The organism is Bacillus sp. M6-12 (genome assembly GCF_002860285.1).
GTDB lineage: Bacteria > Bacillota > Bacilli > Bacillales > DSM-1321 > Peribacillus.
This window is the reverse complement of the sequence record NZ_PGVF01000001.1, coordinates 57,263-109,654: the sequence shown is the minus strand read 5'-3', so window position 1 is coordinate 109,654 and position 52,392 is coordinate 57,263. Positions and strand designations below refer to the sequence as shown.

Annotated in this window: 87 protein-coding genes (2 of these 87 only partly in view); 17 read left to right on the top strand and 70 right to left on the bottom strand. The window is 33.0% G+C overall.

What is annotated here, in order from left to right:
• The 5 genes in view from CVD28_RS00750 to CVD28_RS27645 are tightly spaced (at most 21 nt apart) and all read left to right on the top strand, a layout consistent with a single transcriptional unit that may run on beyond the window.
• Window positions 1-682 carry the 3' portion of an ATP-grasp domain-containing protein gene (locus CVD28_RS00750; RefSeq protein ID WP_101590344.1) on the top strand. The gene continues 47 nt to the left of window position 1, outside the view, so the window shows 682 of its 729 coding nt (coding positions 48-729); its start codon lies beyond the left edge, outside the window; the stop codon is at window positions 680-682.
• 21 nt (window positions 683-703) lie between these two features.
• Complete coding sequence (locus CVD28_RS00745) at window positions 704-1,021, top strand: hypothetical protein (protein WP_101590343.1); 318 nt, start codon at window positions 704-706, stop codon at window positions 1,019-1,021.
• Window positions 1,018-1,581, top strand: coding sequence for a hypothetical protein (locus CVD28_RS00740; protein ID WP_101590342.1), 564 nt, complete (start codon window positions 1,018-1,020; stop codon window positions 1,579-1,581). Before CVD28_RS00745 ends, CVD28_RS00740 begins: the two co-directional genes overlap by 4 nt.
• Complete coding sequence (locus CVD28_RS00735) at window positions 1,582-1,914, top strand: hypothetical protein (protein WP_101590341.1); 333 nt, start codon at window positions 1,582-1,584, stop codon at window positions 1,912-1,914.
• A 15-nt stretch (window positions 1,915-1,929) separates the two neighbouring features.
• Window positions 1,930-2,103, top strand: a complete 174-nt coding sequence (locus CVD28_RS27645) for a hypothetical protein (RefSeq protein ID WP_180953818.1) — start codon at window positions 1,930-1,932, stop codon at window positions 2,101-2,103.
• Between the two features lie 48 nt (window positions 2,104-2,151).
• Here CVD28_RS27645 and CVD28_RS00730 read toward each other — a convergent pair whose 3' ends face one another.
• The 5 genes from CVD28_RS00730 to CVD28_RS00710 all read right to left on the bottom strand — a co-directional run bounded on the left by CVD28_RS00730 (window position 2,152) and on the right by CVD28_RS00710 (window position 7,577).
• The gene (locus tag CVD28_RS00730) at window positions 2,152-2,331 is read right to left on the bottom strand and encodes a hypothetical protein (protein WP_101590340.1); all 180 of its coding nucleotides are present in this window, start codon (window positions 2,329-2,331) and stop codon (window positions 2,152-2,154) included.
• A 69-nt stretch (window positions 2,332-2,400) separates the two neighbouring features.
• A complete protein-coding gene (locus CVD28_RS00725) occupies window positions 2,401-3,069 on the bottom strand; it encodes a hypothetical protein (RefSeq protein WP_101590339.1) in 669 nt (222 codons plus the stop codon).
• A gap of 77 nt (window positions 3,070-3,146) precedes the next feature.
• On the bottom strand, window positions 3,147-3,647 hold the full coding sequence (locus tag CVD28_RS00720) for a hypothetical protein (protein WP_101590338.1): 501 nt from the start codon (window positions 3,645-3,647) through the stop codon (window positions 3,147-3,149).
• Between the two features lie 132 nt (window positions 3,648-3,779).
• Complete coding sequence (locus CVD28_RS00715; protein WP_101590337.1) at window positions 3,780-4,667, bottom strand: hypothetical protein; 888 nt, start codon at window positions 4,665-4,667, stop codon at window positions 3,780-3,782.
• 15 nt (window positions 4,668-4,682) lie between these two features.
• Window positions 4,683-7,577 (bottom strand): type I restriction endonuclease subunit R, encoded by a 2,895-nt coding sequence (locus tag CVD28_RS00710; RefSeq protein ID WP_101590336.1) that lies wholly within the window; start codon window positions 7,575-7,577, stop codon window positions 4,683-4,685.
• Window positions 7,578-7,838: 261 nt separating this feature from the next.
• Here CVD28_RS00710 and ssb point away from each other — a divergent pair, with 261 nt between their 5' ends.
• Window positions 7,839-8,318, top strand: a complete 480-nt coding sequence (ssb, locus tag CVD28_RS00705; protein WP_101590335.1) for a single-stranded DNA-binding protein — start codon at window positions 7,839-7,841, stop codon at window positions 8,316-8,318.
• A 59-nt stretch (window positions 8,319-8,377) separates the two neighbouring features.
• Here ssb and CVD28_RS00700 read toward each other — a convergent pair whose 3' ends face one another.
• From CVD28_RS00700 to CVD28_RS00635, 14 genes are all read right to left on the bottom strand, one after another.
• Complete coding sequence (locus CVD28_RS00700; protein ID WP_101590334.1) at window positions 8,378-9,592, bottom strand: restriction endonuclease subunit S; 1,215 nt, start codon at window positions 9,590-9,592, stop codon at window positions 8,378-8,380.
• Window positions 9,593-9,607: 15 nt separating this feature from the next.
• Window positions 9,608-11,263 carry a type I restriction-modification system subunit M gene (locus CVD28_RS00695; protein WP_101590333.1) on the bottom strand — a complete coding sequence of 552 codons (1,656 nt, stop codon included), beginning with the start codon at window positions 11,261-11,263 and terminating at the stop codon, window positions 9,608-9,610.
• A 163-nt stretch (window positions 11,264-11,426) separates the two neighbouring features.
• The gene (locus tag CVD28_RS00690; RefSeq protein ID WP_101590332.1) at window positions 11,427-11,762 is read right to left on the bottom strand and encodes a hypothetical protein; all 336 of its coding nucleotides are present in this window, start codon (window positions 11,760-11,762) and stop codon (window positions 11,427-11,429) included.
• A 124-nt stretch (window positions 11,763-11,886) separates the two neighbouring features.
• On the bottom strand, window positions 11,887-13,371 hold the full coding sequence (locus CVD28_RS00685) for a hypothetical protein (RefSeq protein WP_101590331.1): 1,485 nt from the start codon (window positions 13,369-13,371) through the stop codon (window positions 11,887-11,889).
• A gap of 100 nt (window positions 13,372-13,471) precedes the next feature.
• Window positions 13,472-13,690, bottom strand: coding sequence for a hypothetical protein (locus CVD28_RS00680; RefSeq protein ID WP_101590330.1), 219 nt, complete (start codon window positions 13,688-13,690; stop codon window positions 13,472-13,474).
• On the bottom strand, window positions 13,687-13,902 hold the full coding sequence (locus CVD28_RS00675; protein ID WP_101590329.1) for a hypothetical protein: 216 nt from the start codon (window positions 13,900-13,902) through the stop codon (window positions 13,687-13,689). The genes CVD28_RS00680 and CVD28_RS00675 overlap by 4 nt, the downstream gene beginning before the upstream one ends.
• A 171-nt stretch (window positions 13,903-14,073) precedes the next feature.
• The gene (locus CVD28_RS00670) at window positions 14,074-14,715 is read right to left on the bottom strand and encodes a hypothetical protein (protein ID WP_101590328.1); all 642 of its coding nucleotides are present in this window, start codon (window positions 14,713-14,715) and stop codon (window positions 14,074-14,076) included.
• A gap of 197 nt (window positions 14,716-14,912) precedes the next feature.
• A complete protein-coding gene (locus CVD28_RS00665; RefSeq protein ID WP_101590327.1) occupies window positions 14,913-15,437 on the bottom strand; it encodes an NUDIX hydrolase in 525 nt (174 codons plus the stop codon).
• A 145-nt stretch (window positions 15,438-15,582) separates the two neighbouring features.
• The gene (locus CVD28_RS00660) at window positions 15,583-15,813 is read right to left on the bottom strand and encodes a hypothetical protein (protein ID WP_101590326.1); all 231 of its coding nucleotides are present in this window, start codon (window positions 15,811-15,813) and stop codon (window positions 15,583-15,585) included.
• 20 nt (window positions 15,814-15,833) lie between these two features.
• The gene (locus tag CVD28_RS00655) at window positions 15,834-16,922 is read right to left on the bottom strand and encodes a type I restriction endonuclease (RefSeq protein ID WP_101590325.1); all 1,089 of its coding nucleotides are present in this window, start codon (window positions 16,920-16,922) and stop codon (window positions 15,834-15,836) included.
• A 91-nt stretch (window positions 16,923-17,013) separates the two neighbouring features.
• Complete coding sequence (locus CVD28_RS00650) at window positions 17,014-17,604, bottom strand: NUDIX hydrolase (protein ID WP_101590324.1); 591 nt, start codon at window positions 17,602-17,604, stop codon at window positions 17,014-17,016.
• Window positions 17,605-17,635: 31 nt separating this feature from the next.
• On the bottom strand, window positions 17,636-17,878 hold the full coding sequence (locus tag CVD28_RS00645) for a hypothetical protein (RefSeq protein WP_101590323.1): 243 nt from the start codon (window positions 17,876-17,878) through the stop codon (window positions 17,636-17,638).
• 68 nt (window positions 17,879-17,946) lie between these two features.
• Window positions 17,947-18,375, bottom strand: coding sequence for a hypothetical protein (locus tag CVD28_RS00640; protein ID WP_101590322.1), 429 nt, complete (start codon window positions 18,373-18,375; stop codon window positions 17,947-17,949).
• 28 nt (window positions 18,376-18,403) lie between these two features.
• Complete coding sequence (locus CVD28_RS00635; RefSeq protein WP_101590321.1) at window positions 18,404-18,910, bottom strand: DUF488 family protein, N3 subclade; 507 nt, start codon at window positions 18,908-18,910, stop codon at window positions 18,404-18,406.
• Between the two features lie 557 nt (window positions 18,911-19,467).
• On the opposite strand from CVD28_RS00635, the gene CVD28_RS00630 reads away from it, so the two are divergent.
• Complete coding sequence (locus tag CVD28_RS00630; RefSeq protein WP_142384702.1) at window positions 19,468-20,058, top strand: restriction endonuclease; 591 nt, start codon at window positions 19,468-19,470, stop codon at window positions 20,056-20,058.
• A 151-nt stretch (window positions 20,059-20,209) separates the two neighbouring features.
• Here the strand turns inward: CVD28_RS00630 and CVD28_RS00625 are convergent, their stop codons facing one another.
• The 19 genes from CVD28_RS00625 to CVD28_RS00540 form a co-directional block, all read right to left on the bottom strand.
• Window positions 20,210-20,437, bottom strand: a complete 228-nt coding sequence (locus CVD28_RS00625; protein ID WP_101590319.1) for a hypothetical protein — start codon at window positions 20,435-20,437, stop codon at window positions 20,210-20,212.
• A 190-nt stretch (window positions 20,438-20,627) separates the two neighbouring features.
• Entirely contained in the window at window positions 20,628-21,209 is a 582-nt protein-coding gene (locus tag CVD28_RS00620) for a hypothetical protein (protein ID WP_101590318.1), read from the bottom strand.
• Window positions 21,210-21,222: 13 nt separating this feature from the next.
• Window positions 21,223-21,639, bottom strand: coding sequence for a DUF3139 domain-containing protein (locus CVD28_RS00615; RefSeq protein WP_257985756.1), 417 nt, complete (start codon window positions 21,637-21,639; stop codon window positions 21,223-21,225).
• Between the two features lie 57 nt (window positions 21,640-21,696).
• On the bottom strand, window positions 21,697-22,398 hold the full coding sequence (locus tag CVD28_RS00610; protein ID WP_257985719.1) for an HD domain-containing protein: 702 nt from the start codon (window positions 22,396-22,398) through the stop codon (window positions 21,697-21,699).
• A gap of 4 nt (window positions 22,399-22,402) precedes the next feature.
• Window positions 22,403-22,657 carry a hypothetical protein gene (locus CVD28_RS00605; protein ID WP_101590317.1) on the bottom strand — a complete coding sequence of 85 codons (255 nt, stop codon included), beginning with the start codon at window positions 22,655-22,657 and terminating at the stop codon, window positions 22,403-22,405.
• 32 nt (window positions 22,658-22,689) lie between these two features.
• Window positions 22,690-22,866, bottom strand: a complete 177-nt coding sequence (locus tag CVD28_RS27640) for a hypothetical protein (RefSeq protein ID WP_180953817.1) — start codon at window positions 22,864-22,866, stop codon at window positions 22,690-22,692.
• Window positions 22,867-22,884: 18 nt separating this feature from the next.
• A complete protein-coding gene (locus CVD28_RS00600; RefSeq protein WP_101590316.1) occupies window positions 22,885-23,412 on the bottom strand; it encodes a hypothetical protein in 528 nt (175 codons plus the stop codon).
• Entirely contained in the window at window positions 23,409-23,615 is a 207-nt protein-coding gene (locus tag CVD28_RS00595) for a hypothetical protein (RefSeq protein WP_101590315.1), read from the bottom strand. Before CVD28_RS00595 ends, CVD28_RS00600 begins: the two co-directional genes overlap by 4 nt.
• Window positions 23,616-23,633: 18 nt before the next feature.
• Window positions 23,634-23,813 carry a hypothetical protein gene (locus tag CVD28_RS00590; RefSeq protein WP_101590314.1) on the bottom strand — a complete coding sequence of 60 codons (180 nt, stop codon included), beginning with the start codon at window positions 23,811-23,813 and terminating at the stop codon, window positions 23,634-23,636.
• A gap of 207 nt (window positions 23,814-24,020) precedes the next feature.
• Window positions 24,021-24,335: a hypothetical protein gene (locus CVD28_RS00585; RefSeq protein WP_101590313.1), complete on the bottom strand. Its 315-nt coding sequence runs from the start codon at window positions 24,333-24,335 to the stop codon at window positions 24,021-24,023.
• A gap of 212 nt (window positions 24,336-24,547) precedes the next feature.
• The gene (locus CVD28_RS00580) at window positions 24,548-24,745 is read right to left on the bottom strand and encodes a hypothetical protein (RefSeq protein ID WP_101590312.1); all 198 of its coding nucleotides are present in this window, start codon (window positions 24,743-24,745) and stop codon (window positions 24,548-24,550) included.
• Window positions 24,746-24,768: 23 nt separating this feature from the next.
• On the bottom strand, window positions 24,769-25,161 hold the full coding sequence (locus CVD28_RS00575; protein WP_101590311.1) for a YopX family protein: 393 nt from the start codon (window positions 25,159-25,161) through the stop codon (window positions 24,769-24,771).
• A complete protein-coding gene (locus CVD28_RS00570) occupies window positions 25,158-25,358 on the bottom strand; it encodes a hypothetical protein (RefSeq protein WP_101590310.1) in 201 nt (66 codons plus the stop codon). The genes CVD28_RS00575 and CVD28_RS00570 overlap by 4 nt, the downstream gene beginning before the upstream one ends.
• Before the next feature lie 51 nt (window positions 25,359-25,409).
• Window positions 25,410-25,655, bottom strand: a complete 246-nt coding sequence (locus tag CVD28_RS00565) for a hypothetical protein (RefSeq protein ID WP_101590309.1) — start codon at window positions 25,653-25,655, stop codon at window positions 25,410-25,412.
• Between the two features lie 31 nt (window positions 25,656-25,686).
• Complete coding sequence (locus CVD28_RS00560) at window positions 25,687-25,941, bottom strand: hypothetical protein (RefSeq protein ID WP_101590308.1); 255 nt, start codon at window positions 25,939-25,941, stop codon at window positions 25,687-25,689.
• Between the two features lie 28 nt (window positions 25,942-25,969).
• Window positions 25,970-26,545, bottom strand: a complete 576-nt coding sequence (locus tag CVD28_RS00555; protein ID WP_101590307.1) for a hypothetical protein — start codon at window positions 26,543-26,545, stop codon at window positions 25,970-25,972.
• A 168-nt stretch (window positions 26,546-26,713) separates the two neighbouring features.
• Entirely contained in the window at window positions 26,714-26,962 is a 249-nt protein-coding gene (locus CVD28_RS00550; protein WP_101590306.1) for a hypothetical protein, read from the bottom strand.
• 11 nt (window positions 26,963-26,973) lie between these two features.
• A complete protein-coding gene (locus CVD28_RS00545; RefSeq protein WP_101590305.1) occupies window positions 26,974-27,153 on the bottom strand; it encodes a hypothetical protein in 180 nt (59 codons plus the stop codon).
• 2 nt (window positions 27,154-27,155) lie between these two features.
• Entirely contained in the window at window positions 27,156-27,353 is a 198-nt protein-coding gene (locus CVD28_RS00540; RefSeq protein ID WP_101590304.1) for a hypothetical protein, read from the bottom strand.
• A gap of 311 nt (window positions 27,354-27,664) precedes the next feature.
• On the opposite strand from CVD28_RS00540, the gene CVD28_RS00535 reads away from it, so the two are divergent.
• Together CVD28_RS00535 and CVD28_RS00530 are read left to right on the top strand one after the other, a co-directional pair.
• On the top strand, window positions 27,665-30,325 hold the full coding sequence (locus tag CVD28_RS00535; RefSeq protein ID WP_101590303.1) for an ATP-dependent helicase: 2,661 nt from the start codon (window positions 27,665-27,667) through the stop codon (window positions 30,323-30,325).
• Window positions 30,326-30,704: 379 nt separating this feature from the next.
• On the top strand, window positions 30,705-31,283 hold the full coding sequence (locus CVD28_RS00530) for a DUF6434 domain-containing protein (RefSeq protein ID WP_101590302.1): 579 nt from the start codon (window positions 30,705-30,707) through the stop codon (window positions 31,281-31,283).
• A 31-nt stretch (window positions 31,284-31,314) separates the two neighbouring features.
• Here CVD28_RS00530 and CVD28_RS00525 read toward each other — a convergent pair whose 3' ends face one another.
• The 4 genes from CVD28_RS00525 to CVD28_RS00510 all read right to left on the bottom strand — a co-directional run bounded on the left by CVD28_RS00525 (window position 31,315) and on the right by CVD28_RS00510 (window position 33,654).
• Window positions 31,315-31,929 (bottom strand): hypothetical protein, encoded by a 615-nt coding sequence (locus CVD28_RS00525; RefSeq protein ID WP_101590301.1) that lies wholly within the window; start codon window positions 31,927-31,929, stop codon window positions 31,315-31,317.
• A 15-nt stretch (window positions 31,930-31,944) separates the two neighbouring features.
• Window positions 31,945-32,394 carry an MgtC/SapB family protein gene (locus CVD28_RS00520; protein WP_101590300.1) on the bottom strand — a complete coding sequence of 150 codons (450 nt, stop codon included), beginning with the start codon at window positions 32,392-32,394 and terminating at the stop codon, window positions 31,945-31,947.
• Window positions 32,395-32,597: 203 nt separating this feature from the next.
• Window positions 32,598-32,879 carry a YwbE family protein gene (locus tag CVD28_RS00515; protein WP_101590299.1) on the bottom strand — a complete coding sequence of 94 codons (282 nt, stop codon included), beginning with the start codon at window positions 32,877-32,879 and terminating at the stop codon, window positions 32,598-32,600.
• Between the two features lie 442 nt (window positions 32,880-33,321).
• Window positions 33,322-33,654 (bottom strand): MazG nucleotide pyrophosphohydrolase domain-containing protein, encoded by a 333-nt coding sequence (locus CVD28_RS00510; RefSeq protein WP_101590298.1) that lies wholly within the window; start codon window positions 33,652-33,654, stop codon window positions 33,322-33,324.
• A gap of 187 nt (window positions 33,655-33,841) precedes the next feature.
• Here CVD28_RS00510 and CVD28_RS00505 point away from each other — a divergent pair, with 187 nt between their 5' ends.
• On the top strand, window positions 33,842-34,336 hold the full coding sequence (locus CVD28_RS00505; protein ID WP_101590297.1) for a hypothetical protein: 495 nt from the start codon (window positions 33,842-33,844) through the stop codon (window positions 34,334-34,336).
• 166 nt (window positions 34,337-34,502) lie between these two features.
• On the opposite strand, the gene CVD28_RS00500 is transcribed toward CVD28_RS00505, so the two are convergent.
• Together CVD28_RS00500 and CVD28_RS00495 are read right to left on the bottom strand one after the other, a co-directional pair.
• Window positions 34,503-34,952, bottom strand: a complete 450-nt coding sequence (locus CVD28_RS00500; protein ID WP_101590296.1) for a hypothetical protein — start codon at window positions 34,950-34,952, stop codon at window positions 34,503-34,505.
• 8 nt (window positions 34,953-34,960) lie between these two features.
• Complete coding sequence (locus CVD28_RS00495; RefSeq protein ID WP_101590295.1) at window positions 34,961-35,374, bottom strand: helix-turn-helix domain-containing protein; 414 nt, start codon at window positions 35,372-35,374, stop codon at window positions 34,961-34,963.
• 323 nt (window positions 35,375-35,697) lie between these two features.
• Here CVD28_RS00495 and CVD28_RS00490 point away from each other — a divergent pair, with 323 nt between their 5' ends.
• Complete coding sequence (locus CVD28_RS00490) at window positions 35,698-36,042, top strand: hypothetical protein (RefSeq protein ID WP_101590294.1); 345 nt, start codon at window positions 35,698-35,700, stop codon at window positions 36,040-36,042.
• Window positions 36,043-36,187: 145 nt separating this feature from the next.
• On the opposite strand, the gene CVD28_RS00485 is transcribed toward CVD28_RS00490, so the two are convergent.
• Window positions 36,188-36,988 carry a TIGR02452 family protein gene (locus tag CVD28_RS00485; protein ID WP_257985718.1) on the bottom strand — a complete coding sequence of 267 codons (801 nt, stop codon included), beginning with the start codon at window positions 36,986-36,988 and terminating at the stop codon, window positions 36,188-36,190.
• 181 nt (window positions 36,989-37,169) lie between these two features.
• Between CVD28_RS00485 and CVD28_RS00480 the strand changes: the two genes are divergently transcribed.
• The 4 genes from CVD28_RS00480 (at window position 37,170) to CVD28_RS27635 (ending at window position 38,969) form a co-directional block, all read left to right on the top strand.
• Window positions 37,170-37,700, top strand: coding sequence for a hypothetical protein (locus CVD28_RS00480; RefSeq protein WP_101590292.1), 531 nt, complete (start codon window positions 37,170-37,172; stop codon window positions 37,698-37,700).
• Window positions 37,701-37,843: 143 nt separating this feature from the next.
• Window positions 37,844-38,245 (top strand): hypothetical protein, encoded by a 402-nt coding sequence (locus tag CVD28_RS00475; protein WP_101590291.1) that lies wholly within the window; start codon window positions 37,844-37,846, stop codon window positions 38,243-38,245.
• Between the two features lie 59 nt (window positions 38,246-38,304).
• Complete coding sequence (locus tag CVD28_RS00470) at window positions 38,305-38,622, top strand: hypothetical protein (RefSeq protein ID WP_101590290.1); 318 nt, start codon at window positions 38,305-38,307, stop codon at window positions 38,620-38,622.
• Window positions 38,623-38,792: 170 nt separating this feature from the next.
• Window positions 38,793-38,969 carry a hypothetical protein gene (locus tag CVD28_RS27635; RefSeq protein WP_180953816.1) on the top strand — a complete coding sequence of 59 codons (177 nt, stop codon included), beginning with the start codon at window positions 38,793-38,795 and terminating at the stop codon, window positions 38,967-38,969.
• Between the two features lie 47 nt (window positions 38,970-39,016).
• Here the strand turns inward: CVD28_RS27635 and CVD28_RS00465 are convergent, their stop codons facing one another.
• The 12 genes from CVD28_RS00465 to CVD28_RS00410 form a co-directional block, all read right to left on the bottom strand.
• Window positions 39,017-39,358 (bottom strand): DUF3846 domain-containing protein, encoded by a 342-nt coding sequence (locus CVD28_RS00465; protein ID WP_101590289.1) that lies wholly within the window; start codon window positions 39,356-39,358, stop codon window positions 39,017-39,019.
• Window positions 39,359-39,379: 21 nt separating this feature from the next.
• Window positions 39,380-39,856 (bottom strand): hypothetical protein, encoded by a 477-nt coding sequence (locus CVD28_RS00460; RefSeq protein WP_101590288.1) that lies wholly within the window; start codon window positions 39,854-39,856, stop codon window positions 39,380-39,382.
• Between the two features lie 103 nt (window positions 39,857-39,959).
• Window positions 39,960-40,628 carry a hypothetical protein gene (locus CVD28_RS27630; RefSeq protein ID WP_180953815.1) on the bottom strand — a complete coding sequence of 223 codons (669 nt, stop codon included), beginning with the start codon at window positions 40,626-40,628 and terminating at the stop codon, window positions 39,960-39,962.
• Between the two features lie 11 nt (window positions 40,629-40,639).
• A complete protein-coding gene (locus CVD28_RS00450; protein WP_101590287.1) occupies window positions 40,640-40,996 on the bottom strand; it encodes a hypothetical protein in 357 nt (118 codons plus the stop codon).
• A gap of 71 nt (window positions 40,997-41,067) precedes the next feature.
• Entirely contained in the window at window positions 41,068-41,466 is a 399-nt protein-coding gene (locus CVD28_RS00445; protein ID WP_101590286.1) for a hypothetical protein, read from the bottom strand.
• 91 nt (window positions 41,467-41,557) lie between these two features.
• The gene (locus CVD28_RS00440) at window positions 41,558-41,860 is read right to left on the bottom strand and encodes a hypothetical protein (protein WP_101590285.1); all 303 of its coding nucleotides are present in this window, start codon (window positions 41,858-41,860) and stop codon (window positions 41,558-41,560) included.
• Window positions 41,857-42,672, bottom strand: coding sequence for an ATP-grasp domain-containing protein (locus tag CVD28_RS00435; RefSeq protein ID WP_101590284.1), 816 nt, complete (start codon window positions 42,670-42,672; stop codon window positions 41,857-41,859). The genes CVD28_RS00440 and CVD28_RS00435 overlap by 4 nt, the downstream gene beginning before the upstream one ends.
• A 20-nt stretch (window positions 42,673-42,692) precedes the next feature.
• Window positions 42,693-43,133 (bottom strand): hypothetical protein, encoded by a 441-nt coding sequence (locus CVD28_RS00430; protein ID WP_101590283.1) that lies wholly within the window; start codon window positions 43,131-43,133, stop codon window positions 42,693-42,695.
• 35 nt (window positions 43,134-43,168) lie between these two features.
• Window positions 43,169-43,528: a hypothetical protein gene (locus CVD28_RS00425; protein ID WP_101590282.1), complete on the bottom strand. Its 360-nt coding sequence runs from the start codon at window positions 43,526-43,528 to the stop codon at window positions 43,169-43,171.
• The gene (locus tag CVD28_RS00420; protein WP_257985717.1) at window positions 43,522-44,613 is read right to left on the bottom strand and encodes an ADP-ribosylglycohydrolase family protein; all 1,092 of its coding nucleotides are present in this window, start codon (window positions 44,611-44,613) and stop codon (window positions 43,522-43,524) included. The genes CVD28_RS00425 and CVD28_RS00420 overlap by 7 nt, the downstream gene beginning before the upstream one ends.
• The gene (locus tag CVD28_RS00415; protein WP_101590280.1) at window positions 44,528-44,728 is read right to left on the bottom strand and encodes a hypothetical protein; all 201 of its coding nucleotides are present in this window, start codon (window positions 44,726-44,728) and stop codon (window positions 44,528-44,530) included. The genes CVD28_RS00420 and CVD28_RS00415 overlap by 86 nt, the downstream gene beginning before the upstream one ends.
• Window positions 44,729-44,748: 20 nt before the next feature.
• Complete coding sequence (locus CVD28_RS00410) at window positions 44,749-45,252, bottom strand: Panacea domain-containing protein (protein WP_101590279.1); 504 nt, start codon at window positions 45,250-45,252, stop codon at window positions 44,749-44,751.
• Window positions 45,253-45,414: 162 nt separating this feature from the next.
• Between CVD28_RS00410 and CVD28_RS00405 the strand changes: the two genes are divergently transcribed.
• Window positions 45,415-45,999, top strand: coding sequence for a hypothetical protein (locus CVD28_RS00405; RefSeq protein WP_101590278.1), 585 nt, complete (start codon window positions 45,415-45,417; stop codon window positions 45,997-45,999).
• A gap of 59 nt (window positions 46,000-46,058) precedes the next feature.
• Here CVD28_RS00405 and CVD28_RS00400 read toward each other — a convergent pair whose 3' ends face one another.
• On the bottom strand, window positions 46,059-47,009 hold the full coding sequence (locus tag CVD28_RS00400; protein WP_101590277.1) for a hypothetical protein: 951 nt from the start codon (window positions 47,007-47,009) through the stop codon (window positions 46,059-46,061).
• Between the two features lie 170 nt (window positions 47,010-47,179).
• Between CVD28_RS00400 and CVD28_RS00395 the strand changes: the two genes are divergently transcribed.
• Complete coding sequence (locus CVD28_RS00395; protein WP_180953814.1) at window positions 47,180-47,938, top strand: nuclease-related domain-containing protein; 759 nt, start codon at window positions 47,180-47,182, stop codon at window positions 47,936-47,938.
• Between the two features lie 191 nt (window positions 47,939-48,129).
• On the opposite strand, the gene CVD28_RS27625 is transcribed toward CVD28_RS00395, so the two are convergent.
• The 12 genes from CVD28_RS27625 to CVD28_RS00345 form a co-directional block, all read right to left on the bottom strand.
• Window positions 48,130-48,282, bottom strand: a complete 153-nt coding sequence (locus CVD28_RS27625; protein WP_219621171.1) for a hypothetical protein — start codon at window positions 48,280-48,282, stop codon at window positions 48,130-48,132.
• A gap of 81 nt (window positions 48,283-48,363) precedes the next feature.
• Complete coding sequence (locus CVD28_RS00390) at window positions 48,364-48,561, bottom strand: hypothetical protein (protein WP_101590275.1); 198 nt, start codon at window positions 48,559-48,561, stop codon at window positions 48,364-48,366.
• A gap of 21 nt (window positions 48,562-48,582) precedes the next feature.
• Window positions 48,583-49,029 carry a hypothetical protein gene (locus CVD28_RS00385; RefSeq protein ID WP_101590274.1) on the bottom strand — a complete coding sequence of 149 codons (447 nt, stop codon included), beginning with the start codon at window positions 49,027-49,029 and terminating at the stop codon, window positions 48,583-48,585.
• Between the two features lie 18 nt (window positions 49,030-49,047).
• A complete protein-coding gene (locus CVD28_RS00380; RefSeq protein ID WP_101590273.1) occupies window positions 49,048-49,452 on the bottom strand; it encodes a hypothetical protein in 405 nt (134 codons plus the stop codon).
• A gap of 48 nt (window positions 49,453-49,500) precedes the next feature.
• The gene (locus tag CVD28_RS27620) at window positions 49,501-49,659 is read right to left on the bottom strand and encodes a hypothetical protein (protein ID WP_180953812.1); all 159 of its coding nucleotides are present in this window, start codon (window positions 49,657-49,659) and stop codon (window positions 49,501-49,503) included.
• Window positions 49,660-49,784: 125 nt separating this feature from the next.
• Window positions 49,785-50,048 (bottom strand): hypothetical protein, encoded by a 264-nt coding sequence (locus CVD28_RS00375; RefSeq protein ID WP_101590272.1) that lies wholly within the window; start codon window positions 50,046-50,048, stop codon window positions 49,785-49,787.
• A gap of 114 nt (window positions 50,049-50,162) precedes the next feature.
• Window positions 50,163-50,879, bottom strand: coding sequence for a hypothetical protein (locus CVD28_RS00370; protein ID WP_308315045.1), 717 nt, complete (start codon window positions 50,877-50,879; stop codon window positions 50,163-50,165).
• A gap of 92 nt (window positions 50,880-50,971) precedes the next feature.
• Entirely contained in the window at window positions 50,972-51,259 is a 288-nt protein-coding gene (locus CVD28_RS00365) for a hypothetical protein (RefSeq protein ID WP_142384701.1), read from the bottom strand.
• Window positions 51,260-51,277: 18 nt separating this feature from the next.
• Window positions 51,278-51,553, bottom strand: a complete 276-nt coding sequence (locus tag CVD28_RS00360) for a hypothetical protein (protein WP_101590270.1) — start codon at window positions 51,551-51,553, stop codon at window positions 51,278-51,280.
• Between the two features lie 11 nt (window positions 51,554-51,564).
• Window positions 51,565-51,843 carry a hypothetical protein gene (locus CVD28_RS00355; RefSeq protein WP_101590269.1) on the bottom strand — a complete coding sequence of 93 codons (279 nt, stop codon included), beginning with the start codon at window positions 51,841-51,843 and terminating at the stop codon, window positions 51,565-51,567.
• A 13-nt stretch (window positions 51,844-51,856) separates the two neighbouring features.
• A complete protein-coding gene (locus tag CVD28_RS00350; protein WP_101590268.1) occupies window positions 51,857-52,168 on the bottom strand; it encodes a hypothetical protein in 312 nt (103 codons plus the stop codon).
• A gap of 36 nt (window positions 52,169-52,204) precedes the next feature.
• On the bottom strand, window positions 52,205-52,392 hold the final stretch of the coding sequence (locus CVD28_RS00345) for an NUDIX domain-containing protein (RefSeq protein ID WP_101590267.1). The gene runs 241 nt beyond the window's last position; the window shows 188 of its 429 coding nt (coding positions 242-429); its start codon lies off the right edge, out of view — the gene reads right to left on this strand; it ends in the stop codon at window positions 52,205-52,207.

The window sequence follows — 52,392 nt, the reverse complement described above, 5'->3', positions numbered from 1 at the left end:
CTTTGCCTTTCATCTAATTAAGGCGATTGAATCACAAAACTGGATTCGTAATGAAACCGTCTATGAATATACGTTGTCAGAAAACATGATAGGTTATCCTGGTTGCGTTCCGATTGGTAGCTTAGAATTTGTCTTTGATTATATCGAAGCCTACCACAACGTCAATAGAAAGTATATTGAACCTCTTAATGTACCTCCTCTATTAAGAAAAGAAGAGTTTTTAGGGAGAAAGCTCTTTATAGCAAGTAAAGAGGACATTCCCTCTCCTGGTCATTGGTTTGTGAAGTCAAATAGTCAATATAAGAGATTTACAGATGAAATCAGCGAAACAAGTTCCCTTCTCGAAGACAAATACATGGTTTCGGAAGTATTAGACATTGATTCGGAATGGAGAGCCTTTGTTCAAATGGGACAACTCCTTGGCATTAAGCATTATGTAGGGGATTTTGCGATATTCCCTGATATTGAAGCGGTGAAACGCATGATAAAAGCGTATGAAGACGCTCCTCTTTCCTATACCTTAGATATTGGTATGGTAAAAGGTAAATGTGTTGTAATAGAAGTACATCCATTTGTATCTTGTGGATTATATGGATTTGAAAACTATCAACGACTACCTATCATGATGATTCAAGGGTTTATGCACATGAAAAACGAAGCACTTAAACAAACAATTGTATAAATAGAAAGAAGGTACATGGCTATGGAAATTGAATTTCAAAAAGACAATTATTCCGTAACAAAACGATATGAGCTGTCAGATACAGAAATCGAAATCATGAAGTTTATTTTCAAACATGAACGAATTGATTTTCGTGAAAGGAAATACGGAGCGGAAAACCCGAAAGATGAAACTGGTACATTCTTTTATGATGACTGCGGTGATTTAAGAGGACAGGGCTTTATTGAAGAGGATGACAACTGGTGGAACTCCTATATCTTTACATCATTGGGAAAATACTTTGTAGAGGGCAATCCACTATTACAAGAAAAAACAGAGAATGGGGAGAACGAAGAATGAGCAAAACAGAGATTCAAGAAACTGGTTGGACAAAAGAGTTAAGAATGTGGGATACCTTATTTGAATTAAAACAAGATGACCCCAACTTCGGATTTGAAGGAACAATCTTTTTTGCAACAGACTTTGCAAAGGATGTAAGCACTGGTGATTTTAAGACAGTGATTGCTTATACTTCTTTCAATGGAATGAATTTAGGAAAAGGTATTTGTTCTTTCATTGTCACAAGTGAAATCTTAGAAGAAAAGTTCCAGCCAATCGAAACCTCTTTCCGAGAATATGAGAAAATCATTGAGAAAGAATATTGGGAAGAACGTAGAAAGGAAGAACAACAAGAAGAAGATACTTCCCTACCTACAAGTTTAGTAGATAAAAATGGAGAAGCCCTTTACCTCAATGATAAGTGGGCGTTTCAAGGAGAAGTTTTTGTTCTTGAGAAAGTAAACCAAGAATACTGGTTTATTCCTGAAAAGAACAAGGATAATGAATTGGAATGGGTAGACCCTATTATTTCTAATCAGGGTGTCAAAATAAAAGAAGAAGCCCCTACTGGTGAAATGTAAATGGATATTGTTGTTACGATTCCAAAATCAGAATATCTAAATGATGATAAAGAATCGAAACATATGAAAGAAGAAGACTTGGTTCAATTCTGGACACTGAATCGCTCTCCTAAGAATATATCTGTTGGGGATAGAGTCTATTTCGTTAAAAATGGAGAAATTGAATCCTCTATGGAAATAATGGAGATAGAGAAAGATTCATCAATGACGTGCTTAACGACAGACCGTACTTGGACAGGAAGTTGTCAATTAGTTCTTGATGATTTACAGGATGAACATCATTTAGGGATACATGTAAAAGGATTTCAGGGGTTTCGTTATCGCTGGTGGTAAATTAGGAGGGGTAGTGTGCTAAAGACAGACAATGAACAATTAATTGAAAAAGAAGTAGTCGGTAAAACCGTTGAAGGTATGTCTATATTAGACGGTTCAGTTGTAATAAAATTTACAGATGGGAATTTTGTGGACATAGATTTCGATAAAGATAAACAAGAATTAAAAACAACGATGAATATATATTGATAACAGCAAAAAGACCTTGGATTTAATATCCAGGGTCTTCTTTATTGTTTATCTATCAAATTTGAAAGTTTCCGCACAATCTCCACACAACGTATGAGCTAATGCGTCAGGATTTTGAGCATTCCGTTCAATGTCCAATTCATCTGAAATCGAATCTCCTAAAATATTGTAATAACAGACTTCATCTAAATACTCACTTTCCATTTCACAAACTTCACATTTCAACATATACATACCCTCCAATAGATAGTTTTTGTAAACACCTTATTTTTTGAAACTTTTTTATCTTATACAGCATTAATTTGTTTCATTATCGGATAAACGATAGTAAAGCGAACCATCTTCTTGAACTTTATAGTACATGCCTGATTTCTCTAATAAAGCAATGAAGATTTCTTGTTCCTTCACAAAATTAGCATTGTACTCTTTCTTTAACTCTCGAAGCTGGTGGGATTCAATTAGATTTAAGTCGCCTTTGTTTTCAATCTGTAAATCTGCCATTTCCTCCATTAAAGCAATTTGGTCAAGATAATAGTCTTTTAAAGGTTGTAAAGCGGTACTTTCTGTTTTTACTTCTTCCTTAAAGTATTTTATCCTCTCTTTTAATTCCTTTACCTTCTTTACATTACTTGTTGCCAAGATTTCGTTTGAATAATGGCTGATGTGGTCACTTAGTCCTTCAATTTTCTGTAAATATAAGTGCAGTTCTTTCTCATTAACTTCATTTGCTGGTAGCTCCTCTATTTGACTAATCGCAGGAACTTCTTTATCAGGAATAAAAGCCAATACACCATAGACTGCCATTAATCCAACCAGGATACCCCCTGTAATTTGACGATAGCGATTCTTTTTCTTTGGCTTTTCTGGTTCAGGAGAAGAAGGTTGATTGCCAAACATGATTTTTGCCTTTTTCTTCTCTACTTCTTTCATTTGTTTCCAAAACTCTTTATCTTGTTTGTTTTCCAACTCTATTCACTCCTTTCAGTGTTTTTGTTTTATATTGTATTCACTACAAATATGAAATAAAGAGTGGTTTCCCACCCTTATTCATACGATATGCCTTTGATTTCCTGGTTTTGCGTATCTGTAACCAGTGTTATTTTTCCTTTATCTAAATAGAACATAAATGTCCCAACAATAGTTTTCACTTCATATACTGCATCGTAGATTTCTTGGTTGTACCCTTCTACTGCAGTCATTTTCTTAAATTCTCCAAAGGTGTCTTCGTATTTATCGACAAACCCAACAATCGTAGTATTGTCTTTAGATAGATTAGATTCATTTACTTGTTTTTCTTCTACTTTTTTCTCTTCTTTTTGCTCTACTTGTTCTTGTTTTGGGTCTAAGATTTGATTAAGGTTAATATCTTGTGTTTGGAATGTATAATAAATGGCATACAAATACATAAAGGTAAAGAATATCTTAAATCCAACATGAACCCCTTTTTCTCTCCACATTAAAAATATCCCTATTGGAAATAATGGACTAAACATCACCATCATAATAAACCATGTTTTTTGATAAAACTTTTTCTTTTCGTTCATAGGTAAACCTCCTCATTTGTATCTATGTCTACACTCTATTGTCTATGATTTGAGAGCTTGAATCTATTGGTTAGTGGTTCTATACGGTTTGAGGTAACAAAAAAAGAGAGGTATTTACCTCTCCCTTAAAAATCACTTTTCATTCACTGTAGAATAAGGGTTTACACCCCAATGACCATTTTCATTTATTACTTTTGCCTTTAATATTTTGCTAAAAACATCGTTTCCAATAGAAAAATCAGTATAAACTATAACTTCAGCGGTTGCCTCATTAATTTTTTGAACAGATTTTATATCAATTCCAATAACATCTTTAAATTCATAAAAGTTTTTCAACTCTTTAATAGGGTTACTTTGGTTCTGTACCCATGATACTTGACTGTTTTCTTTCATCTTATTCCAATCTTTATTTTTCCAAGAAATAAAATATTCTGCTACAGCTCTTTCAATTGTTCCTTCCTTGTAAGAACTTATATCTATCATTGGATATTCTGTTTTTTTAATATCTAAATCTACTGGATTTACAACATTAACTGTATTAAAACCATATTTATTTGAAATGAAATTACCAGTTAAATTCTCACCGTCTTTTCCAACAATTTTTAAAACATCATCTGATTGCCCTCTTGGTGTAAACATAACACTAACTTGATGCTTTCCATTTTCAAATTCTGGAACTTTAGGGGGTGTTAATGAAATTTTAAATTGTCCTTCTTTTACAATCGTATCTCCATTTACTCCTAAATAAGTATCTTCTGGTTTTTGACCCGAAAGTTCATAAGAAACGGAAAGACTTGAACCTTCTGGAAGAGTAGTTTTTCCTTTAATTAGTATAGTGTCATTTTGTTTTTCAATATTTGTCACATCTATACTTGTTCCAAGTGAGTTCTCTGTATTGTTCGCTACTTCCCCTTCATTCTTAATATCTATACTTTTTTCTGTTACTTCTGCTCCACAACCCACAAGAGCTAATGTTATAACCCCTGTTAAACTTAAACCTATTACTTTTTTCTTTTTCAAATTAATACCTCCTTCTTATTCGTGATATTTTAGATATAAATTTTGAGCTATCTTTTCTACAAAACGAACCTTTGATTCTTTTTGTTTCATCAAGTGCTTGATAAACTCTTTATAGAATGAATCCTTTAATCGTGGCATAATGTTTCCACTAATTAACCCTTCTAAAGCTCCTTTTATATCCTCATATTTGTTTTCTTTACGCTTTACAACTTCTAAAATCGTATCTTCACCATTTAGTTCATCCATGATTTGCTTGATTTGAATTTCATATTTAATGGCTAATTCACTGGTAGCCGAATCTTGATTCAACTCATTCAGTAAATCATCTAAAGAGGCAATATTCTCTTCTGCTAATGAAACGGATTTCAGCCCTAATTTATGTGATTCTAATTCTTCATCCGTAGACAATTCCAAGTCTCCCTCAAACTTCTTTACAAAACCAAGAGTTTGAATATCTACCACGTCAGAAATCTCTTGTATTCTACGAGTTCGCAAGAGTGTATTTGTATCCTCTTCGGTTTCGGTCATTTTTAATACATTGATAGAGACCAAGTAAAGATTAACAATCTCCTCTTTTTTCATAGGTTGAAGGAGTTTCACATAATTAAACACATCGATATATTTTTGAAGAATATGTGTAAAATTCTTTTTCTCCTCCATTGATAAGGCTTTATATCTATCTTTTGCAGTTTGAAGAACAGGTTCAATTTTTTCGTAATTCTTCTTAGAAAAAAACTCTTTTGAAAAGTCGGTTAAAGTTTCTTTTGTAATAACCTTAAACGATAGTACACGTTCATAAGCTCTATCTAAAAACTCTTCATGATAATCTTCATTTGGAATTTCTGCTCCTAAGAAATGCTCTGCAAAGGCTTGTTTAATTTCTTCAGGGTGATTTTTAAAGTCTAAAATAAATGTGTCTGTCTTTCCTTTTGTCACTCGGTTTAATCGTGATAGGGTTTGAACAGCATTGATTCCTTTTAACTTCTTGTCTACATACATGGCAACCAATTTCTTTTCATCGAATCCAGTTTGAAACTTATTTGCGACAATTAAAATCTGATATTCATCGGAAGTGAATTTATCAGGAATTTCTCCACTCTTGAATCCATTTAAAGATTCTTCACTATAATCTGTTCCATTAACCTTAACCGTATCTGAAAAAGCGACAATCGTTTTGAATGGCAGTTTTAAATCTTTGATATATTGGTTAATTGCAAAGAAGTATAGAATCGCTTGTTCCCTGCTTTCTGTTACAACCATTGCTTTCCCTTTCCCATTTAATAAATATTGTGCTTTATCATTGAAGTGGTTTACGATAATTGGAACTTTCTCTGCAATAGATTGGATATTTAAATAGTTTCGTATATCTCTTTTCGCTGTTCTACGGTCTACCAACAAAGTTTCATTCGATTTACTAACCAACTTGTAATACATTTGATAATAAGTATAGTTCTGAAGAACATCTAATATAAATCCTTCTTCAATAGCTTGTTTCATGCTATATAAATGAAATGGCTTGTAAGTATTATCAGATTCATCATGTACACCAAACATTTCTAATGTTTCTTTTTTAGGTGTAGCAGTAAAAGCAAAGAATTTTATATTGTCTGCTTTTCCTAATTTCTTGATTTCAGCTAATACTTTATCTTCTGTATCTACATCTTCTTTATTTAACGCTCTTTTGACGTTTGCCTGGTACTGTCCAGTTTGTGATTGGTGAGCTTCATCAATAATAATGGCAAATCGCTTACCATTTAATGTTTTTAAAGAATCGTAGATATGTCCAAACTTTTGAATTGTTGTTACGATAATATGGGTATTGTTATTTAAGGCATCTGCTAATTCTTTGGATTTACCCTCAATGGTCTTCACTACACCGCTTTTATGGTCAATCAACGCAATGTTATCCTGCAGTTGTTTATCCAGTACCACTCTATCTGTTAAGACTAAAACGCTATCAAATAGCTTTTGGTCGTTAATGAACAATTTAGATAACATATACGCTGTCCAAGTAATCGTATTGGTTTTTCCGCTTCCTGCACTGTGTTTAATTAAGAAATTATCATTAGGCTGGTTGGACAATAGATTAGCTCTGATTTCACGAACTGCATCAATTTGATGGTAACGTGGAAAAATAAAGGATTGTCTTTCTTCATCCACATACATAAAATCTTTTACTAATTCTAATAGGTTGTCCTTTTGGATAATGGTTTCCCACACATAATGAGTAGCAAACTTCCCATCTACAATCGGGTTTCCTTTCCCTTCTTCATTCCCTTTATTAAAAGGCAGGAAAAAGGTATTCTCTCCTTCTAATTTAGTTGTCATATAGGCTTCTCTGGTGTCCATAGCAAAGAATACTGGTGTTCTTTTAAACAATTCTTCTTTCGGGTCTCTATCGTACTTTAATTGATTTTGAGCATGAGCATATGATTGACCAGTTGCTTCATTTTTTAATTCAAAAATAGCGACAGGTATTCCATTAATAAAAATACAGAAGTCTAAACGGAATTTTCGTTCTTTGTGATACTCCAATTCATCTGTAATCGAAACAATATTCTTTTCATATAAAGCTACGATTTCGTTATTTAATCCGCTATATGGTTTAAAATACGCCAATAAAAAGCGTTTGTTTTCTAACTCTATCCCTTCTTTTAAAATCTTAATAGGATTTTTCTCTTTAATTGCTTCTGATAACTTTAACATGAAGTAATTGCGTGTGTTTTCACGATAAATAGATTCCAAATGTTCCATTGATTCTGGTTGAGTTCTATATAAAAAGTCAAATAAGCACTTTTCGTCTACACAATACTCCTTCTGATAATTTTCCGTATATCCTTTTACATATCCATGATTTACTAAGTAATTCTGGATATGATTTTGAAAGTCCTTTTCTTGTAATCCTTTCACTCATACCCCTCCCTTAATTGGTTGATTTTTCTAATATTATAGATTTAAAAGTGGTTATTATAAGGGAATTAATGAATGAAGTGGCATAATAACATGTAAATAATCATTGACTTTAGACAAAAATATAAATATAATAGACTTTGGATAACAACTTCAATAAAGAAGAATAAAAGATAAATCTCTGTCTATAATTGTTAATAGGAACAATAAGTAAGGCGATATTTATTTAAATATTAAACTTTTAAAAAGGATGGATGTAAAATGATTAACAACGTAACTTTAGTAGGTAGACTGACGAAAGACCCTGAATTGAAATACACTCCAAACGGTGTAGCTGTTGCGACTTTCACTCTTGCTGTCAATCGTTCATACAAAAACAGTGAAGGAAATTATGAAGCTGATTTCATCAACTGTGTCGTGTGGAGAAAACCAGCAGAAAACGTAGCAAATTTCTTGAAAAAAGGAAGCCTTGCTGGTGTAACTGGTAGTATCCAAACACGCAATTTTGACAATCAAGAAGGCAAACGTCAATATGTAACAGAAGTGTTGGCTGAACGTGTTCAATTCCTTGAATCTAAAGGAACTGGACAAGGTGGACAAACTGGTGGACAAACTGGTGGAAACACTGGAACTGGCAGTGGTGATTCTTCTTCAAAACCTGAATATACAAAGGTAGATGAAGACCCATTTGCTAATAATGGTAAGCCAATCGACATTTCTGATGACGACCTTCCATTTTAATTGACAATAGTCAATACAAAAAGACCTATCTCTTAATTGAGTAGGTCTTTTTTGTGTGGTTAAGCGACTGTATCTTCATGAGTTACATCAATTTTTCCTGTGACTGCTTCAAAGATAAGACTTTGCTTGTATTCTTTTAATTTTTCGATTTCTGTTTCGATTTTTGAAATAAGCCATCCGATTTTTATTGTTCTTTTGTTAAGGTACTCAACAATTTCCTCTTGTTCATTCATTGGAAAAACTTTAAATACTATTTCATCAATATATGATTTTGACATATGAGGAATAGTAGTCCCATTAACCTTTGACCTAAATATACTTTCATTTGATTTTAAAATATAAAATAAATACCCAGGATGAATTTTATTATTGGCTCTAATCCTAACTGCTGTCGATGATACAGCCCCACTATGATTAGTTGTTATTAATCCTGCTCTTGCTCCATCCCATAGAACAATAGAATCATTTTCATTACATTCCAATATTTTTTCATCAATAGTATATTCTTTGTAAATTCCAAAGTCGAATGAAGATGCTGAAATATATGGTCTTCCAATTTTATCTGTATTTAGATTATCTGGTTTTTTGCCTTTATCTAATTCAATAAAATATCTCAATTTAGCATGTGAACTATTATTCACATGTGAATTCAATCCTTTTGTCACAACTTCACTAATCAATGCCTGTTTCTGTTCTTTTAAGAGGTTGATTTGTTTTTGTTTGGAAGCAATGACTGAATCCAATTTGAATGTTTTTTCATCAAGGAAGTTAGCGATTTGTTGCTGTTCATTAACAGTTGGAAATGGAATTTTAAGATTATCAATTTCTTGTTTTCCTATATTGGGTTGTGCTCCACCTATTGAATATAATTTAATAGGTTCTTTAAACAAAGTTGAATCGGCAATATATTTAAGAAACTCACTTGTTGTTTTTAATGGTTTAAGCAATCCAACTCTTTGATTTAATAGAGCTTTACTATGACCATTAAAAATTGAAGTTTTTCCAATTGTACCACCTGTTAAAGCAATTAAAATGTCTCCGTTGTTAATAAAAAAAGAATCCATTCCCTCTACTTTATCATTAGGGATTTTTTTAACTTGAGACCAATCAATATTCTCTCTTACATCGCTTATTCTTATAATAGGGATACCTTCTTCAGCATAATCATCACTATTAAAAGCATAACCATTTATTAATTGAGCAATATATTTGTAAGAAACCAAATTCCATGATTCAGGTATATCCCCAATCCACTCTACATTTGTTTTTTTCAATTATTTGTCCCTCCTTTAGTACAATAAGTCTTTTAATATTTGTTGAACTTCTTTTTCAATTTCCAAAATTTCTTCCTTAATCACATCAGAAGGTCGTAAAGGAGTATATTGATAGAAATAACGTGTGAAGTTAATTTCTGCACCAACTACTATTTTGTCTTCTACTACATAGGCATCTTCAATATGAGGTAATACTTCACGTTCCATATAGGCTTGAATGTCTTCTTTGTATTGAATTTGCTCTGTATCCTTCCATTTTTTATCGGATTTTCTTCTCACCTCTAATTTTTTAAATAAGAAATCTTCATTATTAAAGATTTTACAAATATCGCTTTCTTCAAAGGCTTGATAAATTTTAGTTAGTTGTTTGATTTGAGCTTCTGTAATCTCTTTACGCTTTTGTCCTAAAGACTTTGGAAGTTTCTCATATACATCCACAGCATTAATGAGTTGAACTTTCCCTTTTCTTTTTTCCTCTTTCTTGTTGTTTAATATCCAAATATACGTACTGATAGAGGTATTAAAGAAAGTGGAATCTGGAAGTGCTACGATAGATTCTAATAAATCATTCTCGATAATCCATTTACGGATATTGCTTTCCCCTGAACCAGCATCACCAGAGAATAACGGTGAACCGTTTAAAACAACCGCTACTTTACTTCCTTCTTCTTTCTCCATTTTTGAAATCATGTGTTGAACAAATAGTAATGAACCATCACTTACTCTTGGTGTTCCTGCACCAAATCGACCTTTATCACCTTTTGTTTTATGCTCGTCTTCAACTGTTTTTTGTTCCTTCTTCCAAGAGATACCGTATGGTGGATTCGCCATAATATAGCTGAATTTCTTATCAGGGAATCTATCTTCTGTTAGTGTGTTTCCTAACTTGATATTTTCCGCTTCCCCACCTTTAATTAAAAGGTCTGCTTTTCCGATTGCATAAGACTGCTCATTGATTTCTTGTCCAAATGGGGTTACGTTTGCAACTGGATTCACTTCACGAATCCGTTCTTCAACCACAGAGTTAATCCCATTTGTTCCACAAGTCGGGTCATAAACACTGATTAATCTACCTGGTTCTTTTAATTTTTCTTCGTCACCAAGTAACACTAAATCAGTCATCAGTCTTACGATGTCCCTTGGTGTGTAGTGGTCTCCAGCCAGTGCATTTTCTAAGAATTTACGAATTAATTCTTCAAAAATGTATCCCATTTCACGATTGCTAACTATATTAGGGTGGAAGTCAATCTTATTCATTTCTTTAATTAATTCATACAAAAGGTTATTTTTGTGTAATTTTGCAATGGCTTTTTCAAATTCAAAAGACTTAATAATGTCACGTACATTATCTGAATACCCTTGAATGTAATTCAATAGGTTTGCATCGATATGTTCAGGCTCTTGCTCTAAACGATTGAAGTCATATTTACTCACATTAGAAAATTTTAATTGGAACACTTCTGCTAATTGTTCCTTTACATCAGGAATATCCTTCATATCCTCATATTCTTCAAGCATGGCTTCCTTATATTCTTCTAATACGCTATCAAAACGCTTTAAAATCACTAAAGGTAGGATTACCTCTTTGTATTGTTCAGGGTTGTAAACCCCTCTAAGTAAGTCTGCTATATTCATAATCAAGTTGATTTTATCATTAAAGTTAATTGTCATTCTCTCTCTACGCCTCCCATTTAAGTCTTTTATCATTGACTATTGTCAATAGACGAATTACTTTAATGGTAACAGATGAAAGATTTACCTCCAATGGCTTATGAGCTTAATGACGTTTTAGCTTTATATGTAAGACAATAAAAAAAGAGAGGTTTTACCCCTCTTATGCGATATTCTCTTTCTCTTCTTCATGTAATTGAACAACTTGATTTCCTTTTAAATCAAAAACGGTCATAACAGGACACATAACACGTATATGCTGTTGCAACGTCTCAAAATAAGGAGTAAGGGATGCCTTTACTGTCTTCTGCATTGGGAATACTACCGCCATTACTTTCTTGCGATAGGTTACTTCTGTTGGCTCTGTTACTTTATTAGATAAGATAATCATTTTTGCTGACCAGCTTTCTAACGTAAAATACGGTGCAAGTTGATATTCTTCACATTTTCCTTTCTTCATAATCTCTTTCTTAAATTCAGTCATTGTCATTTGGTTCATTTTGAACTCCTCCATCTTCATATATAAATTGTTATGCCTATTTTGTTGTTCCTCTTATCTTTTATGCGATATAGAACGGTTCTACAAGAAAAAGACCTATCCTCTAAGGATAAGCCTCTCTTCTTTATTCGTTTTCTTCATCTTCATTGAAGAGTTCAGTAGGAGATAAATATTCTTTTCCGTCTCCTTCTCTTTTAATTTGAGAAAAGGTTCTCTTTGGTGATGATGGCTCTACTTTTAGTAAAGATTCAGGAAGATTGATTTCAAACATTTCTGCTTTCTCCTCTATCTTTTCCCCTACTTCTTGTTCTACCTCTTTTTCAAGTTCAATAGGTGCTTCTACTTGCTTTTCCTCTACCACTTCTTCCACTTTCTTTGTGCTGGTTCTTTTTTTCTTTTTCTTGGTTAAGTTCTTTTTGTAATCCAAGAATTTCTCATATTGAAGGAGTAATTTTTCATTCGCATAAAGCGTACCATTCGTACTTTCAGACGTTCCTTCACGATTGATAAGTTTATAGACGATTTCCCCTCTCTTACGGTTCAGAAGTTCAGCGTTCATATAGGTCTTGTAAAACAAGTAGTCTTCATAAGAAATTCTCTCTAATAGAATTAGGTTTGAAACGCTATTTTGAATCACATGTTTGTATTCAGGATAGATATTTAATTGACTCATTTCTTGAAGGAATAACATAATCCCTACATTCTTAATATGGCTTCCTTCTAACAATTCTGTCAGAACAGGGTAATACTTCTGAAAATCATCCAGATACATAAAGCTATCTGCAGAATCCGCTTGAAGCAATTCTTGTTGAATCTTCATTAATAGATAACTACCCATTAAGGAAGCATAGTCTTTATACGTCAAAAATTCAGTGTCCACAATCACCACTTCATGATTCTTTAGAACTTTCTTGAAATCAGGTAAGTCCTCCTCTTCTGGTGAGAAGTTATAGTTATTTTGAAAATCAACCAATTCCCTTATTTTCATTCGGATAGCAGAACAATATTCATATACTCTATACTCTTTTTTCTCAACAAAATACTCATTCAAGAACCAGGAGGCAATATTTCCATTTTCTTTTGCCATACAAACGTCTTCAGGTTTCAAACGTGAAAACTCTAATACACGCTTTCTTCCTAATCCATTGATGTTTTCCATGACATCCCATAGGTCTTCAATGGTTGCGTGTTCTCCAAGTGTACGTTTCACTACTTTAATTCCATAAACAAGTAGCGTTTTATTCATTTCTTGGAAGAACATATCCATTCCTTTAAATACATGACTAAACAATTCTGTCATATATTCTGTGACTTCTTGTTCTTCCCCTTTTAATAGATTAATATTAAAGCTATTGGTTTCAGGTTTAATCAAATGAACTTTTCTCCCCATATGTTTTGCTAATGTGTAAAGTTTATAAGATGTATCTCCTTTTGAGGTAAATACAAAAATACTATGGTCTTTGTCTTTCAAATCCTGATAGTACATATTTAACAGCACATGGTCTGATTTGCCTGTCCCTTTTTGACCTAAAACTAAGGTATTTAAATATCTGCTATCATTACAAAGACGTACTTCTTTTTTCTTAAATCCATCTAATGCGATTATCACAATTCATTCCTCCTTTTCCTTTTTTCTTGATTTTGGATAATGTTTTATATGTTATTCGTTTAGAACACAAATAAATAAAAAAAGAGAGGCTGATGCCTCCCTAAATCGAATCATTCTTACGTTTATATTCTTCTTCTAACAATTTTTCTTGCAATGTTTTATTCTTATCTCTTAACAAAAAGCCAACTACAATGTTTAGTAAAACAATAATTGTCAGTACAAACTTTCCAATTGAAAAACCCTGAACAATCAAGTCAGGAATCAAAAATACAAGAGGAATGATAGAAAGATTTACCCACCAATCTTTTGTTGGAATCATTTGTTTTCTCTCTCCTCTCTTATTCGTTTTATCTTTACGTTCGCAACATATATCATGCGTAAGTATATGATAATGACAACTGTTTGTGCGATTAAAATAAGCATTGTTACTCCATAAACAACATCGTTTGGATTTTCTTTACCAAGAAAATAATTGTATATTATACCTACAACAGAAATGAATAACCATAAAATAGCTCCAATTTTTTTCATATTTTCCCCACTTTCACATTCTTTTTTTTAGCTTAAAATAAGCCTCTCTTTTTTTCTATATAAAAGGGGTTCAACCTATTCCGAATCCTTTTTATTCATACAAACCTCTTTTATATGTTCATTTTCAATTCAAATAAAAAAGAGAGGCAACAGCCTCTCTAAAGTCGTTTTTTATTCTACTTTCACAAAAGTTTGAAAGAAATTGGTTCTTCCTTCTTCATTATTTACATATTTCTCTACAAATTGTTGCTTCCAGGCATCTTCTGTTTCAGATAGATTTTCCTCTTCAATCAAAGTTCTAACGTCAAATCCTAAGAACTTCGTCAGCTCTTCATATTTCAATTCCATTTTGTACGCAGTAGTATTTGTTGTTAAGGTAACAAAGAGTGTTTCTGTATCAGGATTATTCCGAAGCATCCGAACCGATTCATGTACCAACATTTTTTGTACATTTACTTCATCATTAAAATAAGCGTCATACGTTTCCTTTGTTAGCTTTACATCTGGATAAGCAGTTTGAAATTCTTCATACGAATCCAAGAACTCCATATATCCATTCAACGAATCATAACGCACCGATTTTACAAAATCAGTACCTTCCAACTCATTTGTATTGATTTCCTCTGATGGTCTAATTCCAGCAGTATCTCCTTTAGTCGTTGAGCTACTTTCAACCTCTTCATTTTGAGAACTATCTTCCACATTCGTTTTGCTCTCTGTTTTTTCAGTAGAAGAACAAGCTGTCACCATTGCGACAGAGGACAAACAAACCGACAATAAAACCAATTTCTTTAAATTTTCCTGTTTACTCATACAAGCCTCCTTTATAGTTTTCGATATTGTGTGCCTTACGCACAACAGACGTTCGATATATCGAATATACCATTATTTCGAGAGGCGAAACAATAAGAAACTGGTTTTAGTCGTGTTGACCCCTCTCTTTTAACCAATGAGATATGTATATAAAAAAAGGAAGAGCATACACCCTTCCTTTCTCTACTTATGGATTGTTATTTTTGAGACAATAAGTAATAATAGACCATTCTTGTTTTACTATCACAAATTGTTCCGTTCGCAATATACTCTTTCATTTGCTCTAATGTTACCCATTCCACTTCGTCTACATCTGCATCGTTTACCTTTTTGTTTTCTTGTGCTTTCACTCGAATTTCACAAAAAGAAATGATTGCGTCTGTATTACCAGCCATCATGAAGTATGGTTCAATTGGATTTTCTTTGATAGAGAGTATTTCTTCTTTTGGAATTTCACATTCCTCCATTAGTTCCTCTACCAATGTATCCAATGCAGACAGCCCCTCTTTGTCCAATACTCCTGCTGGAAGCTCTTTTGTATGGCGTTGGATAACAGGTCGATATTGAGAGACTAATCCAATACGGTTATTCTCGTCAATCACAATCCCTGCTACTGCACTTTTTGCTACAAGTAATTCACGCTTTACTTTTCTTCCTTTTACATCTGCTTCAAACTCAACAATTTTATGGAATCCGTCAAAAACTACTTTAGCATTATTCATTTTAGTTCCCCCTAAGAATTAGTCGATATACTGAAAAGTATTTACGACACCAATTTTATTCATCTCTGATGTATTATAAACGAAGTGTTCTCGATAAATTACACCTAATATTTTATCATCTATAAAAAAACCTAACCCTTAAAGGTTAGGCATTTAATCGTTTATTTTGTTGTCGTCTATCCGCTTCAATGACAACATCTACAATGTCATATCCATATTTCTCAATGGAATCAAAACGTCTATAGTACATTAAATTAATGGTGCTGGACTCTACTCCTTCAATTAACTCATTCACTTTCTTTGTTAATTCAGGCGTAAGCTCCTTCTTTTCCACCATTTGTTTTAGTTCTTCTAAAATTCTACTGGTTCTATCCACTTTCTTTTCCCTCCTTTCTTCTATTCAATAACTAAATCTTGCTCTTTATACCCACAAACAACGAGAACTTTTTGTAGTAATTTCGTAATGTCCATTGAACTTAAAGTTGCCATTACAAATAATCCATTAGATATTTTTTTCGTTTGAGCATAAGAAGGAAAATCCGACTCAATATAAGAAAATTTCTTTCTTTTTTTAGAAGTGATTAAGGTGTCCAACTTGCTCATTGTATTAGGTTGCTGTTTCACTAATTCTTCTAAGCTATTTATCATAATATCTTTCCATGATTCAAATTTGATGTCCACACCCAAAATAGTCACTTTCTTTGGTAAGACAGAAGCCGATTTTTTGTTTGGCTTTTTCGTTACGACTACGCTATTCGTTTGCAAAGGTTGAGGCTGTTGAGCTACTGTTGTTGCCTGGACTCCCTGTTGAACGACTGCAGGAGCGGTTACAGGCTTTGTCACAGGTTGAGATGTAAAAAACTCCATAATCCATTCTTTTTTTACTTCATCGACAACTAAAGTATCTTTTACAAACTGAATAAAGGAATCGGAAGGATTTTTACCTAAATCAGATAAAAAAGCAGTGACTTTTTTACGACTGATGAAATCTTTTACATTCACTTTATCACCATTAAAGTTAGCTTTTTCAAGCGTTTTAAGGAACAAAAGGTCTTGGTCTTTTATGTCTAATACATTGATTTCATAGAAAGGTATATCATCCATGATGTTTGCATGAAGTGTATCTGTAAAAAACAAATATTCCACACCATTTGTTAGAACTCCGTATCGAATATCTGTATTTGAATTATAGTAGCGTTTTAATTGACCAATATGTTGTCCAAGGCTTTCTCCAAATCGTTTCGCTTCAATAATCAGTTTTGGTTTATTATCTATCATAATAGAATAATCCACTTTTTCATTTCCTTTGGTACGACAATCGGAAAGTAATTCCGCTCTAAATTCATCAGGATTGAACACGTTATATCCTAACTCCATAAAGAAGGGTAAGATTAACGCCATTTTTGTATTTTCTTCATCAAAGGATAGTCCTTTTGTTTGATAAGAAACCACCTTTTCTTTTAATTCTTTTAGTTTTTCTTTCATTTCTATGAAAAAGCCTCCCTTATTACTTGATAAGTTTAATTATAATTTATTGTTGACTATAGTCAATACATGGTCTAAAAGTAGTCTGTTATCAGGAATCCAGAAAATCTAATAATTCTTGTTTTCCTTCTTCTTTTGCTTTTTCTATTTTTTGTTTCATATCTTTTGTCAGCCAGTAGTAATAAGCTAAAATGGTTTTCCCATCGACAATTTCACCTTCTTGGATATATTGTCGCATGGTATCCATATCAACCCATTCCACACTATCTACATCCACGTCTTGAACGACTTTATTTTCCTGACGTTTCACTCGAATTTCATAAAGAGAAATTGTTCCATCCGCATTACCAGACATCATAAAGTATTCATGAATAGGTTTATCAGAAACAGATAAGATTTCTTCTCTTGGAATCTCACATTCTTCCATAATCTCCTCAATTAAGATTTCTTTAGGAGTAAGACCCTCTTTATCTAACATTCCTGCTGGAATTTCTTTCGTTTGTTGTTTAATGACAGGGCGGTATTGAGAAACCAATCCCATACGATTATCTTCGTCAATGACAATTCCTGCAACTGCCCCTTTAACTAATAGCTTTTCACGCTTAACCGTTTGTCCTTTTACTTCACATTCAATCTCTGCAATTTTATGAAAACCGTCAAAGACTAATTTTTCTTGATTCATGCTTTTTCCCTACTCTCTTTTTTATTTCAATCTAAGCATTAATGACATACACACGAATCCATTCCCTGAATTCCTGGTTGTTGTTTTTGTGATTGTATGAACGCTTTACTTCACGAACCAAGTATTTTTGCCAATTTCCATTTTTAGCGTCTTCAAATTCCAAAATATCTCCTACGTTTGGAATGTTATTGCTTGGAAATTCTGCTAAAATCTTATCGCAATTATCATAATCGCTGTATCCGTTTGTTCCACTTTTAACTGCTACTGTAAACATTTCTATCATTCCTCCTTTATGGTATATGTAAAGAGGGGAGAAAGATAATTCCCCCCTTTTGTTATGAATTACTTTGAATTGGCAGGAAAGTGTTTTTCCACTAAAATGTGTCCTAACACAGTAGCCAACGAAGCGTTTCCGCTCTTTTTGATATAATCTTCTACCATGAGGTATCCTTTTTTAGTTTGTTCAATTAGGTTAAAATAGCCAAAGAAATCAGCTAATTCTTTTGGAATGACATTTACATCACTTTCAGGATTTCCTTCATTTCGTTTCAAATCATATAATAAATCTTCCACTTCCATGCAAGGCAATTCAACTTTCTTTTCGCCAAAGTCAAAGGAAATATAGACCATATTTTCTTTTTTCAAGGCTTCTACAAATTCTTCAACATAATATAAAAACATATCACCTAAAGAATTGTGTTCTTTTAGATACGCTTCTTTAAATGTTACATAGTTGGGAGTCCAACCTTCTTCCATGAATGATAGTTTCATAACACTATTTCCTCCTTCTTTTTTATGGTTAATCGAATAATGATAATTGCTCCAAAGGCTTAGTAACAGGCAACATAGGTTCTTGTTTCTTTCGGAAATCTACCTCAAAGCCTCTGTCTTGCATGTGTTTTCCAAGAAGCCCTCTGTGACAGCGACAAACATTCTTACAGTAACAAAATGTATAAATCTCTACGCCTTGTTTTAGTCGCTCTCCTAACCTTTCAATGGCTCGTACCATGTCGGGTCGTGAGACTAACTCCTTGTTAAACTCTCGTTCGTATAAAAACCACCAGGCTTCGGGGTCATCTTCCGTTTGTTGAATCGAGTGAAGGTAAGCAATATCTTCTTCTGTAAAAAGACCTTGTTTCCAAGTCTTTCGATTATGGTCAAATAACTGCAAGGAAGGACTTAATTGAGGAACATGAATGAATCCTCCTGGTATCCCACTTACAGGTTTTCTCACAATCAACATTCGTAACGTATTGCTATCAACAATGATTTGTTTTGACTCTCCTAAGTACGCTAAATGCAACATAATATTGGCTTCCCTCACTTTCTTCTATACTTTTATATTACTACTTTTATTGACTAAAAACAATGAAATAAGACGAATTATTGTCTGCATTTACACAGAATTAAGTCAATAAAGCAATTTTTCAATGACTCAACATGAAAAAGAAATTTTTTCCATAGAAAAACAGCCCTCTTATAGAGGACTGCCTTTACGTGCATTAAGCGATTTCTTCAATAGAAAATGACCTTCTTTTTTAAACTTTTAGAAGGATATTCCGACACAAAAGATGCTTAAAAGCATGAATATGAAAGGGTTTAACACGATTTGCAACTTTCGGAAAACATAAACCTATATATGTACTACAAAAATTCAATAGACTCTCTGTAAATGTCGCATTATTAGACTTTTAATCACAGCCAAGCTGTTCTTTTTTAAAAAAGCAATATCTATCATCTCTATGATTAAACCATCTCAAACCATTCTCTTTTTATGTAAAGACTACTTCCTTTTTAAGATATAAAAACACTTTTAAAGGAGGTACGTCTAACAAAGTTATGATGATAGATGCAAACATTTTATTGAAAGAAGCAAAATCCATTGCTTATGAACTATCAAATCAAAACCATCCCACTTTATATGGCGTGAATGATGGGAAAAGCATAGGCACATATATTGAGAACCAATTTAAAGAAAGATTAAAAGAAAAATATCAAGTTAAACTATCAAGTTCCTCTAAAGGAATAGATTTACCTGAAATCAACGTAGATATTAAATCTACATTGAGAACGAGACCACAATCATCTTGTCCTTATAAATCCTTCAGGCAGAAAATTTACGGATTAGGGTATCATATTATTCTTTTCACCTATGAAAAAATAGATAATCATGAAGGAAAATATAGTCAGCTACTCATTGATGATGCGTATTTCATTGAAAAGTCAGAAACTGCAGACGCTTATTTAACCAGTGCCATTTTACAAATTATCGAAACCACAAAAGACCCCGAAGAGTTAATAGAGCTTTTTTATTCAGTAAATCTTCCTGGTGATGAATCAGAGTATGAACAATTAGCAAAAGAAGTGCTTATCAACCCACCAAAACAAGGGCGTTTGACAATTTCTAATGCCTTGCAATGGAGACTGCAATACAGCAAAGTGACACAAAAATAGGAATGATGCTAAAAAAATTCCTGTTTACATAAAAAAGCCCATTCTTGTTTAGAATGGAACTTCTTTTGTTATTTAGGTTGTTTATCCAAGGTCTTTACGTATTTACTGCTATATTTTTTGGTTATATAAACTAAAAAGTCATACGGTTTATCTACTTTCTTTTCTTTCTAAATTCCTTCACAAACCATGAATTGAATTTTCTTAACTCTGCGAACGAATGGTCATATTCTTGTTTGGCTTTTTTCCATTCTGGTGTTGCTCTGATATTATCTGGTACTAACCCCATTCCATTTGTTTCAAACTGTTGCAATATTTTTGAATGTTTTTGATTTATAAGGTCAAGCTCTTTCTTGTGTGCTTTTGCTTCTTCAAGGTTCATACTATCATCTCCTGTATAAAATAGAATCTTATCAAGTACACATTATTTGTTTTTTGTTCATTGTGAATAAATTATAACCTTTATTTTGAAAAAAGTTAAAAAACCAACAATGTTTACAAAAAATGACCTTCATTTAATAATGAATGTAAAAAAGTAGCCCCAATCATCTTTAGAAAGGAACTACTTTTGATTAATTATTTAATTCAAGATAATCATTGATGTGTTCTTCTAACTTCTCTTTTTGGGTTTCAGAAAGATTTTCATAGTTTTCTTCAAACCATTTGATTTGAGCTTCTGTTCTCCCTAAATGAGAGATAAAGAGATAATCCATATCTGATTGACCGCCCCATTTCGGAACGCCCATAGGAATCCATAGAAGCTCTTTTAAGGCTTCTTCTCCATCGATAACTGTACCCTTTTCATGTCCAATTCGGACACGTTCTCGGTTCAAGTCATTATTTCCATAGACAATTTCAGTGGCTAACTTATAATGCTCACCATATTCACAAGGGGAGAACTCTCCTTCTGGTGACAACCAACCAGTTAAGCCTTTTCCATTTTGATTTTCTACCTTTTCCTCTTTCTCTTTTTCAGGTACTTTGTTAAGAGGGATGGCACTTATGGCAATTTCATAGCGTTCTCCATCGTCATATTGACATACATGACCCACTTCATAGACATTTCCGTTCTTATCTTCAATCTTCACTTCCATATCTTCATCTTCATCTGCCATGCGAAGCAGGATTTCAGCTAATTCTCTTGGTTTTACCATAAAATACTCTCCTTTAATCCCGATTATCCATTGAATTTATACAATCTTTTTCCAAGTGCTTTGTATTACCTTTTGTTATATCTATCACGCCATCAGGTCTTAAAGTGTCTCTTTCGCAAAACTGTTTCACTTTATGATTCCATTTTTCCACTCCATAAAAATAGGTGATATCCAGTTCATCTTTAAAAACGACTTCATAATGACCATGAAGATAATCTCTATTGATTAGATATTTCGGTTCGATATAACCAGCCATTTCGATGTCTTCTTTCGTATATCCCTGTTCCTCAATATAAGGTGGGATATACTTGTTTACCATATATTGATGATATGGATTTCCATGATTTAAGTAATAGGATACAGCATAAGGCGTAACCATAAGAATAGAAACTGCAATAAAAGCAATTATCCAGCCCTTATATTTTTTCACTGTTTTCAATCCGATTTTAACCTCCTTTCTATTGCCTTTGTGCTTCTTGATTATCGTTTATTTAAAGAACGATTCTACTGCCTTTTCATATTCATGGAAGAAATCAGGGATTTCATCTGTTGATAGGTTTTCTTTTCCGCTTTTCGCTACACCAGAAAAGTACCAACCTTGTTGTTCCTTTCCACGTTTGAAGGCATTAAAGACTTCATCTCCTATTTTTTCATGGACACGAATTAGTTCTAACAGATTTGCGAATTTGTCTGCTACCACAAGGGCTTTTTGAAGTAGCGTAGCTTTTTTAAGCTGTTCAACAGTGTGTTCTTTACGCTGTTCCCATGTATGTTCTTTTTCCTCAGTGTTAAAAGCCACCAAATCACCGACTTCACTTCCGAATTCACGATAAATGTCCTCGATTGTAACCTCTGTATCTTCCACTGTATCATGAAGATATCCAGCTACTACAACTGCTGTTGGGAGTCCTGCATCTTCAAGGATTTTGGCTACATGGAATGGGTGTCCAATATAAGGAGCACCTGTTGTTTTTCTTACTTGGTTTTTGTGAGCTTCTTTCGCAAACTCTTTTGCTTTTTCAATCAATTGATTCATTTCAATATCCTCCTCTTTTTTCTCTCTATTTTTAAAACAACGAAGGCAATAAATAGGTTCATTTCCTTCCACAAATCTTTGATGAAACTCTTCTACATTCACAGGTTTATAGTGAACAACTGTCTTACAATCATGACAGGCTACATAAGCCATAGCTTTAGCTCCCTTCTTTTTGTAAATCAACTTTCAAAACATTCATAAGGGTGACTAATTCCAAGACAGTTAAATCTTTTACCATGACGCTTGTTAATGGTATTTCCTTTTTCCAACTAATTCGTGAATACATATCCCCTATCACAAATTCATTGTCTTTAAGGGCTAATGATTCAGCTAACGTCTCTTCATTTTCCGTTAAAACCAAAGTTGACGTTGAGCTATCGGCTGTTTCATAACTTACTTCAAATGCTTTCATCTTTATCGTTACATTCCTTTCCTATCTAATATTTACTCTAATACCAAAACCAAAGAATTTTGGTGACACGTTGGACAAACATTTCCAATGGGAGAAATGCTTCCACCTTCTTCTTTGACTACCTCATTCAAGTCTTTAATTTTTAAATTATCTTCCCGATTCGTTGTATATTTGCAATCTAAATTTACACATTCATAATTGGCTTTCATTTCTTTCTCTTCCTCTCTTTATTTCGTTCTTTTATTCAAGGCTTCAAAAGCTGTTAGGCACTCTCTCTCGTCTTCTTCTGTTGCATGACATCCAGAATAATATAGCTGAAAGACATAGGCAAAAACCGTTTCAATACCGCCTTCTTGAGCTTTTTCTTTCAAAGGATACATTTCAATAGATTTATGTCCAATGAGCTTGTTGTCTTTTGCTCCCCTAACATCAAATTCAATTTTGGCACGTATCCCTAATTCTTCTTTAACAAACACCACTTTTAACTTTTCGATATACACACGCTGGTTCGCTAAACTTGTTCCAGCTTCCTTATGTCTTCGGTATCCATCTAAAATCGTGTTGAAGTCCACATCGTTTTTCATTTGGATTCCTTTTAAGACAATGCCATTCTCTTGCAGGAACTCTTTTAAGTCGTGTTCACACATTACTTCTTCTTTTAACAAGGTTTTTTTCTTTGACCACCAATGCTTCTTTTCAAACTTAACTAAAAAGTTCTTAGAATTGAGTCGTTCAAAGGATATATCTACTTTCATGTTTTATCCCCTGCTTTCATGGGATTATTCCAACTAATGACATCTAAATAATGAATATAAGCATATTGCAACAGCAAATCAAAGTGATTTAATTGTTCCGTTGTCCACTTTGTAAGAGGCATTGGAAGATTCGGAATGTCCACAATATGTATGAGAACTCCTAAATGTCGTTGTCTTAATTCTTGAACTATCTTATCTCCCAAAATGACCTCTCCTTTTGTTTAATGAATGTACTTAGCGTATCCACCTTTGATATATTCTTTTTCGTTTCCTATTTTTAGTCGCATACGTTTTCCAACCGAATGAATGGTTTTCCATACAATCTTAGTCTGACCATTTTTATTTACAATGTTAGACTTTACAAAATCACGTATAAATTCAATTGTTATGTAGGTTGGCATGATAGACCACTCCTTTTCTTATAATACCATTATACAACATATTTACAATATAGTAAATTATTTTTGACAAAAACAACTAACTATACAACCATAAAAACAAGAAAGTACATTTGGTTTACAGTGACAGTGTTCTTTTTTAAACTCTATTTACTAAAGTTGTTTTCACATAAAGAAAACCGCTCCTTTATTGGAACGGTTCTTTTCGTATTAGTGAAGGAATCCCATTTTTTTATATTCTTCGCTTACTTCTCCGTTATCGTGAATGTCTAACAAATGTTCAGCAAATGTATAGTGGAGAGCATATTCTTCTTCGTCAGTTGTATCCCAACCTAATGTAGTAAAATGCTCATTCATTTTTTGATTGAACGCCTCTTTATCGGCTGTAATATAGATTCGTGTATAACTTCCGTCACCAGGATTTTCTAAGCTCCCAATTTTAGTATCACCCAACAAAATATCTGCTTCATACGCCAATCCTCTATCTGTTTCTTGTGCTTGATAGTTTTTAATCGCTAAATCCATATGTGTGTACGCTCCTTTTCTTAGGAAAAACTTTTATAACAATATTATATATTAAATTAACACAAAAGTAAATTATTTTTTACAAAATACATTTAGTCTAAACGCTATCACTAACACACTCATAACAGTTCAGCTATTTAAATGTAGCGTAAACAAAAAATGCAGTAGGCGTAAAAACCTCTGCATTTCTTTACATATCTAAAGATTATCTACTAATATTCTGTAAATAATTTGGTATCAGGCAAATCCTTTAATTTCTCTACATCATGAGGGTGAGCAAACACTTCAAATAGAAGCTCTTCCCCATGTTCATGTTTTTTTGCTATGACAATTCCTTTTGTATTATCTTTTAAATAATCTCCTGCTTCTTCTTTCGTTTTATTGAAAACTAACAGATAATATCTATCCATATGAACGCTTTCCCCTTTCTCTTTTATGCTGTTTTTATTAAATGTCGGTGTTCTTTGATATTTCCAATGACTTCAATCCTCATTCGACTGTTCAATCGTCTGTTTCCTCCAAAGTAAAAGCCACACCATTCCTGCTTATATTCAACTACTGAACCATAAACGGATAGTTCTTTATCTTCTGAATGATAGAAGTTGACAATATCCCCTGCACATATTTCTTTTCCCTTACGGTCAGACATACCAGTATAAAGGAAAGTTTCTGCATCAATTTCATAGTCATAGCCATCGTCATCCACTTTGCCAACTAAGACAAAGTATAGATGTTTGTAATAACGTGGAGAAGCCTGTCCTTCTTCATCTCCTATTTCAAGGAATTTTCCCTGTTCATTATCCCATACCTTTAGTTTGATATTCATGAACGAACCTCTCTTGAAGAAGGTGTTCCAGCATGTTTTTCATACATTTTCAACAATTCTTCTCTACTTTCAATCAATTGGTTGAGAACAAAAATAGAAGACGGATGTTTGACATTTGGCAAATCCTTTTTAATTTCTTCAATCTCTCTCTTCAATGGTTCGATTTTTTGACTGGCTTGTTTTTTTGTCATTCCCATACCGTAAACCCTCTCTCTCTTTAAAAGTAAAAACCTGTTTGTTTGCTAACTTTATTTATCCCACGATTCCACGACAGCTTTTCCTAATTTGGTTAAAACAACTGTAAAGTGCCATGCATCATCATCCGTAGTAACAAATCCATAATCATATAGATTATCGACAATTGCACTGTTTTCTCCTCTACGAAATTCCATATAGTTATGTTCTTTTAGATGACGTAAAATTTCCATGTCTTGCTCTGAAAATTCATACGTCACCATAGCTTGTTGGTTTTTCATTTCAACATTTTTAATCAAAACGCTTTCTCTCCCCTCTTTTGGATTTCATTTATATTAATGATTTTAATTCATTATTTTTGGTTGTTTGCATTTCTTCTTCCAAAACGGTTATCAAATCGTAAAAAGCCTGACGGACTTTTGGAGAATATCTTGTTCCATTATTAGCAATACGAACACCACGTTCATCATCATTTCCACGATAAAGATGAATATGAATATCCCCTTGATTATCTTTTATAATGGACAAGGTATTAGGTTCATTTGCTGGTGTATAATCACTTAAAACTTTTACAGATTTTGTCATATGATTTTCCCCCCTTCTATTTCGTCTTTTATTTCTGTTTTTTATTCTGACTTTCAATCCAACGCTTTGCTTCTTCGGCTTCAATCTTCCACTCTGTTCCTGTTTTTTTAGCTTGTATTTTTCCCTCTTTAATTTGTTTTCCAATGGCTACTGCACTTAATCCACTAATCAAAGCTAAGTCCGAAGCATTAAGACCTTCATCATCTTCTAACTTCAACGTGATTTGAGCAAATCGGTAAAACTGTCCTGTATAAGAACCCATTAAACCAGACCATCTATCCCAAGGAATATCCAGCAGTTCAGTGTAATCAACAAAAGGGTTAAACCAAACCAATTGAATCATGTCTTCCATCATCACTTCGATTTCTTTTGGTCTCTTTTTTTCTCCTATCATCCATTGGTACATTTCATCGATAATGACAGCGAATGGGAATGGATATTCCTTTCTCCCTTTATTCACTGGTGTCGCTGGAATTTCTCCCTTTTCAGGTAAAAAACCTTCATTAAAGTGTTGTAATTTGTAACTTAGTGCTTTAAATGCCTCTTCGTAATCCGACAACAAATCTTCTTTCCACTCTTCATTTAATACTGGAATGTACTTCATTTAATAACCTCTTTTCCTATTTAATAACTGCTTCTATGTAAAGTATAACCTTAATAGGTTTAGTTTATTCGTTTTAACTTAACTTGTCAAACAACAAATAAAAAACAGAAGAAATTTTTTCTTCTGCATGACATGTTATATTGCAAAAATGGCGTTATTTTTATAACACTATTTATCAAAAGATTTCTCTTTGTCAACAAATTGAACCATTTGCTCCCATACAGACAAAGGAATATCTACTCTTTTGATGCTTGGTTCTCCAATTTCATTGTACAAGATACTTGTGATTTCTACATATGTTTGAAATCCATTAAATTGATGGGGAAAATCCATTGAGATAACCCATGTCTCTGAATCGGGTTGTTCCACTTCTCCTCTGACTTGAATATTTTTAACCCATTCTCTTTCCAGTGACACTTCATTCCCTCCTATTCTTCCATTTTGTTTTTCACATCGATAAATTTCTTCATAACAATACCTACTCCAATCGCAAATCCTGCAACGAAAGCCACGCAAACAGTAAAAGTAAGACCTTCTGATGTAGTTAGAAAATAAGCAAAGTTATTATAACTGCTATTAATGACTTGATGGTATAAAGATGGTTGCAACTTTAAGCATCCCCTTTCGCTTTTTCTTTTAATTCAACCGATTTCGATTCCGAACGAATTAGATACACAATAAAAGAAATTAATGCTACTGCAAATACACCTACTCCACTCAATAAACTAAAAAACCATAAAGGCTGTTCTTGGTATAAGCGGAGCAAGAACTCTATTAATGAATGTGGTGGCAAAATTGGTCTAATCATTTAGAAGCTCCCTTCTTTTTGTATAAAATCGTTGACTATAGTCTAATTATGATGGAGAATAATAGATTGTGGAAGTCTAAAAAGGTTCTAATTTGACGTAGTGTTCAAAATAAAAAGAGTAGCTGTTGAATGACTCTATGAATAGAAGATAAAGATAACAAGTTTTGAGGTATGCAACGCTGTAAAAATAGGAAAATGGAGATGACCATACTTTTTGTGATTTTGTAAGTCATGACTAAAGTGCATAAGATATATCAAGTTTTATATAAAAAAGGTTTTTTCTAAAAAACATTATTAAGGAGTGGTCGAATATGACACACGTAAAAAAGGTAAACGCAACTAAATTATTAAGCATGGAATCTTGTAAAGTAAAAGGTTATTTTGAACAGCTTAATTTAAGCTCATTCAAAGGAAAAAGTTATTCTTTAAGTATCAAACTAAAAGATTTATTTAAGGCAATTGATTTTAAATCTTTCAACGCTTCTGATATTGAAAATCAACTTCATGAACTATTAGAAGATGCTCTTTTTGTTTCAAAGCAAAATAAAGCAGAAGAAATATCTATCCTAACAGAGCAATTGGTTCGTTTCTTTGAATATGAGAAAACTCGTAACCTAAAGGTCATTCAAAGAGGTGTAATTGGTGACGTTTCTGTAAAAGGACATGCTGTTTCTGTTACTGCAGACTTTGTATTTGAACACAAAGACCATGTAGAGATTGTAAAAATCAAGCGTAGCGAACCAAAATTATCTTATTCTGGTCGCAAAATTGAAACAAAACCTGTACACAGCATTGATTTATTCCTTCTAAGCGAGTTAGGAAAGAAACTGTATGCTGGTAAAAAGGTTGTAGCAAGTCTGTATCACCTAAAGAGTAAAGATGATACCAGAACAAAATTAGTCGAAGTGTTTGAGATAAAGAAAGGAAAAAACATTATTTCCAACCTCTTTACTCCTGAACAAGAAGAATCTGTAGCTGACCGTATTGTTGGTTTACTAACAGAAAAGTTATCTATTGATTCTGAAAGAACTTGCGACACTTCTATGTGTGACCACTGCCAATTCGTGAATATCTGCAAATACGAAAAAGCGAAGGAAGTATTAGAGGAAGTACAAGAAGTAAAAAAAGCTGGTGCATTAAAGCTCACTGATAGCCAATATCAAGCGATTTTCTTTAGAAAAGGCGTAGCAAGAATCAATGCTGGTGCTGGTTCAGGGAAAACGACTGTTCTTGCCCTTCGTGTAGTAGAACTTCTTCAAGAAGGCGTGAAACCACAAGATGTTTTGTTAATCACGTTCACGAACAAGGGAGCACAAGAAATGCGTGAAAAGATTGCATATTGGTTGAAAGAAATGGATATGGAGGATGTTGACGTAAGTCGCATGGATATTTTGACTTTCAATGCGTGGGGAGACAAAGTGCTTCAAAAAGAATTTTCTCTTTTAGGTTATTCTGAAGCTCCTCGATTAGCAGAAAAAGTACAAAAGTACGATATTATCTTTGAAGTATTAGATGAAAATGAAAAAGTAGAAGGATTTGATTATAAAAATCCACTTCTTCACTTCCCTAATGCTAAAGGTGTTGTGGTTCAAATGGCAGAGTATTTTGACGCAATTAAAGGTCAATTTATCAATGACGTGGATACTTGTGCTGAAAAGTTACGTTTAATGCCTACTCTTGCACGTACTGTTTTCAATCTGTACAAGCAATATGAGGCAAAATTAAAAGAACGTAATCTGTTAGAATATCAAGACCAAATCAATCTTCTTTTAGAATTGGTAGAGAACCATTTAGATGTCATGTCTAAATATTCTTATCGTCATATCATGATTGACGAGTATCAAGATACGGATAATATGCAATTCGATATTATGTCTGCTTTGATTGATACAGATAAATTTGAATCTTTAATGGTCGTTGGGGATGACAGTCAAAGTATTTTTAGTTTCCGACACACATCACAAGATATTATCTTGAACTTCCATCATTATTTTGATGAAGTAAAAGATATTTATTTCGTAGAAAACTTCCGCTCCACTCCACAAATTATTGAAGTGGCGAATCTATTAAATGACTTGAACACTAAGAAAATCAACAAAACATTGGTAAGTAAAGCTCCTAATGGTTCAAAACCAAAATTATGCTCTTACCGTACTCCTGATGACGAGTTTACAGGGATTGCCACTACGATTGAAGAAAAAATCAATAATGGTGTAGCTCCTGAAAATATTGCAGTTATCGCACGTACTAAGAGTGAATTGCTAAACATTGAAAAATACTTAAAGGAACGTAACATTCCAACTGTATTAGAGATTTCAGAGCAATTACTGAACAACCGCAATGTTCAAATTATGGCATCACTGGTTGATTTCTTTGAAAATATGGAATTAGAGTACAACTTGTTAGAGTACCTATACATTTTCCAAGAAGACCGAATTAAAGACATGAATCCTGAAGAAGTGAAACAATTTGTAAGCATGTTTAAAGAAGAACTCATTGATGGATATGAGGGATTAGAAGAAGAAGCGGATAAATTAAACTTCTACTTCGATACTGTTCAACAAATTGCTGACCAGGATGCAGTTGTCTTAGGTTTCTTAGAAGAATTAAAAGCGAAAAAGTTTGAAAAAGTAAGTGAACTATTCTCTTACCTTCGTAAATTAGTTCTTTATAAGGATGAAAAGCCTGTTGTTAAGAAAGAGGTAAAGTATAAAGCAGTCGTTCTAACAACTGCTCACTCTTCAAAAGGGAAGGAATTTGACGTAGTATTCAATACCATTGACCACTACAAATACGATAATTCCATGAAACCAGAAGAGATTGAAGAAGAAAGACGACTTCTGTTTGTTTCTATCACAAGAGCAAAGAAAGAGCTTTATGTAACGTACCATACAAATCAAGACAGAGTAAAAATCAGAGGACAATATTGCAAATTCGCTGATGAATTAAAAGCGGTTGACCGTATTTCCTAATAGGTATCGAAAACACTTGGACTTTGGTTCAGGTGTTTTTGTTTTCCTCTTTTTCTACTTTACTTATTTCATGAGGAGCTACCAAATGTTGTTTGTGATTTGAAAATCCACGTATTTCGCAATAACCACTCCCCTCATAAATGAAAATTATCTTGTATTTATCCCCTTTATACAGAACACTATCTCCACATTCAAACATCTGTATCCCTTCTTCTTTTATCCGACTTTTACCCTATTGTTTTCCCCTTTATTATAACGAAATCTATTTCTCTAATATACTCTTTTTTACATATAACTTGGTAAATAAGGAAGGTTTTGAATATAATTGGTTAGATTTATCTAAACATTTGTTCTATCATAAAAAATGGAGGTGTTTTGTTTGAGACCTAATTTAACAAAAGAAATAAGTTTACAGAGTTTTAAAGATTATTATTGGTTGAAAGAAGAATTACAATCATTTTGTAGAGAACATGGAATGAGCACCACTGGTTCTAAAATGGAGATTTCTGATAGAATTATTACCTTTCTTCAGACAGGAGAGATAAAAAAAAGACCGATAAAAAAAGCATTGGCAAATAAAAAAACAAGTACACCTTGCGAATTAACTCTTGATACTGTGATTACAAATACACATCGTTGCAGTCAAGAAGTAAGAGCTTTTTTTCAAACAGTTATACCTAAATTTCACTTTTCGACTTATATACAAAATTATTTAAAAAACAACATTGGAAAAACATATGCCGATGTGGTCAACGCTTGGTATGCAGAAGAAGAACGTAAAAAACAACCAAACTATCAGAAAAAAATAGCTCCTCAGTTTGAATACAATCAATTCACTCGTGATTTTTTTGCAGACCCAAAAAATAAAGGGAAAAGTCGTGCAGAGGCCATTGAAGCATGGGATAATATCAAGAAACTTCCTGGTAGTAACCAGTATATGTCTACTCTTATTGAATAAAAAAGACAGACTCTCCTTTGAATCTGTCTTTTTAGTCATTCTTTTCAATTAAACAAGGATTTAAAAAGGTTAAAAAGGCTTTTTTCATGCGTTTTTCATCTAAAAACAAAGAAACTTCTTCCCCTGATACTTCTACACCCTCACCATCTATCCAAATAGATTCACATTTAAACTGTACGAGAGTAGATTCTCTTTCGTAATGGATTTCGACTTCTTTTATATAATCAGACAAAATAACATCTTCATCTAATTGTTCTATTTGTCCACCTTTTACTCTCTTATACACTTGTAGATAATCATAAACAGATAATGTCTTTTTTTGATATTCCCGACAATATTTCATATATAGATTTCTCAAACAGTCTGCAGGATGCCTTCCTTCTGACAATTTCATGAACATCCCTACTGTTTTATAGTCTAAGGATAAAAAAGACAGAAATTCATCTACTATTTCATCTTTCATAAATAATGAGGTCTGAATGTAATCTAATATAACAGATTCTTTGTTGGATAGGTCACTGGATACTTTAACATTTAAGCCTACCTCTAATAAATGATGGTTTCGTTGAAAATAAATGAGATTTTCTATGGAGTCTGTTGGCTCAAACTCTATTCTATCTTCATAAATCAATAAATAGCTTTTCACATTCACTTCCCCCTTTTATTCTTCCTCTTCCTCATTTTGGTCTTTTTCTTTATTTTTGTTTGATAGTTTTCCAACTTTGGTTAAGCAAATAATACAAATTAAGGATACACCTACTGCTCCTGCATAAAATCCAATGCCTACTGCTAATCCCATACAAGCCACTAACCAGATAGACGAAGCTGTTGTTAAACCGACAACACTTCCTTTTTCTTTAATAATTGTCCCTGCACCTAAAAATCCTACTCCACTTATGACTTGAGCACTTATTCTGGCAGGGTCAATATTCATACTTGGATAGAGTTCCATGATATAAACACCAGTCATCATCGTAAGGGCTGAACCTAATCCTACGAATACATGGGTACGAAACCCTGCTGGTTTATGCTGGTGCTCTCTTTGCCAACCAATAATACCAGCCAATAAAAAAGCAACAACAATCCTAATCAGTGCGTCTTCCTGTGTCAAATTGACCCCTCCTTTTCTCTTTTGGAATCATAATAACAATTTGAGAAAAGAAATAGGAAGAAAATGTGTCGTAGGAAGGTTTACTTTACCTTTATGAAATACAAAAAAGAGAATCCCTAAAAGAACTCTCTTTACTTTATATTATTTGTTGTCCTTAATAGCGTTATGAAGAAAACTACAATATAGACACTTTTCTTTATGAATTACTTATTATGTGGTTCAAACTCAATAATATCTTGAACCCTTCCCACTAACTCATACTTGTCCAATTGTTCTAATTCTTCTTTTGTCATAGATTCCGTATCTTTGTCTGTCATTAATCTTACTTTACACCCTCTTGGATGGTATCGTTTGTTGGTTAAAATATCTTGAATTTTTCCACGAGTTAATTTCCCTGTCTTTTGGTCTTCCTTTAACACAATATCAACGGTTAATCCGTACATTAGTTCATCCCGATATTGCCCTGGTCTATATTCTCCACGCATTTTGTTTCCCTCCTCTTTCCGTTTTTGTTCTTTATTCTATGTATGAGGAGTTTTTAATACAACGAAACGCAATAGGAATACCATTTATCCCTATAAACAGGAAAAACACCTGAAGGGAGAGAACCTTCAGGTGCATAAACAGGTTTTTACTTATAAAAAGGAAAGATTTTACTTATCAAAAAGGAAAGACGTTCAAAAGGAGATTTGAAATACATTCGGTAAAGAATGTTTTCTTTCCCTGATAAAGTAAAATAAATTTACTTATGAGTTGATTATAAAAGATGTAGCTGGAGAAAGCAAGTTTTTTTGAAAAAATTAATTAAAAAATATTTCTTTTGTTTACATGTCGGAGATAATAATTTTTATCTATGTTTTTGACGGACAACATTGAATGTTATACATAAAAAAACGACTGATTAAAACAGTCGCCTTTTTGGATTTTTTATTCGTTTTTTGGATTTACCTTGTATCTTTCTTCCATTTTTTCTTTATGAATTTGAAAACAATCCTGTAGAGATAATCCATAAAAGTTTGCAATCTTGATTAAAGGAAACAAGACATCTCCAATTTCACTTCCAATTTCCTTAATGATTTCTTTTTTATCAAGATTATCATCTTCATCAGGTCTTTGTCTTCCTTCATGAAATCTTCTGATTTCTCTACTTACTTCCCCTAATTCTTCTATCAACTTGTTCATGTCCGTTGCAGGATTCAATTCCCACTTTTCTCTTTCACATGTATCCAGTACCCATTGTTCCATATCCTGTATCTTCATATTACATTCCCCTTTCAACTCTCATAGCCTCAACTATGTCCTAATGTATGTGAATCTCTATATTATAAGAAAATCATCTTCATTCAATCATTCCTTCTTCTCTCCATTCATTCTTTTTTCTCGAATGACCATTGAACGATACGAATATAACATAAAAACGAATACATTTTGAAACGGAGGTAATAAAGTGAATAAGAAAACAAAAATTATTACAGGTACAGCGATTGCAGGAGCTGGAGCTATCTTGATACCAACATTAATTAGCTCTTACGGAAAAACGATGGACAAGAGAGCTACAATGAGAGATTTTTCAAAAATTGTAAATGAAGTATATGGTGTTCATTTAACAGGGATAAATTCCTTAAAACATTCCAGAGTTTCTTTATTTGCTAAAGGTCAATGGATTCTGCGTCATAAAACAGATTTAGTAGTCGTTCAAACCTCTGAAGGCAATAAAGAGTTGAACATCTCTCTTACTGATTACTTTGTTGAAAGAACAGGATTATCAGAGTTTCCTTTAGAAATTCAAGAATCCTTGCATTTTTTAGGTATGTCTTATAACGAAGAAGAACGAGCATTTTCTTATCAAGACCCTAATGGTGGAGCAGTGTCCGATATATTTATTGGTAAAGCATTAAAAGCTGTTACTACAGTTATTCAAAATTCATATGCTATTATTTAAAGTCTCTATTTCAGGTAGAGGCTTTTGTTTTTTAATATGAAATTCCAAATGTAAAAAGCAAAATAAAAGACTAAAAAAAAGAGGTGAATTACTTTACCTCTTTTTTTCATATCTATTCAATATTTCTTTCTATATCATGTTAGATAACAGAGAAAGTTTTTTCTGTTTATTCGATTTCTTTAAGTATTTCTGTCCATCTTAAAACATCAATATGATTTGTTGCTACAAACAACCCTGCAAGAAAAACAAGTAATAACAGACTTATTAAAATGTAAATGGTAATCTTTGATTTCCTTGCATCTGCTATGGTGATTTTCTTTTTTTTTGACAACTTCAACAGGAGAATCAGTATGGTTTTATGAACAATATCTAATGCACTGTGAGGATTTGTATAGTAAATAGTTTTGCCCTCTTCTGGTACTCGAAGAACGGCTATATTTTTCAAAGTGGTATCACTTCGTACATTTCTCCATATCCAACCAATTAAAAAAAGTTGAACAATAATCCCACCTAAAAAAGCTGATATAAAAACAAATAAGTCTTTTATATGCAAAAAAGCATCTAATCCAAAAGTTTTTAATAAATAAAGAAGTGTTTCTTCAAAAAAATCATTCATGAAACCACCTAACCCTCTTCATCTGCTTTTTTTATTAATTTTTTTGTGAATTTAAGCAATTCTTCTATGATTTCCTCTTTTTTATCATCACTCAAATCTTTTCTTTTTCCTATTTCATCAATCAATTCATTAAATGAGGGGTTTTCTTCTAAAGTTTCTCTTGTCAATAGAGGTATTTTTCCAAACTTCGTAAATAATTCTGCTTCAGCATACCCATAAAAATCTGCTAACTGTCGTATAATCTTATCAGAGGGAACTTTTAAGCCTCTTTCTATTTCTGAAATATAATTTGCAGAAACACCCATAGCATCTCCGATGTCTGATAAAGTTCTTTTTAGACTTTTTCTTTTTTTGGCTAACTCCATACCTAATCTAATTCGTTCCATAATTAATTCTGTTTCTTTTTCTTCATCGAAAGACACACTTTTTACCCTCCCTCTATTCGAGAGTTTTCCTCTCTTTAACCCTCTGCACACTCTTTCCTTTGAACTATTTAGGATATTAAACCAAAAGTCCCAAACCTATCCTCTTCATCCATGAAAAACATAAAGACAAAATTCTAAATAAGTTATAAAATCATTTTGTTAGTCAGCAAGTTACTCGCTTCACTAACTAAAATTAATCAAACATGATTAAAAGATTAAACGCTTACGCAATTATAGGATTAATCTTATCTTTTGACATTAATCTTTTGATTATGAATCTAAATTAAAAAAAGTCTAAAAGATTCAAGGGGGACTCTTTTATGTTGCAATTCAAAAACCAATATTTTTTCGTTAAGCCTGTTATCGGTAGAAAGGCTGGTGATATGGAATTCGACTTATTCGATATGACAGGTAAGACTCTTGGTACAAACTTTCTTCCTGACATCGATGCTCTAAACTTCTCGGTAGAAGAGAAATTAACTTTCTTAGAACTTATCGAAGAACAAACTTTCATGATGGCAGTCATGATTAAGTTTGCAGAAGAGTTTGGTACAGCTTTAGAAAATTGGTTAGAACTTGATATGGATTCTATTGAGTTAGCTGAAATTATAGAAATGAATCATGGTTTTAACGCTGATTCAGTAGAAAAACTAATTTCAGCATAATCTTCTTGAACAAAATGGCTTTTGAACTTTACATATTGAAAGAAACACCTTTCATGATGGCAGTCATGATAAAAAGTTTTTTTATAAAAAGGTTCTAAACATAAAATGTTCAAGAAAATATAAAAAGAAGGTGCATTGCACCTTCTTATTTTCGTATTTGAAGCGATTGTTTAAATGTGGAAAGCATTGGTTTTTGTGGAGTGCCTTCATAAACTGCAAATACAATCTTTTTGAACTGATTTTTAAAAGAGGCATCTTCTAATGCTTCTTTAAAGAGTTTGGCAACTGCCACTGGATTATTTCCAAAAACTCCACAACCAAATGCCCCTAATACCAAGGCTTCTTGTTTTTGTGCTTTTGCAATGGCTAAAATCTTTTTGATTCTTACCAACATAACTTCATTAATGTTTTTTACTTTTTCTTTTTCTCTTTCTCTTACGATACCAGCATTAACAGCAGGAGAAGTAATGACCGATAATAAATAAGGTTTTTCTAAAAGATACCCTTTATCGTGACGGAACACTGGAACTTTTGGTGAGAAAATCATGTAATCTGAATACATTCCTGTTTTTCTTCCCCTATTGTAATCATACATTTCTTTCATTTGAGCAATAGCTGGATACAATCCAGAAGACCTTGCGATACTTTCTTCTTGTGCTCTACTTCCTGTTAAAAAGCCACCACCAGGGTTCTTAGCAGACGCAAAGTTCAAGGCTGACACCTGAATATATCCTTCGTCTAAAAGCCTCTTAGAAGCCTCTAAAGTCGTTTCTCCTGTTACCTCTATCACTGTAGATTCTATTTGGTTTTGGAATTCTTGATTCAATAGTTCATCTAATTCTTCGGGCTTGTATAGAGCAGAACCATAAATACTGTCATTCAATTCTTTTAAAATAGAAACAGTTTTTCCTTTTATCGAATACTCCCCTCTTTTGATAATCTCCATTGTTTCTTCTCCATATTGCATAGCTTGTTGTCGATTCATTCTTTTTCTCTCCTTTAAATTCTGTCTAAATTCATTGACTTTAGTCTAAATTATACATTATAATAACTATAAACACAATTGAAGAATACTATATATCAAATATAAACTTATTCATACATTACAGAAAAGAGGAGAAATTGTAATGAAAACGAACGAATTCACCCTAAAACAAAAAGGGTTTTCAACGATTGGATATTTCTTAGGACTGATTCCACTTCTTTATCCAATCTATTTGAGTGAAGTAGCAAAAAAAACCATTCATTTTGACCTTCTATTTACATGTTTTGGAATTGCTATTTTGATTGCGGTTGCTTTCTATTTCCTTGCTTTTACAGTAAAAGTGAAAGATTCTTTTATCAATATCAATGGAGTAGCAAAAGTTCCTTATGAAGATATTAAAAAAGCCTATATCGGTGACTTTTCTTATATTGAGTCTTTTGAAGGAAAAGATAATCTTCCTCTTGCTCCATTTAAAGATAATCGTATCTCATGGTTTTTCAATTCTAATAAAGGGACTAACCGATTGCTCGTTATACACACATCAACGAATCTATTCTTTATCAAACAAAATTACTTTGATAAACATTCATTTATTAAGTTAGTTCTTGCTCTCGATGGAAAAAATGTCCCTCTTGAAGTAGAAGAATCATTTTTAAAGGAGAAAGCTCTTTAAGGCTTTCTCTTTTTCATGTACATAGGTGAACTTAAAGGTCTTTTTTATTGGAATGAAGGATACAAGAAATCTCTACAATATAAGAAGTTTTCATAAAATAGGTGTTTAAAACAAAACTTTATTTAAGTAAGGAGAAGATACAAATGACAAAGGTTATTTATAAAGGATTTTTTCTTGATGAAGAAAGTGTTATTCGATTAAAAGAATATGAAGGGGAAAAGCGATTAGAGAAAGAAACGCCTAATCAGCACATCACCTTTCAATTCCGACCAGAAGAACTATTCCCTCTCTCTGTTATGAATAAAACCTTTTCCCTTATGGTAGTGGGATATGGAAATAATGAAGAGAATAGTGGATTTAAAGTCGCTCTTCCAGAGGAGCTAATTCCTTATTATCGTGGGGCTGATGTGATTCATGTTACAACGTCTCTTAGTGAAAATGGTAAAGCCATGAATACTCGCCATTTAAACTTTAAAGCGATTACTCCTTTTGAGATTACTGGTCAATTAGGGTATTACACTGGAAAAGAAATTCTTTTCACATAAAGAAAAATCACAAATCAATCATAAAAAGGTAAAAAATGAGGAGAAAGAGGGTAAAAAACATGAAAACAATACAGGAATTAAAAGAAATAGTGCAAACAGGTCTACATGGTCAAGATTCTAATGAATTATTGAAGGCATTAGAGGAATTAGAAAGATACAAACAACTGGAAGAACAAGAAAAGTTAGTGGAATTTCCTTGTAAAGTAGGAGATTATGTTGAGTTTTCAGGTGGAAACATTTTGCCTGTTGTTTCTCTTACTAAATCAAGTAATGGAGATATTAGTGTTTGCTGTCAAAATGGTCACATTGTCAATGTAAGACTACAATATCCTGGTTGGGCGAAGAGATTTATCCCTAAAGAAGAATATCGAAAATAATCGTAAAGTGTATGAAGGGATGACACATTAGAGAATAAGAGCTATTAGTAGCTCTTTTTTCTTTTTTCAAATTTAGCTTTTTATAAAAACTCTTTTGTTTATCTATAATATAAGAGTTTTTATAAAGCAGGATATTTTATATATAGGTTTATACAGGGAGGAATTTATTTATGGGAAAATCAATTCACAGTACAGAAGGTTGCGTTCATATCAAATACTTCAACTATGGTGTCGAGAATGACCTTTATGTAGAAGCAGATAATTGGTCTGCTGGTCTACAACGGTTTCGTCAAATTTATGGGGAAGACAATCCAGGGAAATTTTACGTCATGAGTGTTGGTTGGTAATTGATACAAAGAGAAGCAAGGATTGATTCCCTGCTTCTTTTTTGTTGTTATATAAAAATGGTTGCGTCTTTGCTGGTGCTTCGATATATAAACTTAGCTTCTTTTACTTCTTCTTCATTCAGACTTTCATACTCTTGCTCTCCTGATTTAACAACTACAAAGTTCCCAAGAATGGTTAAAGGGAGATGTCCTTTATCCTGCAGTATCATATGTCTATTGTGCTCTAAGTTTTTAAGTCTTCCTTCTTCATTTGCCAATGCCACTTTATCGTCATATAAAGCGATTTGCTCTGCATCTCCTCCTACAAACCGTTGAATTTCTCCAAATGTCATTTCTGCTTCATAAGGTTCTTTTTCTGGTTCAACCGCTACTACTTTCCACTTTTCCATTTTTCTCTCTCCTTTATTCTGTTATATCCCTATCATTCTTCGTAAAGATTCCTTGTTGGTTCGTTCAATCAATGTACTTTCTGGATTTTCCTCTGCTTTTATGTAATCTTGAAAATATGGGAGGTCAAATAAATTCTCTACCCCATTTATTTCTTCAGCGTCATAGTGTTTTCCTTCATAATAAATCCATTGATGAAAAGGTGTCATCAATAGTTTATCAAATACTTTTGGAATTGTGTTATTTCCATTGTTCAGTTGAGCTAACTTTTTATATCGCCATGTTCCTACATTATTGAAATTTGTGTAATCAATGGCATACATAGTCGGCATTTGATAAAACTGGTCAACATGAATAATTTCTGCTTTTGGGAACTTTCTTTTTACTCTCTCTGAAAAAGTTTTGCAATGTCCAGAATTGATATAGAGCGGTTTTTGCAACTGATACTCTTTTAGAAAGATTTTAATTTCTTCCGATAAAATCCTTGTGATTTCATTCATGTCCTTTCTCCTTTTTAAACTCTCTCTTTTTATTATACTTTTCATTCTTGACACAAAAAAGAGAAATGAATCTCTCCATTTCCTCTTTTCTTACTCTTTGTTATTAAAAACATTCCTTTTTAATCAAAATTGTTGCATTTAGCTCCTCATTTTTAATGGTATCTAATTGAGCGGTCATATAGACTGCAGGATGCTGGACAACTTTGATAAGCGGATTTATCGAATCAAAAACTTGATTATCTGCTTTTGCTATTTTTTCTATCAATTCTACCATTGTTTCTTTTTTAGGCTGAATTTCTGCTCGTTCAAGCCTCTCTCCCACAACTCCTGCATAGAAAACACCATTGGAATAATCAAACTCTGTATTTCCTTTATGAATGAATGGTAGCAAGAAACTATCGGCAACGATTTGAACCATCTTATCTTTTTTTGTAGTTTCTTTCTTTTGTTCTTGGATATGTTCCAACATTGCTCGTTTACGTACTTCTTCTACGATTTCTCCCTCACTTCTCATGTAGGCATCATGCTTATCTTCTCTTTTGGAAAGTTCCTTATGGGAAAGTTCTCTTTTTACAACCGTTCCCCCACACTTTTCAGCAATTTTTTCCGCTATCTCCTCAAAAAGAATAGAAAAAGCTACTTCTTCGTCTTTTACGAACTCAAAACTAAACGATTCATCGTTGTAAGGTTCTCTGGTTAAACCACCAGCATAATAGAGTTTCCCTAACTGCACTAACCAAACGGTCAAGATGTTATCATTGAAATTACTCATACAATCTCTCCTTATTCTCCCAACATACTTTTGCAGAATTGAATCAAGAAAGTTAAACCTTCTTGCCCCTCTTCTTTTAATTGAATTAAATCTTGATAAAAACTACGAACGGTATGTGTTTCTTTGGATAATAGTATCTTTTCAATTGTATTTTCCTCTACATCCGTTAAACTTTCTTCTTTTAAGACTTTTATCAATTGTTGCATATCAGCTACCCTTCTCTGAAGAGCATCTTCTTTTTCACTTTCATTGAGTATTTCAAATGGATTAATGGTTGTAACACTATCAGTAGGGTTAATATAAATAACTTCACCTGAAATACCTTTTACTATCTCTTCATAAGTTGTACCCTTTTTTATCTCTTTCATGAATAGTGCTTCTCCTTTTCTTATAGATAAGAATAGCCCACTAATGTAGTGAGCTATAGGTCATATGAAATCTATTCTTTCTCTTCCTCTTCGTCTTTCTCTTTCTTTTGAATATTAAAATCTACATTGAATTGACTTCGTAGCATTTCAATAATTTGTTCTTTTAGAATATCAGAAATAAATTTAGTAAATGGACTTTGAGAATTACGAGAATAATCGTAAATATTTCGACTCATTCGTGGATAATTTTCTTGTTGAATCGCAAACATCATTTCTTCACGAATAATCTCTTTAATGGCATAACGTATAAATTCACCATTTTGACCAACTGCTTCTTTTATTTCCTCACGAGCAATCTTATGAAAAATATCCTTCATTTCATCTTTTGTAATTCCCAATTCATTGTGCATAAAATTTTTCATTTCTTTATATCCCATTACCCATTGTGGGTTTGTTGTATGTTCTTGCAAACAATTCCTCTCCTTTTTTGTTTGTATAATTTATAAATCTAACTAAGTATCTTTTTATGATTTGAAGTAGAATATAGCGTTGTATTACTCACTATGCTTTTGATTTAAAATTAAATTCATTAGATAGCAAAAGTTTTCGTGCATCATGTCCTTTACGGATATGTCTTCTTGTATAAAGGTTATCTTCATCTTGCAATAACTCCGATAATACAATATAATCTCCATTTGATTTTTCAACTTGAACATCATAGCCTTTATCTAAAGAAGAAAAACTAAAGAAATCTAAGCAATTTGTATAAATGATAGGTGTTTGTATTTCAATATTTCTTAAAACCTCCATATACGATAGAGACTTATCATTTGAATAATCAAATTGAATGATAATTTTTTTCATCTTTTATCCTCCTTTAGTTTGTTAATAGCCTGAATAATGGCGTTTTCATCACAACCATATAGACCAGACGTATTGATATTGTTGTACTCAACAACTTTGAATCCCTTATCCGTTTCGGCTATATCAATAACAAAAGCCTTGGCTAATGGAAATTTATCTACTATCTTTTTTGTATATTGAAGAATCGCTTTAGAAGGTTTTCGAGTAATATCAGTGTTATTCCCTACTCTGTAACTTGAACTTGTTACAACCTCTTGATTGACCACAAAAAAGCGATATTCCGCTTTGATTTCTTGTATAGGAGAAATCATTAAAGATTGTCCGATATAAGGGCTATTTTCTCTATTTTCACGCTCTTTCCAAGATAAAAAGTCCTCTTTTGTTACTCTCATACCAGTAAATAACTTCGTATTTCCAGTAGGTCGTATAAAGAACTCTTCTGCTATGGGTTCAAGCTCCGAAAGTTCGCCTATCATAAAGTGATGGTTTAACAATTCATCTCCCAATGCTTCTCGGAAAATCTCAAATTCAAATTTCTCATTCATAAAAGAACCAGGCTCTAAGCCCATTTCAGTTGCTATCTTAGCAAAAGCTTTAGAGCCATATACCATAATAGCTTCATTTGAAATAAAATCTTGCAAGATAGAATCCGACTTATCCATAGGAAGTTTATCTGCTTTATCTAACACCGTTAAGCTACTATCTTTGTTTACTCTTACAAGTAAGTAGTCCACATGACAATGTTCTAAAGCATTGATAATCCTTACTATATTTGAACCATTATTTAAGAACTCTTGGACTAACCATTTCATTACTACCCAACTCCCTATTATCAGGCTTCAAAGTCTTGAAAGCTGTTAATTTGAAGAGGTTTAATAGAAACACTTTCTTCAGAAGCTCCTTTACTAATTAAATTACTCTTTTTGAGACGAGCATGAGCTTCATTTCCAAATACTCCTTTTAATACCCCATTCACAAACACAGCATGAGATTCCATTGAAATTGCCTGACTATTGATATAACTTCGTATCACTTCATTTAATTCTTCTATTCGACCTTCTTTATCCCGATATTCCATTGTTCTTGAAGTCGTAACAACCATTTCATTGTCATCTGATATGTGCCGAATCACGACTTGTCCATGACGGTCAAGACTATCTTTTAAATACTCAACTAATTTCCCTTCATTTAATGGGATACTTGTAGATGTTCCTGAAAAACCTTCCGATTCATGCGAAAACTTTACTGTTACCTTCTTTTGTTTGTTAAACACGCCTTTTCACCTCTAAAGTTGTTTTGTTTTAATCTTTATTGTTCCACTCCATGTTTAGAAGGCATATTGTATCTTCTGACGCTAAAATCTTTTACTTTTAGCTCTTCACCTATTTCAGCAGAAGCACAACGCTCACATTCCCGATAACACCATTTATTTAATTTATCTCCTGAAAAAGCAGGGTGAGGCTTCATGTCTCCACCTTCTGACGTAATAACGGTCTTTCCAGTTGTAGGAGCAATCCCCACTTCGTCATCGGCTAACCAGCAAATATCGTCTTCATCGTCACTTAACTGAACAGAAGGTCTTCCATTTAATCCAAATGCTTTTTCACACTTACCGTCACATCCAATCGTTAAAGCTCTTCCAAAAGCTCTAATTTCTTTTGTTAGCATTTTGTCCTCTCCTTTAGGGAAAAATAAAATCTATTTGATAAATCTACAATGTCATTTTTTCTTGCTATTTTTCTTACCCATTTAGAAGGAATCGTAGAATATCCATAATACATTCCTGCTAATCCTCCTGCTAATGCCCCTATGGTATCCGTATCTCCACCTAATTGTATCGCTGATAAAACGACTTCACGATAAGTAGAGTGATTTAAAAAACACCATAACGTAGCTTCCAAGCTATGAATAACGTACCCACTACTTTCTATATCTTCTTTTTCTAAAAGAGAAATATCCTGTTGCAAAATTCGTTCAAAATAGATTAATTCATCAGCAAATCCTTGTTGAGTATAATAATCTGTAATAATACGAACTGTCTTTTGATAGGCTTCTTTTGGTTGTATGTCATGAAGTAGTTGGATAGCGAATTCCACATAAAAACTACAAGCAATTTTAGAGCGGATATGAGCATGTGTGATACCTGATACTTCTTCAATGAATGGGAATTTATCATTTGGGGAAAGAGTATGTTTTAGGTAGAAACTTAATGGCATAACTCTCATAAGAGAGCCATTTCCGTTGCTTTTTTCGCTTGATTCTCCTGTTTCGCCTTTAGAAATTCCTGCTTTTATTTTAGAAAGAGCTTTAAAAGTAGATTGACCAATGTCAAAAGGAAGTTTTCCATCATGTGTCCAATAGCCATAATAGTACCATTCACAAAAGCTATTTTTTAACTTTTCTATGTCATATCCTTCAATCAGGTTCTCTACTAAACAAAAAGTAAGAGAGCTATCATCTGACCAGCTACCTTTAGGTTGTCCATGTGTTCCATATCCTCTCATGTCGGAAACTCCTTGAGCTTCCTGACGTGATTGAAACTCTAAAGGAACGCCAAGAGCATCACCCACTGTAAATCCTATTAAACTCCCTATCACTTGTTCATGAAACGCATTTTTTGACTTCCCTGTTATGTTTTTTAAACGATTTAATGGATTCAACATATTTTTACGCCCCTTTTCTTTGAGGCATTTTTCGTTTTGATTTTCCTCTTTTAATTTCTTCTTTGGTTGCTCTTCGGCAATCTTCCACAAAGGAAACGTCTCCTGCGTCTATCCAGTCATCATGAAGAAGCCATTCGCCCCAAATTTGTTCGATTTTAAAGATATCACCATTTCTGGTATCGAAAATCCAATCACCTATCCTCACAGGAGTATCGCCCCTCTCTTTTAAAGGTATCGTTCTTGATATTCTTGAATCAACTGTTCTTGGTTAATGACATGTATTTTTCCTTCTTCATAAGCATCTTTCCATGCTTTATCTTGTTTATTTCTACTTATCAAACCAAAATCACTCACAGCGTTCATTTGTTCAAACATTTCATTGATATATTGTTTTGCTTCTATATGTTGATGAACGATTTCCACCGCTTCTTCAATTTCCGATTCGCTAAAGTAACCTTCTTCTTTGCTTTGAAGATAAACCTCTCGATTCACTGAACCATATGTCCACGCTTCAAACTCTGCTTCAAACAACATGGAAGGAGTGCTTTCTTTTTTCTCTGAAACCCCTTCTTTTTCTTTATTCGCATATAACGCTCCATAATAAGCAAACAAAAAGTATAAACTTTTGTGAAGTTTAACAGGGGAAATAGCTGGTGATAAGAAATGTAAGTATTTTGCTACCGTATGAATACTGTTGAAAACATAACTCTTTTCTTCTTTCACATCCATTTCTTCCCTTCTCAAAGCGTTTTTTCTCATTTTATTATACCATAGATTATTTTTTTAGTAAATTATATTTTACTTATGAAGCAAATGAAAGTTGTTTATAATATAACAAGTTTCAAAAATAAGTAGTTTATTTAAACAAATTGTTTATAGGGAGAGATATATATGGAAAAGGCAAAAGCATTAATCATTACAGATGTGATTAAAGAACCGAGAACTTTCGAGATTACTTCTGAACAAATGGGGTTAATGGGGAATGACCAGCATTTTGAATTGGATGTAAAGGATATGGAAGGTATCGGCACGTTTTACCCACTTCTTACGACTAATCATGCTTCTACAGAAGCAATTGACCATGCGATTTCTAAAGGAGCAAAATGGGAAACGGTTTGGGTAGAAAGAGAAATGGATATTCTTCGTGAATTTCAATTTGGATGTTGCAGACGCAGACCAGAGAATGAAGAAGAAGCATTTATGGAGACAGCTTTTACTAACTTCTTTGATACATGTCAGCATTTTTGTTTAGTTGGAGATTGTAAAGAACAGTCATATATGAAGTTACATGTGTACGATACCGTTACTGCTATCTTTATTTCACAAGAAGATTTTATTGCTTTTAAGCGACTTATTGAAGTGTTGCAATTACCTGTTGAACTTAACGATAAAAAGGAAAAAGTTCAAACTCTTTTAAAGGATAGACCAAAAGTAGAACTAAACGAATCGAGATTCCAATGGGAACACTTAATGTAAAACAAAAAAGGAGTAGATAAAATTATCTACTCTCTTTTTTATGCTCTTTAATTAGATACCTATTTTTGAATAAAGAAATGAATATCTTCTGTAAATTGAGCCAAGTATCCTTCATGGAAGAATGTAAGGTCACTATTCGTTACTTCTTCTCCATAATAAGCACGAAGCACCATAGGATAATAAAGGGATGACACGCCTTTGAATTCCACTTGTCCATTCTCGAAATCTTTCAGATAAAATTCTTCAAACACTTCTTCCCCTTTTTTAAAAGAGGTAATCCCCTTTAGGATATATTGTTGCACTTCCAAATGGATATCAAGTTTTTCCGCATTAGATAACAAGTCTTGAACAAATGTACTTACCTTTTCTTCTTTTCCTGTAATATCTAACACTACTTCATCTTTTATAAAAGCTACAATATCATCCACAGTAAAATGTTCTGTAATTACTGGAAGCAGTTGTTGGACAAAGTACGACTCAATATGAGCTAATCGTTTATTGTTCAGATTGCCAAAAATGACTTGTCGCATATGTTTGGAGTGCAATATGCTATCTTCTTTCGTAAATTGAGAGATAAATTCTTGATACGTATTAGTATTTGCAACCAATGATGGATGAAATGCACGTAGAGCTGTGTAATTAGCACTCTTTAAATCAATACTTAAAAGCGTTTTTCCTGTGTTTTCTTTTCGGAATACACTTTTAGTCGGAATTTGTAATCGTTCAAGTGGAAAGCGTTCTTGTATATTGCATTGAATAAAATTTTCATACTCTTTATGCTGTTTCACAAAATGAATGACCATATCCCGAACTTTATTGTTATGTTCCAAATAATCCTGTTCTTGTGAAAATGCTTCTAATTCTTTTGTGAAAGCAACCCACTTCGTATAAGCCCCGAACTGTCTTTCCATTAAATGCAATCTATCTGTAAAGAATGGTTCTTTAAATAGTGTAATTGTAAGTCCATTGTTCTTTGCAAAGACTTTCTTTATCAATGTAGAATATTCCATTATGTTTCCCCCTCATGCATCATAATTCAATTGTATCATTTATTTTCATTTATGTAAATTATTTTTTACAATAAAGACGTTTCCTCCCCCTGTCTTACCTCTTCTGTTCTTACATAATTAGGGTCATTGCCTTCTATAATGATAAAAGTCTGAAAGGAGGAATGAACCTCATGTATATCCTTATAGGGTTGGTTTCGTTACTCCTTTTGTGGAGAATCGTTTCCATATATAGTCACAAACGAAGAGCGAAACAACTATCAATTGAGCTATCTGAAAGAGAAGGGAAAAAAGCAGTCCAAGAAATACTGGATACTCTTCCTGACATCTATTCTGTTAAAAACAATGTCTTACTTATAGATAATAGAGGGAACACCGTTGAATTTGACCATATTGTACTATCCCCACAAGGCATCTATCTCATTGAAACCAAGAACACTAAAGGGTGGATAAAGGGGAGTGTCCAACAAAAGAAATGGGTTCAGCACCTATATGGGAAAGAATGTAGGATTTGGAATCCTTTATTGGAAAGTCAATATCATATGAGGTTTTTTAAGAAATTCTGTAAAAGGATAGGCAAGAAAATACATGTAAATATGAAGACTATCCCCATCTATTCTATTGTTGTATTTGCTCATGATGAATGTAAGATGAAGCAATTTATCCCAAATGTTCTCTATTTGAAGAATTTAAAAGAAGAAATGATAAGAGGAGAAGGAAATAACTATCTACAAGATTCTATCTCTGCAAAAGTTATTCAAGAGATAGAGGCTTCCAATCTATTGATTGACACGAAGGTAAACCGTAGAAAAATTCGTTTTTATAAAGCAAAGAAGCATTTTCTTTATATGATTCGTATATTGATTCTAACAATTGTTTTTTACGCTACCTTTTTGATTGAAGGAGCAATTGAACTTATCGGTTCTTTCTAATAAAAGGAATCATTTTTTGAAGGTATGAGAAAGTATGAATCTTTTCTGTATATTTATGATATTAATACCTATTTCTTCTTGTTTTTTAACATAACGTGTTTGTTTCACAACTGTATTGATAGTTAGTAAAGATAAAAAAGAACTGGTTCATTCCAGTTCTCTTTTTGTGTGCATTCTTTTTCTGATATTCTCTATTGCTCTTCTACTTTACGAATCTTAATCGGCATTTGAATCTGTGCTTTCAACTTTCCTACTGCTTCAGCTTCACTCTCCGCTACCACTGGTCGGTGCATGATAGCTCTCATTGGTGGCATTTCGTAATAAATAACATAGTTTTTATTCATATTTTTCATCAACCCCCTTTTTCATTCTTTTTATCTTTATAGTTAAAAAATAAGGTTTTTATCAAAGAAAAAGCACCCTTTTTATCGGATGCCCTGGATAACTTCTTCATGTGCTTGTTCTACGGTGTCTTCTGTATATGTTCCGACATATCCAAAACCTTTTTCTTGGCAATAATCTTTTCCTAACTTCTCTGCTTCTTCAAAGGTCATTTCGTCTTTCAGCATACCTTTTACAACTCCATAAGGGGCTTTATACAATGTGATATATTTATTCTTCACTTTTAATTGACTCCTTCTATTTTATTCAGGTTTATTTCCATTCTTTTTTCGACAGCGATTCACCATTTCTTCTAACCACTCTACATAGCTTTTATCACTTTTTTCAGAGATATATTCTCCAAATAGAGAATCTTCCTCTACGATTTCAAGAGGAGCTTTTGCATCCACAGGGAGATACACTGCTTCAATTCCATCTGCAGGATAACGACCCACTTCAAACCAAGTTAGACAAGGTACTCCTTCTTTATCTCTCCAATCCTGTTGAGCAACAGATTGATTGTGAGCTTCAAATCCATTCATATCTAAACGGAATCGGTAACTGTCCTCATACTCTTGTGTTACTCCAATGATTTTACCCATCATTTGAGGGTCAAGGGACTCTTCAATAAATTCATGTGTTTTCTCATTAAACTTCACAATAGGGTGTTTACCGCTTTTCACCAATTCATACAATTCTTTTACCAGCATACTCTTAACTCCCTTTTATTAAATTGCAACCGCCAATTTCGGTTTTAGTTCGTTCATGTCTACCCACAAAGAGAGGGTTCTGTTCAGAATACCCATGAAGACTGGAACAATATAAGCATTTTCCTTTGTGACGATTTCCACTGTATCTTCAAAAGGCTCTTCCCCTTGATATTCATTTACTTTTTTCTCTAACTCCTGAAGAGAAGGATTCATGGTTGCTCCAAGAGATTGAAGGGTTTGCTCTAATTCCTTTCCAATAGAGATTCCCTGAACCAAGTCCTTTTCATCTTCGCATTCGTAAAAATTGGATTCGATTTCTAAAGACAATCCCTGCTCAACAGCAACTTTTTCTAAAAGAATATTCATTGCTTTTAAGGGTCTCTTTTTGTTTTCTTCTAAAAGGATTTCGATTGTTTTCTCCATCTTGTTACACTCCCTTGTTTACAAGTCTCTTGAAACTATCTATTTTATTTATTTTTCTTCACTTTCAAAGAATCCACGTACTTTTTTGTGTTTGTCACACGCTTCTACATCCGTAGGAATGTCCTGACCACCGTTCGGATTACGTGCTAAGACAAATCCTTTTGTTGTAGCTTCTTGTTCACAGTTTTTATAACAACATACGCCCATGTTCTATTCTCTCCTTTTTCATCAAGGTTTCCTGTCGCTTATTTATATATGTATTATACCATAAATTTAGATTAAAGTAAATTATTTTTTACAAAAAGAAAAAACATAGCAAAGGCTATGCTTTATCAGTGAATCGGTTTAGCACGAAGAACAAAGGGGATATTGATAGTCTCCTGCTCTTCCATCATCGAACAAAGTATTTCTTGGAAAGTTTTCATTCTATACGTGGCTTCATTAAAGACAACAAAGCCCTCTTTTTCAACCGAACACTCTCTCATTTTATGAATAGGTTCACTTGTTAATAAAATGAAAAACTCCACCGCTTGTTTAGCTGATTCTGCTACAACCAAATAATAAAAATTAATTTCAAACACTTTTAGGCTAATCAAAATCTTTCCCCTCCTTTTTATGCTATTTCTTGCCTGTTATATCTTACAAAAAAGAGAGAGATAATATTTCCGATGAAAGCACTTACCTGTCTGAATTAAAAGTTTTTAAGTCTTTTAAAATCTCCAATTTAATTTTACTTTTTCTAAAAAATAATCTTTTTTGCTTTTTAAGAATTCATTTTTAAATGAATAATCAGGATTTCGATAAATGATGGTACATAAAGTTCTCTTTGTTGGATAGATAAAATCCTTTGTTAATGATTTTTCAAAATTCACTGGAGCATGAATGATAGGGTTACACCGAATCGGTGGGTATTCATACAATTTTCCTTCATATAGGGGATTCAACTCTTTTGCTCTACTTAAGTCTGTTGGTGTGAGCAAACCAGGTTCTTTTTCCCACAAGTAAATACCTGCTTCTTTAAATACTGTCGCAACAAACTGTGAACAAAAATAAGATGATTCACGATTAATAGGTTCATTAAAAACGACACCAAATAAACCAATGAAATTATAAAAATAGAATGACTCGTTTTTTTGGAAAAGTTTAATCATTCTAATCATTTTTTCTTTCTGTCTTTTTGTCACTTCTATTTCATATAAAGCACATGTAGTTTCAGGATATTTTCGATACGTTCCAAAATAAATGTTTTCTTTTACAAAACCACCATCTAACGGATTGTTAGGAGTTTTCCTTCCGAAGCTATATAACTCACTTAAATCAGATGTAAAGGAAATAGATGCGTGATTATAAGGTTCTTTCGTATAAGATTTGATGATTTTTGAAAGATTTGTTCCAGTATTGGTTAATAAAATATACATTTTCTCCATAGAAAAACCCCTCCTTTCGATGATATATCTTACTAACATGAAAGAAGGGATATAAATAGTTACGCCTCTATCTATTGTTCTACTTTGCACATTTATTTCTTTGTTCTTTTCGTTTCTTTTATCGTAAACCAAATTCCTTTGCTGAAGGCTTTTTCAATAATTGCATAGCTTGTCAGGTGCGGTTGTCCACTCCAAGAATAAGCAATGATTCCATTATCCCCCAACCCAAAGCTAACCAAATACTCTCCCTTTTCGATTAGCACCACAAACTTTTCGTTTAGCAAGTGTTGAATGACATAGGTTAAGTCTACTTGCTCCTTTTTCTCATAAGAGTGTTCCTCTCCACCAAATTCCACCTTTAAATCTTGTTCTGTTCTCAACATTATTCTCCCCTTTTATTAATCGTTCGGAATTTCCCCTTCACAATACCATTCATGTACCATTTGTTCTTCTTCATTCTCATAAGAAGATAAGTAGTATAAATATTGTTTATACCTTAATCCTTCCCATACTTTGCTTACACCTAATAATATACTTGCACCATGATGTGTATCTTTAGCCATAATAACACTATGGTAATCGTCAAAGGAGATACTGGTATTAAAAATACTGGTATCGCTGATTTCAATTAAGTCCGTATATTGAGGAAACCGATATTCTATCTCTTTTTTCATATATTTATCTCCTATTTTATATGCTCGTCAAATTGAAATTGTAACGCTATCCACTCTGCTAATTCTTCATCGGTTGAAAAGAACACCGTTTCTGCTTCCTTATGCGTAGCATAAGAATAAGCAAATCCATTGTCTGTAATCTCAAAAGTCCAGCCTAATTTGGTCAACGTCACAATATCTATTGCGTATTTTTCATATTTTTCACTTTTCATCGGCAATGTTCCGATTTTCTTGTTTTGGATAAACTCACATATATCTATTGCTGAATCTTGTAATTCTCTGTTTTCCAAAGGTTCTCCCTCCTTATCGACCAGGAACAATGATTTCTTCCCAAATCCGTTCAAAATAGACCTTTTTTACTCCACGAATATCGCTTGTTCCATATTGTGTGTACGTTTTTTTATCTTCTCTAACAGTGAACGGAAAGCGTGTGGCACGAACCTTTAGCACTTTCGCTTTATCCAGCTCTACTTGCATATCGTCTAATTCAGGTTGATACGGAACAAGCCAAAAATCACGTTCATATTGACAGCTTCCCATATCTTCGTAATTATTTTCCTTTACAATTACAAAGAGGTCTTTCTCATTATCAAGTTCTACTATTTTTCCGAGCATGGTGTAACTCTCCCTTTTGTTGTTTTGAATGAAACTTTATTTGTTTTCCAGATTCAATGCGAATTGAGTAAAGTAAGCGATATTTCCATCACCAGCGATTAGTGAATTAGACGCATCGAGTAAATTATCTTCTTTAATAGACAACCATTCCAAAATTCCTTCTCTTGTTTCTTTCTCAAAGATAAGTGTTTCTTTATCGACATTTAAGATAGAATAGAAAACTT

Coding starts and splice junctions, on each gene's coding strand:
- CVD28_RS00745 (WP_101590343.1), top strand. CDS start 704: ATGGAAATTGAATTTCAAAAAGACAATTATTCCGTAACAAAACGATAT.
- CVD28_RS00740 (WP_101590342.1), top strand. CDS start 1,018: ATGAGCAAAACAGAGATTCAAGAAACTGGTTGGACAAAAGAGTTAAGA.
- CVD28_RS00735 (WP_101590341.1), top strand. CDS start 1,582: ATGGATATTGTTGTTACGATTCCAAAATCAGAATATCTAAATGATGAT.
- CVD28_RS00730 (WP_101590340.1), bottom strand. CDS start 2,331: ATGTTGAAATGTGAAGTTTGTGAAATGGAAAGTGAGTATTTAGATGAA.
- CVD28_RS00720 (WP_101590338.1), bottom strand. CDS start 3,647: ATGAACGAAAAGAAAAAGTTTTATCAAAAAACATGGTTTATTATGATG.
- ssb (WP_101590335.1), top strand. CDS start 7,839: ATGATTAACAACGTAACTTTAGTAGGTAGACTGACGAAAGACCCTGAA.
- CVD28_RS00695 (WP_101590333.1), bottom strand. CDS start 11,263: ATGACAATTAACTTTAATGATAAAATCAACTTGATTATGAATATAGCA.
- CVD28_RS00690 (WP_101590332.1), bottom strand. CDS start 11,762: ATGAACCAAATGACAATGACTGAATTTAAGAAAGAGATTATGAAGAAA.
- CVD28_RS00680 (WP_101590330.1), bottom strand. CDS start 13,690: ATGATTCCAACAAAAGATTGGTGGGTAAATCTTTCTATCATTCCTCTT.
- CVD28_RS00675 (WP_101590329.1), bottom strand. CDS start 13,902: ATGAAAAAAATTGGAGCTATTTTATGGTTATTCATTTCTGTTGTAGGT.
- CVD28_RS00670 (WP_101590328.1), bottom strand. CDS start 14,715: ATGAGTAAACAGGAAAATTTAAAGAAATTGGTTTTATTGTCGGTTTGT.
- CVD28_RS00665 (WP_101590327.1), bottom strand. CDS start 15,437: ATGAATAATGCTAAAGTAGTTTTTGACGGATTCCATAAAATTGTTGAG.
- CVD28_RS00655 (WP_101590325.1), bottom strand. CDS start 16,922: ATGAAAGAAAAACTAAAAGAATTAAAAGAAAAGGTGGTTTCTTATCAA.
- CVD28_RS00650 (WP_101590324.1), bottom strand. CDS start 17,604: ATGAATCAAGAAAAATTAGTCTTTGACGGTTTTCATAAAATTGCAGAG.
- CVD28_RS00645 (WP_101590323.1), bottom strand. CDS start 17,878: ATGTTTACAGTAGCAGTTAAAAGTGGAACAAACGGATACAGCGATTAT.
- CVD28_RS00640 (WP_101590322.1), bottom strand. CDS start 18,375: ATGAAACTATCATTCATGGAAGAAGGTTGGACTCCCAACTATGTAACA.
- CVD28_RS00635 (WP_101590321.1), bottom strand. CDS start 18,910: ATGTTGCATTTAGCGTACTTAGGAGAGTCAAAACAAATCATTGTTGAT.
- CVD28_RS00625 (WP_101590319.1), bottom strand. CDS start 20,437: ATGAACCTTGAAGAAGCAAAAGCACACAAGAAAGAGCTTGACCTTATA.
- CVD28_RS00620 (WP_101590318.1), bottom strand. CDS start 21,209: ATGGTAAAACCAAGAGAATTAGCTGAAATCCTGCTTCGCATGGCAGAT.
- CVD28_RS00610 (WP_257985719.1), bottom strand. CDS start 22,398: ATGGCTTATGTAGCCTGTCATGATTGTAAGACAGTTGTTCACTATAAA.
- CVD28_RS00605 (WP_101590317.1), bottom strand. CDS start 22,657: ATGAAAGCATTTGAAGTAAGTTATGAAACAGCCGATAGCTCAACGTCA.
- CVD28_RS27640 (WP_180953817.1), bottom strand. CDS start 22,866: ATGAAAGCCAATTATGAATGTGTAAATTTAGATTGCAAATATACAACG.
- CVD28_RS00600 (WP_101590316.1), bottom strand. CDS start 23,412: ATGAAAGTAGATATATCCTTTGAACGACTCAATTCTAAGAACTTTTTA.
- CVD28_RS00590 (WP_101590314.1), bottom strand. CDS start 23,813: ATGCCAACCTACATAACAATTGAATTTATACGTGATTTTGTAAAGTCT.
- CVD28_RS00585 (WP_101590313.1), bottom strand. CDS start 24,335: ATGGATTTAGCGATTAAAAACTATCAAGCACAAGAAACAGATAGAGGA.
- CVD28_RS00580 (WP_101590312.1), bottom strand. CDS start 24,745: ATGGATAGATATTATCTGTTAGTTTTCAATAAAACGAAAGAAGAAGCA.
- CVD28_RS00575 (WP_101590311.1), bottom strand. CDS start 25,161: ATGAATATCAAACTAAAGGTATGGGATAATGAACAGGGAAAATTCCTT.
- CVD28_RS00570 (WP_101590310.1), bottom strand. CDS start 25,358: ATGGGAATGACAAAAAAACAAGCCAGTCAAAAAATCGAACCATTGAAG.
- CVD28_RS00560 (WP_101590308.1), bottom strand. CDS start 25,941: ATGACAAAATCTGTAAAAGTTTTAAGTGATTATACACCAGCAAATGAA.
- CVD28_RS00555 (WP_101590307.1), bottom strand. CDS start 26,545: ATGAAGTACATTCCAGTATTAAATGAAGAGTGGAAAGAAGATTTGTTG.
- CVD28_RS00540 (WP_101590304.1), bottom strand. CDS start 27,353: ATGATTAGACCAATTTTGCCACCACATTCATTAATAGAGTTCTTGCTC.
- CVD28_RS00535 (WP_101590303.1), top strand. CDS start 27,665: ATGACACACGTAAAAAAGGTAAACGCAACTAAATTATTAAGCATGGAA.
- CVD28_RS00515 (WP_101590299.1), bottom strand. CDS start 32,879: ATGCGTGGAGAATATAGACCAGGGCAATATCGGGATGAACTAATGTAC.
- CVD28_RS00510 (WP_101590298.1), bottom strand. CDS start 33,654: ATGAAGATACAGGATATGGAACAATGGGTACTGGATACATGTGAAAGA.
- CVD28_RS00500 (WP_101590296.1), bottom strand. CDS start 34,952: ATGAATGATTTTTTTGAAGAAACACTTCTTTATTTATTAAAAACTTTT.
- CVD28_RS00490 (WP_101590294.1), top strand. CDS start 35,698: ATGTTGCAATTCAAAAACCAATATTTTTTCGTTAAGCCTGTTATCGGT.
- CVD28_RS00485 (WP_257985718.1), bottom strand. CDS start 36,988: ATGGAGATTATCAAAAGAGGGGAGTATTCGATAAAAGGAAAAACTGTT.
- CVD28_RS00480 (WP_101590292.1), top strand. CDS start 37,170: ATGAAAACGAACGAATTCACCCTAAAACAAAAAGGGTTTTCAACGATT.
- CVD28_RS00475 (WP_101590291.1), top strand. CDS start 37,844: ATGACAAAGGTTATTTATAAAGGATTTTTTCTTGATGAAGAAAGTGTT.
- CVD28_RS00470 (WP_101590290.1), top strand. CDS start 38,305: ATGAAAACAATACAGGAATTAAAAGAAATAGTGCAAACAGGTCTACAT.
- CVD28_RS27635 (WP_180953816.1), top strand. CDS start 38,793: ATGGGAAAATCAATTCACAGTACAGAAGGTTGCGTTCATATCAAATAC.
- CVD28_RS00465 (WP_101590289.1), bottom strand. CDS start 39,358: ATGGAAAAGTGGAAAGTAGTAGCGGTTGAACCAGAAAAAGAACCTTAT.
- CVD28_RS00460 (WP_101590288.1), bottom strand. CDS start 39,856: ATGAATGAAATCACAAGGATTTTATCGGAAGAAATTAAAATCTTTCTA.
- CVD28_RS27630 (WP_180953815.1), bottom strand. CDS start 40,628: ATGAGTAATTTCAATGATAACATCTTGACCGTTTGGTTAGTGCAGTTA.
- CVD28_RS00450 (WP_101590287.1), bottom strand. CDS start 40,996: ATGAAAGAGATAAAAAAGGGTACAACTTATGAAGAGATAGTAAAAGGT.
- CVD28_RS00440 (WP_101590285.1), bottom strand. CDS start 41,860: ATGAAAAAAATTATCATTCAATTTGATTATTCAAATGATAAGTCTCTA.
- CVD28_RS00435 (WP_101590284.1), bottom strand. CDS start 42,672: ATGAAATGGTTAGTCCAAGAGTTCTTAAATAATGGTTCAAATATAGTA.
- CVD28_RS00425 (WP_101590282.1), bottom strand. CDS start 43,528: ATGCTAACAAAAGAAATTAGAGCTTTTGGAAGAGCTTTAACGATTGGA.
- CVD28_RS00410 (WP_101590279.1), bottom strand. CDS start 45,252: ATGGATGTGAAAGAAGAAAAGAGTTATGTTTTCAACAGTATTCATACG.
- CVD28_RS00405 (WP_101590278.1), top strand. CDS start 45,415: ATGGAAAAGGCAAAAGCATTAATCATTACAGATGTGATTAAAGAACCG.
- CVD28_RS00400 (WP_101590277.1), bottom strand. CDS start 47,009: ATGGAATATTCTACATTGATAAAGAAAGTCTTTGCAAAGAACAATGGA.
- CVD28_RS00395 (WP_180953814.1), top strand. CDS start 47,180: ATGTATATCCTTATAGGGTTGGTTTCGTTACTCCTTTTGTGGAGAATC.
- CVD28_RS27625 (WP_219621171.1), bottom strand. CDS start 48,282: ATGAATAAAAACTATGTTATTTATTACGAAATGCCACCAATGAGAGCT.
- CVD28_RS00385 (WP_101590274.1), bottom strand. CDS start 49,029: ATGCTGGTAAAAGAATTGTATGAATTGGTGAAAAGCGGTAAACACCCT.
- CVD28_RS00380 (WP_101590273.1), bottom strand. CDS start 49,452: ATGGAGAAAACAATCGAAATCCTTTTAGAAGAAAACAAAAAGAGACCC.
- CVD28_RS27620 (WP_180953812.1), bottom strand. CDS start 49,659: ATGGGCGTATGTTGTTATAAAAACTGTGAACAAGAAGCTACAACAAAA.
- CVD28_RS00370 (WP_308315045.1), bottom strand. CDS start 50,879: ATGGAGAAAATGTATATTTTATTAACCAATACTGGAACAAATCTTTCA.
- CVD28_RS00360 (WP_101590270.1), bottom strand. CDS start 51,553: ATGAAAAAAGAGATAGAATATCGGTTTCCTCAATATACGGACTTAATT.
- CVD28_RS00350 (WP_101590268.1), bottom strand. CDS start 52,168: ATGCTCGGAAAAATAGTAGAACTTGATAATGAGAAAGACCTCTTTGTA.